53 protein-coding genes (2 of these 53 cut by a window edge) are annotated in these 57,671 nt (G+C 33.2%); 23 read left to right on the plus strand and 30 right to left on the minus strand.

Features of this window, described 5'->3' with window-relative positions; all coding sequences use genetic code 11:
- Window positions 1-1,990, plus strand: the 3' portion of a protein-coding gene (locus ACODSB_RS09095) for an Ig-like domain-containing protein (protein WP_488936803.1). Its footprint begins 1,046 nt before the window's first position; the window shows 1,990 of its 3,036 coding nt (coding positions 1,047-3,036); its start codon lies off the left edge, out of view; its stop codon occupies window positions 1,988-1,990.
- A 91-nt stretch (window positions 1,991-2,081) separates the two neighbouring features.
- Here ACODSB_RS09095 and folK read toward each other — a convergent pair whose 3' ends face one another.
- The gene (folK, locus tag ACODSB_RS09100; protein WP_488936804.1) at window positions 2,082-3,215 is read right to left on the minus strand and encodes a 2-amino-4-hydroxy-6-hydroxymethyldihydropteridine diphosphokinase; all 1,134 of its coding nucleotides are present in this window, start codon (window positions 3,213-3,215) and stop codon (window positions 2,082-2,084) included.
- 137 nt (window positions 3,216-3,352) lie between these two features.
- Between folK and sppA the strand changes: the two genes are divergently transcribed.
- The 3 genes from sppA (at window position 3,353) to ACODSB_RS09115 (ending at window position 8,840) form a co-directional block, all read left to right on the plus strand.
- The gene (gene sppA, locus ACODSB_RS09105) at window positions 3,353-5,110 is read left to right on the plus strand and encodes a signal peptide peptidase SppA (protein ID WP_488936805.1); all 1,758 of its coding nucleotides are present in this window, start codon (window positions 3,353-3,355) and stop codon (window positions 5,108-5,110) included.
- 12 nt (window positions 5,111-5,122) lie between these two features.
- Complete coding sequence (locus ACODSB_RS09110; RefSeq protein WP_488936806.1) at window positions 5,123-6,070, plus strand: alpha/beta hydrolase family protein; 948 nt, start codon at window positions 5,123-5,125, stop codon at window positions 6,068-6,070.
- Window positions 6,071-6,239: 169 nt separating this feature from the next.
- Entirely contained in the window at window positions 6,240-8,840 is a 2,601-nt protein-coding gene (locus ACODSB_RS09115; RefSeq protein WP_488936807.1) for an AsmA family protein, read from the plus strand.
- 76 nt (window positions 8,841-8,916) lie between these two features.
- On the opposite strand, the gene ACODSB_RS09120 is transcribed toward ACODSB_RS09115, so the two are convergent.
- Window positions 8,917-9,969: a glycosyltransferase family 9 protein gene (locus ACODSB_RS09120; RefSeq protein WP_488936808.1), complete on the minus strand. Its 1,053-nt coding sequence runs from the start codon at window positions 9,967-9,969 to the stop codon at window positions 8,917-8,919.
- Window positions 9,970-10,253: 284 nt separating this feature from the next.
- Window positions 10,254-11,048 (minus strand): DUF2797 domain-containing protein, encoded by a 795-nt coding sequence (locus ACODSB_RS09125; RefSeq protein ID WP_180857492.1) that lies wholly within the window; start codon window positions 11,046-11,048, stop codon window positions 10,254-10,256.
- A gap of 220 nt (window positions 11,049-11,268) precedes the next feature.
- Between ACODSB_RS09125 and ACODSB_RS09130 the strand changes: the two genes are divergently transcribed.
- Window positions 11,269-12,777, plus strand: a complete 1,509-nt coding sequence (locus ACODSB_RS09130; RefSeq protein ID WP_488936809.1) for a GH3 auxin-responsive promoter family protein — start codon at window positions 11,269-11,271, stop codon at window positions 12,775-12,777.
- 558 nt (window positions 12,778-13,335) lie between these two features.
- Here the strand turns inward: ACODSB_RS09130 and serB are convergent.
- From serB to ACODSB_RS09165, 7 genes are all read right to left on the minus strand, one after another.
- Window positions 13,336-14,565 (minus strand): phosphoserine phosphatase SerB, encoded by a 1,230-nt coding sequence (serB, locus tag ACODSB_RS09135; RefSeq protein WP_053471675.1) that lies wholly within the window; start codon window positions 14,563-14,565, stop codon window positions 13,336-13,338.
- Window positions 14,566-14,722: 157 nt separating this feature from the next.
- A complete protein-coding gene (locus ACODSB_RS09140) occupies window positions 14,723-15,160 on the minus strand; it encodes a VOC family protein (protein ID WP_180857495.1) in 438 nt (145 codons plus the stop codon).
- Between the two features lie 173 nt (window positions 15,161-15,333).
- Window positions 15,334-15,777: an SRPBCC family protein gene (locus ACODSB_RS09145; RefSeq protein WP_256636955.1), complete on the minus strand. Its 444-nt coding sequence runs from the start codon at window positions 15,775-15,777 to the stop codon at window positions 15,334-15,336.
- A gap of 2 nt (window positions 15,778-15,779) precedes the next feature.
- A complete protein-coding gene (locus ACODSB_RS09150) occupies window positions 15,780-16,187 on the minus strand; it encodes a VOC family protein (protein WP_053471608.1) in 408 nt (135 codons plus the stop codon).
- Window positions 16,188-16,304: 117 nt separating this feature from the next.
- Complete coding sequence (locus tag ACODSB_RS09155; RefSeq protein WP_488936810.1) at window positions 16,305-16,709, minus strand: SRPBCC family protein; 405 nt, start codon at window positions 16,707-16,709, stop codon at window positions 16,305-16,307.
- A gap of 24 nt (window positions 16,710-16,733) precedes the next feature.
- A complete protein-coding gene (locus tag ACODSB_RS09160) occupies window positions 16,734-17,141 on the minus strand; it encodes an SRPBCC domain-containing protein (protein WP_488936811.1) in 408 nt (135 codons plus the stop codon).
- Window positions 17,142-17,162: 21 nt separating this feature from the next.
- Window positions 17,163-17,573, minus strand: a complete 411-nt coding sequence (locus ACODSB_RS09165) for a VOC family protein (RefSeq protein WP_488936812.1) — start codon at window positions 17,571-17,573, stop codon at window positions 17,163-17,165.
- A gap of 143 nt (window positions 17,574-17,716) precedes the next feature.
- On the opposite strand from ACODSB_RS09165, the gene ACODSB_RS09170 reads away from it, so the two are divergent.
- On the plus strand, window positions 17,717-18,682 hold the full coding sequence (locus ACODSB_RS09170; RefSeq protein ID WP_180857500.1) for a GlxA family transcriptional regulator: 966 nt from the start codon (window positions 17,717-17,719) through the stop codon (window positions 18,680-18,682).
- Between the two features lie 151 nt (window positions 18,683-18,833).
- Here the strand turns inward: ACODSB_RS09170 and ACODSB_RS09175 are convergent, their stop codons facing one another.
- The 7 genes from ACODSB_RS09175 to ACODSB_RS09205 form a co-directional block, all read right to left on the minus strand.
- The gene (locus tag ACODSB_RS09175; RefSeq protein ID WP_488936813.1) at window positions 18,834-19,487 is read right to left on the minus strand and encodes a murein L,D-transpeptidase catalytic domain-containing protein; all 654 of its coding nucleotides are present in this window, start codon (window positions 19,485-19,487) and stop codon (window positions 18,834-18,836) included.
- A gap of 130 nt (window positions 19,488-19,617) precedes the next feature.
- Window positions 19,618-20,850, minus strand: a complete 1,233-nt coding sequence (gene clpX, locus ACODSB_RS09180; protein ID WP_053471614.1) for an ATP-dependent Clp protease ATP-binding subunit ClpX — start codon at window positions 20,848-20,850, stop codon at window positions 19,618-19,620.
- Between the two features lie 169 nt (window positions 20,851-21,019).
- Entirely contained in the window at window positions 21,020-21,694 is a 675-nt protein-coding gene (gene clpP / locus ACODSB_RS09185) for an ATP-dependent Clp endopeptidase proteolytic subunit ClpP (protein WP_053471615.1), read from the minus strand.
- A gap of 244 nt (window positions 21,695-21,938) precedes the next feature.
- Complete coding sequence (locus ACODSB_RS09190) at window positions 21,939-23,261, minus strand: trigger factor (RefSeq protein WP_488936814.1); 1,323 nt, start codon at window positions 23,259-23,261, stop codon at window positions 21,939-21,941.
- 114 nt (window positions 23,262-23,375) lie between these two features.
- Window positions 23,376-23,720, minus strand: coding sequence for a phage holin family protein (locus ACODSB_RS09195; RefSeq protein WP_053471617.1), 345 nt, complete (start codon window positions 23,718-23,720; stop codon window positions 23,376-23,378).
- Window positions 23,721-23,810: 90 nt separating this feature from the next.
- Complete coding sequence (locus tag ACODSB_RS09200) at window positions 23,811-24,740, minus strand: sterol desaturase family protein (protein ID WP_488936815.1); 930 nt, start codon at window positions 24,738-24,740, stop codon at window positions 23,811-23,813.
- A 145-nt stretch (window positions 24,741-24,885) separates the two neighbouring features.
- The gene (locus tag ACODSB_RS09205; protein WP_488936816.1) at window positions 24,886-25,650 is read right to left on the minus strand and encodes an alpha/beta fold hydrolase; all 765 of its coding nucleotides are present in this window, start codon (window positions 25,648-25,650) and stop codon (window positions 24,886-24,888) included.
- A gap of 220 nt (window positions 25,651-25,870) precedes the next feature.
- Between ACODSB_RS09205 and ACODSB_RS09210 the strand changes: the two genes are divergently transcribed.
- The gene (locus ACODSB_RS09210; RefSeq protein WP_488936817.1) at window positions 25,871-27,226 is read left to right on the plus strand and encodes a hypothetical protein; all 1,356 of its coding nucleotides are present in this window, start codon (window positions 25,871-25,873) and stop codon (window positions 27,224-27,226) included.
- 48 nt (window positions 27,227-27,274) lie between these two features.
- Here ACODSB_RS09210 and ACODSB_RS09215 read toward each other — a convergent pair whose 3' ends face one another.
- From ACODSB_RS09215 to ACODSB_RS09225, 3 genes are all read right to left on the minus strand, one after another.
- Entirely contained in the window at window positions 27,275-28,129 is an 855-nt protein-coding gene (locus ACODSB_RS09215; protein WP_488936818.1) for a DUF4249 domain-containing protein, read from the minus strand.
- Between the two features lie 2 nt (window positions 28,130-28,131).
- Complete coding sequence (locus tag ACODSB_RS09220) at window positions 28,132-30,405, minus strand: TonB-dependent receptor plug domain-containing protein (protein ID WP_488936819.1); 2,274 nt, start codon at window positions 30,403-30,405, stop codon at window positions 28,132-28,134.
- Window positions 30,406-30,483: 78 nt separating this feature from the next.
- Window positions 30,484-31,197 carry a pyridoxine 5'-phosphate synthase gene (locus tag ACODSB_RS09225; RefSeq protein ID WP_053471624.1) on the minus strand — a complete coding sequence of 238 codons (714 nt, stop codon included), beginning with the start codon at window positions 31,195-31,197 and terminating at the stop codon, window positions 30,484-30,486.
- A gap of 116 nt (window positions 31,198-31,313) precedes the next feature.
- On the opposite strand from ACODSB_RS09225, the gene ACODSB_RS09230 reads away from it, so the two are divergent.
- The 8 genes from ACODSB_RS09230 (at window position 31,314) to murI (ending at window position 39,773) form a co-directional block, all read left to right on the plus strand.
- Complete coding sequence (locus ACODSB_RS09230; RefSeq protein ID WP_053471625.1) at window positions 31,314-31,973, plus strand: CBS domain-containing protein; 660 nt, start codon at window positions 31,314-31,316, stop codon at window positions 31,971-31,973.
- A gap of 91 nt (window positions 31,974-32,064) precedes the next feature.
- Window positions 32,065-32,949 carry an NAD kinase gene (locus ACODSB_RS09235; protein WP_053471626.1) on the plus strand — a complete coding sequence of 295 codons (885 nt, stop codon included), beginning with the start codon at window positions 32,065-32,067 and terminating at the stop codon, window positions 32,947-32,949.
- Between the two features lie 173 nt (window positions 32,950-33,122).
- A complete protein-coding gene (gene porG / locus ACODSB_RS09240) occupies window positions 33,123-33,812 on the plus strand; it encodes a type IX secretion system protein PorG (protein WP_488936820.1) in 690 nt (229 codons plus the stop codon).
- Between the two features lie 5 nt (window positions 33,813-33,817).
- Window positions 33,818-34,558: an undecaprenyl pyrophosphate synthase gene (gene uppS, locus ACODSB_RS09245; RefSeq protein WP_053471628.1), complete on the plus strand. Its 741-nt coding sequence runs from the start codon at window positions 33,818-33,820 to the stop codon at window positions 34,556-34,558.
- Window positions 34,491-37,247: a BamA/OMP85 family outer membrane protein gene (locus tag ACODSB_RS09250; RefSeq protein WP_488936821.1), complete on the plus strand. Its 2,757-nt coding sequence runs from the start codon at window positions 34,491-34,493 to the stop codon at window positions 37,245-37,247. Before uppS ends, ACODSB_RS09250 begins: the two co-directional genes overlap by 68 nt.
- 59 nt (window positions 37,248-37,306) lie before the next feature.
- The gene (locus ACODSB_RS09255) at window positions 37,307-38,329 is read left to right on the plus strand and encodes an OmpH/Skp family outer membrane protein (protein ID WP_488936822.1); all 1,023 of its coding nucleotides are present in this window, start codon (window positions 37,307-37,309) and stop codon (window positions 38,327-38,329) included.
- 13 nt (window positions 38,330-38,342) lie between these two features.
- Window positions 38,343-38,846, plus strand: coding sequence for an OmpH/Skp family outer membrane protein (locus tag ACODSB_RS09260; RefSeq protein ID WP_177178064.1), 504 nt, complete (start codon window positions 38,343-38,345; stop codon window positions 38,844-38,846).
- A 150-nt stretch (window positions 38,847-38,996) separates the two neighbouring features.
- Entirely contained in the window at window positions 38,997-39,773 is a 777-nt protein-coding gene (murI, locus tag ACODSB_RS09265; protein ID WP_053471631.1) for a glutamate racemase, read from the plus strand.
- On the opposite strand, the gene bamG is transcribed toward murI, so the two are convergent.
- Both bamG and ACODSB_RS09275 read right to left on the minus strand, forming a co-directional pair.
- A complete protein-coding gene (bamG, locus tag ACODSB_RS09270) occupies window positions 39,774-41,012 on the minus strand; it encodes a BamG family beta-barrel-assembly machinery protein (protein ID WP_488936823.1) in 1,239 nt (412 codons plus the stop codon).
- Entirely contained in the window at window positions 41,013-42,341 is a 1,329-nt protein-coding gene (locus ACODSB_RS09275; protein ID WP_488936824.1) for a DUF4270 family protein, read from the minus strand.
- A 281-nt stretch (window positions 42,342-42,622) separates the two neighbouring features.
- Between ACODSB_RS09275 and ACODSB_RS09280 the strand changes: the two genes are divergently transcribed.
- The 5 genes from ACODSB_RS09280 to ACODSB_RS09300 all read left to right on the plus strand — a co-directional run bounded on the left by ACODSB_RS09280 (window position 42,623) and on the right by ACODSB_RS09300 (window position 46,683).
- Window positions 42,623-43,414 (plus strand): DUF6268 family outer membrane beta-barrel protein, encoded by a 792-nt coding sequence (locus ACODSB_RS09280; RefSeq protein ID WP_488936825.1) that lies wholly within the window; start codon window positions 42,623-42,625, stop codon window positions 43,412-43,414.
- 16 nt (window positions 43,415-43,430) lie between these two features.
- Window positions 43,431-44,438 carry a Kelch repeat-containing protein gene (locus tag ACODSB_RS09285; protein ID WP_053471635.1) on the plus strand — a complete coding sequence of 336 codons (1,008 nt, stop codon included), beginning with the start codon at window positions 43,431-43,433 and terminating at the stop codon, window positions 44,436-44,438.
- Entirely contained in the window at window positions 44,428-44,757 is a 330-nt protein-coding gene (locus tag ACODSB_RS09290; protein WP_180857512.1) for a DUF4907 domain-containing protein, read from the plus strand. The genes ACODSB_RS09285 and ACODSB_RS09290 overlap by 11 nt, the downstream gene beginning before the upstream one ends.
- Window positions 44,758-45,849 (plus strand): sensor histidine kinase, encoded by a 1,092-nt coding sequence (locus tag ACODSB_RS09295; protein ID WP_488936826.1) that lies wholly within the window; start codon window positions 44,758-44,760, stop codon window positions 45,847-45,849. It begins immediately after the preceding gene.
- Between the two features lie 117 nt (window positions 45,850-45,966).
- Window positions 45,967-46,683: a LytR/AlgR family response regulator transcription factor gene (locus ACODSB_RS09300; RefSeq protein WP_488936827.1), complete on the plus strand. Its 717-nt coding sequence runs from the start codon at window positions 45,967-45,969 to the stop codon at window positions 46,681-46,683.
- 98 nt (window positions 46,684-46,781) lie between these two features.
- Here ACODSB_RS09300 and ACODSB_RS09305 read toward each other — a convergent pair whose 3' ends face one another.
- On the minus strand, window positions 46,782-47,294 hold the full coding sequence (locus ACODSB_RS09305; protein ID WP_488936828.1) for a gamma carbonic anhydrase family protein: 513 nt from the start codon (window positions 47,292-47,294) through the stop codon (window positions 46,782-46,784).
- Between the two features lie 9 nt (window positions 47,295-47,303).
- Entirely contained in the window at window positions 47,304-48,293 is a 990-nt protein-coding gene (locus tag ACODSB_RS09310; protein ID WP_488936829.1) for a PorP/SprF family type IX secretion system membrane protein, read from the minus strand.
- Window positions 48,294-48,436: 143 nt separating this feature from the next.
- Here ACODSB_RS09310 and ACODSB_RS09315 point away from each other — a divergent pair, with 143 nt between their 5' ends.
- The 3 genes from ACODSB_RS09315 (at window position 48,437) to ACODSB_RS09325 (ending at window position 50,700) form a co-directional block, all read left to right on the plus strand.
- Complete coding sequence (locus ACODSB_RS09315) at window positions 48,437-49,336, plus strand: NifU family protein (protein ID WP_053471641.1); 900 nt, start codon at window positions 48,437-48,439, stop codon at window positions 49,334-49,336.
- 133 nt (window positions 49,337-49,469) lie between these two features.
- The gene (locus ACODSB_RS09320; RefSeq protein WP_488936830.1) at window positions 49,470-49,796 is read left to right on the plus strand and encodes a YtxH domain-containing protein; all 327 of its coding nucleotides are present in this window, start codon (window positions 49,470-49,472) and stop codon (window positions 49,794-49,796) included.
- A 91-nt stretch (window positions 49,797-49,887) separates the two neighbouring features.
- Window positions 49,888-50,700 (plus strand): mechanosensitive ion channel family protein, encoded by an 813-nt coding sequence (locus ACODSB_RS09325; protein ID WP_053471643.1) that lies wholly within the window; start codon window positions 49,888-49,890, stop codon window positions 50,698-50,700.
- Window positions 50,701-50,708: 8 nt separating this feature from the next.
- Here ACODSB_RS09325 and tsaB read toward each other — a convergent pair whose 3' ends face one another.
- The 6 genes from tsaB to ACODSB_RS09355 all read right to left on the minus strand — a co-directional run.
- Entirely contained in the window at window positions 50,709-51,383 is a 675-nt protein-coding gene (gene tsaB / locus ACODSB_RS09330; RefSeq protein WP_488936831.1) for a tRNA (adenosine(37)-N6)-threonylcarbamoyltransferase complex dimerization subunit type 1 TsaB, read from the minus strand.
- Window positions 51,384-51,669: 286 nt separating this feature from the next.
- Window positions 51,670-52,959, minus strand: a complete 1,290-nt coding sequence (locus ACODSB_RS09335; protein ID WP_488936832.1) for an efflux RND transporter periplasmic adaptor subunit — start codon at window positions 52,957-52,959, stop codon at window positions 51,670-51,672.
- 6 nt (window positions 52,960-52,965) lie between these two features.
- A complete protein-coding gene (locus tag ACODSB_RS09340) occupies window positions 52,966-54,354 on the minus strand; it encodes a TolC family protein (RefSeq protein ID WP_488936833.1) in 1,389 nt (462 codons plus the stop codon).
- A gap of 81 nt (window positions 54,355-54,435) precedes the next feature.
- Window positions 54,436-55,554, minus strand: a complete 1,119-nt coding sequence (locus tag ACODSB_RS09345; RefSeq protein ID WP_488936834.1) for an efflux RND transporter periplasmic adaptor subunit — start codon at window positions 55,552-55,554, stop codon at window positions 54,436-54,438.
- Window positions 55,555-55,596: 42 nt separating this feature from the next.
- Window positions 55,597-56,862, minus strand: coding sequence for an ABC transporter permease (locus ACODSB_RS09350; protein ID WP_488936835.1), 1,266 nt, complete (start codon window positions 56,860-56,862; stop codon window positions 55,597-55,599).
- A gap of 2 nt (window positions 56,863-56,864) precedes the next feature.
- Window positions 56,865-57,671, minus strand: partial view of an ABC transporter permease gene (locus ACODSB_RS09355; RefSeq protein ID WP_053471650.1) — the 3' portion only. Its footprint extends 438 nt past the window's final position; 807 of the gene's 1,245 nt are visible here — the last part of the coding sequence; its start codon lies beyond the right edge, outside the window — the gene reads right to left on this strand; it ends in the stop codon at window positions 56,865-56,867.

The raw sequence follows: 57,671 nt of genomic DNA on the forward strand, positions 1-57,671 counted from the left end.
CCCTATTGTTAAAGCAACCGGAGATCAGTTATACTGCCCACAAAATACTATAAAGATTGTAACTGATTTTACTATTACGCACGATCCAGCAGAAACAGCAACTGAAGGTGTTTATATTCAAATTTCGTCTGGTTATTCAAGTGGTTTAGATCAGCTTGCACTTTCAAATCCGGCAGCACACCCTAATGTAATAACAAGCTGGGACGCAACAGCAGGAAAATTAAGCATAACAAGCCCAACAGGTGGCAATGTTTTATATGCTGACTTAGTTGATGCTGTAAAAGATGTGGTTTTCTCAAATTCTTCGGCTACAGCTTCCGGAACAAGAACTTTCTCTATAACAATTGGTAATGCTAATTATTTACCTTCAACAAAGCACTTTTATTTATTTGTCCCGAGTATTGGTATTACCTGGACAAGTGCCAAAGCCGCTGCAGAAGCCAGTACTTATTACGGGCTTACAGGATATTTAGCTACTGTTTTATCTGCAGATGAAGCTCAATTAATAGGTGAACAAGCCTCAGGAACGGGATGGATTGGCGGAAGCGATGCCGAAACCGAAGGCTTATGGAAATGGGTTACCGGTCCTGAAGCCGGAACTATAATGAATTATACTTTTTGGAATTCCGGAGAACCAAATAATTTAGGAGAAGAAGATTATGCACATATTACACAACCGGGAATAGGAATTAGAGGTTCATGGAACGATCTTTCTAATACCGGTTCGTTAACGTCTGGCGACCCATATCAGCCAAAAGGTTATGTGGTGGAATATGGCGGAATGCCGGGAGAATCTCCGCTTGAAATTGCGGCAAGTACAAAAATTACAATTCCGGTTGCAACACCGGGAGCAAATCCAAATCCGGTTTGCGATTCTGGAACTTTTACTTTTACTGCAACAGCAACTGCGGGAGCAACAATTAGCTGGTATGATGCCGCTGTAGGAGGAAATTTATTAGGAACAGGAAACACGTATACTACTCCAACAATAAATACTGCAACAACTTATTATGTAGATGCAGGCTGTGAATCAAACCGAAAATCGGTTATAGCTACAGTAAACATGACCCCAACAACTCCGGTTGCAGGTCAGACTTCTTATTCAAATTGCGGGCCGGGATCTGTAACTATTAGTGCAAGTTCAAACATTGGAACTATTAACTGGTTTACAACTCAAACTGGAGGAACAAGTGTTTTTAACGGAAGCAGTTTTACAACGCCAACAATTTCATCAAATACAACTTATTATGCTGAGGCTTCAAACTCTGGCTGTATCAACCCAACTCGTACGCCTGTAGAAATTCAAATTTATACGCCGCCAGTTGTTCATGATGAAACCTTACCGCTGTGTCAATCTCAAACTATAATACTAGATGCGGGAGTTTCGGGAATGACTTATGCATGGTCAAATGGAGATACAACACAAACAACACCCGTTTCAAAAGGTGGTACTTATACTGTAATTGTAACAAGTCCAGCTCCTGAAAGCTGTTCAAGTACAAAAACAATAATAGTTGAAGAGCGTCCGGTTCCAGAAATAGACCGAATTGATGTAAGCGGAACGAGAGTGGTAATTTATATTAAAAAACAAGCTCCGTATTTTGAGTTTTCTGTAGACGGCGTTAATTTTCAGGATTCAAATGTTTTTTACGATGTTCCTGGCGGACTGCAAACGGCGTATGTTCGTGAGAAAAGCGGCTGCGGCGGAGATACGCAAAATTTTGTTGTTCTTGTTTTTCCAGCATTTTTTACTCCAAATAACGATACTCACAATGATTTATGGGAAGTAACCGGAATGGAAAATTATCCACAGGCAGAAGTCACTATTTTTGACCGTTATGGCAAACTCATCGCGCAGTTAAACGCTTCTAATATGACTTGGGACGGAACTTTTGAGAGAACACCGCTTCCGGCTTCGGACTATTGGTATGCTTTAAAAATAGACAATACAAAACCTATTTTACGAGGACACTTTTCATTACTAAGATAATTTTGAATTAGAGAATGTGTCAATTAGAAAATGAGATAATTAAAAATATCTTCAATAAATTATCTAATTGACACATTCTCTAATTATCTAATTAATTCAGCTTTTTCTGAATTTCGCTTAAAACAAAAAGATAATCTTCCTGTTTTTTCACAAAATCACGATCAGAAACATCGATAATTAAAACATTCAAATCGGTTTGGGATTTTATGTATTCCAAATATCCGTTGTTGATTTTATCCAGATATTCAGCTTCAATATTTTGCTCGTAGCTTCGGCCTCGCTTTTTTATGTTTTGAAGAAGACGTTCAGTATTTTGATACAAATAAATATACAAATCCGGTTTTGGCATTTCTTTGTAAATGATATCGAATAAATTTCGGTACAAACGATATTCATCTTCCTGCAAAGTAATTTTAGCAAAAATCAGCGATTTAAAAATATGATAATCGGCTACGATAAAATCTTTAAACAAATCAAACTGTGCCAAATCATCGGATAATTGCTGATAACGATCGGCTAAAAAAGACATTTCAAGCGGAAAAGCATATCGGTTTTGATCTTTATAAAACTTGGGCAAAAACGGATTATCTGCAAAACGTTCTAAAACGGTTTTCGCATTAAAATCATCTGCAAATTTGTGAACCAAAGTAGTTTTTCCGGCACCAATATTTCCTTCAAAAGCGATATAATTATATTTTTCTAACGGAATTTCACTCAGCGGGCATTTCAAATCCTGAACAACCGTACAAACACTGTCGTCTGGAGAAATGGCAATTAATTCTGAAATAGATTTCTGAAAAACAGGATGTTTCCAGTCTAATTTTAAATCCTGAACAGGCAATAAAACAAAATTTCGGTTCTGCATTAAAGGATGCGGAATATTAAGTTTTTCTGTTTCAATAATTTCATCATCAAAAACAATTACATCAACATCAATAATTCGGGATTGATACCCTTCCTGATTTAATCTGATTCTTCCTAACTGTTTTTCGACTTTTAAAACCTGATTTAATATTTTTTGTGCCGATGATGTAGTGTGCAAAAGTAACGCGCAATTATAAAATGCATCGCTCTCAAAACCCCAGGCAGGCGTTTCATAAAGTTTAGAAACCTTGATTACAGTTCCCACTTCCTGATGTATTAAAGCGATACAGGTTTCAATGTTTTCTAACCTGTTTCCCTGGTTGCTGCCTATAGATAAAACGACTTGGTGCTGTGATTTCATAATTAATGCAAATTAACTAAAACTATTTTAGAATTAACCAATATATTTGTGAAACGGCACATCGAGCCGATTAAAATTTATGTGCGAAATTTGTAACAAATAGCCCTTTATCGCTACTTATTAAAAAAAATATACTTATGAAGTTTTTAGGAAATGTAATTGCCACAGTTATTGGTATTTTTGTATTTATCATGCTCTTCTTTTTTGGAGTAATCCTAATTGGGGCCATTTTTGGCGGAGATGACAAGGTTTCGGTTAAAAATGATTCTGTTATCGAATTAGATTTAAAGCAGATCAATAACGATTATGCCGGAAAATATAAAGATCCGTGGGTAACTGTTTTTTCAGATAAAAAAAGTGTTGGTTTAACCGATGTTATCAATGCAATTGAAGCGGCAGAAACAGACGATAATATTAAAGGAATCTCAATCTTAAATGACGAGTCTTCTCTTGGACTTGCACAATATAAAGATTTGAGAAATGCTCTGGAAAGTTTTAAAAAATCAGGAAAATTTGTCTGGGCCTACGCCAATACGTATTCGCAGAAAGAATATTATTTAAATTCTGTAGCCAACGTTGTTTACTTGAATCCGGCTGGAGATTTAGACTTTAAAGGACTTTCGTCTGAAGTTATGTTCTTTAAAGATTTCCAGGAAAAATCAGGAATCCACATGGAAGTGATTCGTCACGGAAAATACAAAAGTGCCGTTGAGCCATTTTTAGAAAACAAAATGAGCGATGCGAACAGAGAACAAGTTACCGCACTTTTAAATTCGATTTGGTCAACAGTTTGCAGCGATATTTCAAAAAGCCGAAACATTCCAGTTGATAAATTAAATGAAATTGCAAACGGTTTATTAGCCAGAACTCCACAAATGGCAAAAACACAGCATTTAATTGATATTGTAGCTTATGAAGATGTGTATCACAATGCTATAAAAAAAGCCTTGAAAGTTAAAGACGACGAAGATTATAATAAAATTTCGATTTTAGATTATACTCAAAATAATGTAACAACGGCATTAACCAATGTTGCTACTGATCAAATTGCAATTATTTACGCTCAGGGCGAAATTGCCGGCGGCGAAGGCGATGTAAATGTTATTGGCGAAGGCTCAATGCGCCGTTCGCTGCAAGAAGCCAGAAAAAATGAAGATGTAAAAGCGATCGTTTTAAGAATTGACAGCCCGGGCGGAAGCGCACTGACTTCTGACTTAATCTGGAGAGAAATTGAAGTAACCAAAAAAGTAAAACCGGTAATTGTTTCAATGGGGAATTATGCTGCTTCAGGAGGTTATTATATCGCTTGTAATGCGAATAAAATTTTTGCAGAAAGCAATACGATTACAGGTTCTATCGGGGTTTTTGGAGTACTACCAAACTTTACGCCGCTTGCTAACAAATTAGGAATTAATACAGAGCAGGTAAAAACACACGAAAACTCAGCAAATTACAGTCCGTTTGTTCCGGTTGATGAAAAATTCAAAGCTTTTACACTGGAAGGCGTTGAACAGATTTACAAAACTTTTGTAACGCATGTTGCCGAAGGAAGAAAAATGACTTTTGCACAAGTAGATTCTATTGCACAAGGAAGAGTTTGGTCTGGGTCTGAAGCGTTGAAAATTGGATTAGTTGACAAAATTGGAGGTTTGAATGATGCTATTGCAGAGGCTGCAAAAATTGCTAAAATCAAAGATTACAGCACACAAAACTATCCTGAATACGAAAAAACATTTGGTGATTTAATGGGTAATCTGCCTTTTGCACAATCTAAGGAAGCTTTTATAAAAGAAGAAATTGGCGAAGAAAATTATTTGCTTATCGAGCAAGTAAAAAGATTCCAGAGACAAAAAGGAGTTCAGGCCATGATGCCTTTCGGAATAAACATTAAATAATTCCACTTAAAGATGAAAAACATAATTCTGTTTTTAACCGTTTTGTTTCTGACATACGTAAATGCACAAAGCCCGAAACAAGATACTTTTAAAGAAACACCCGCTATTTTAAAAATCAATAATGATCAGATTTTTGGTACGCTTACTGTTCCAGACGGAATAAAAAAATGTCCGGTTGCATTGATTATTGCTGGTTCTGGCCCAATAGACCGAGACGGAAATAATTCGATGATGAAAAACAATTCCTTAAAAATGCTATCAGAAGAATTAGCTAAAAACGGAATTGCATCTTTACGATTTGATAAACGCGGCATTGGCGAAAGCAAAAAATCGGCAGTAGCAGAATCTAGTCTGGTTTTTGAAAATTATACCGAAGATGTAAAAAGCTGGATTAGCTATTTGAAACAAGACAAACGTTTTACACAATTAACGGTTATTGGTCATAGCGAAGGTTCTTTAATAGGAATGATTGCCAGCGCAAAAGCCAACAAATTTGTTTCGATTGCGGGAGCCGGAGAATCTGCAGATAAACTGATAAAGACGCAAATTGCTTCTAAATCAAACAAGCAAATTGAGGATATGACGTTTCCTATTATTGATAGTTTAAAAGGCGGTAATAAAGTAAACAAAGTCGATCCGCTTTTAAATTCGCTTTTCAGGGCAAGTATTCAACCGTATTTGATTTCGTGGTTTAAATACGATCCACAGACAGAAATTAAAAAACTAACGATTCCTGTTTTAATTATTCAGGGAAATAATGATTTACAAGTTTCGGTTAAAGATGCCGAAAACTTATCGAAGGCTAAAGCTAATTCAGAATTGGTCATTGTAGATAAAATGAATCATATCATGAAAATAATCGACGGCGATCAAAAGGCGAATATGGAAAGTTATAATAATGAAACTCTTCCCATTTCTGAAACCTTAGTCCATAAGATTGTTTCCTTTATTAAAAAATAGTTACAACAATAAAAAACTAAATCCGTTTGAAAAGTATCAAGCGGATTTTTTTTATTTAATACTAACATAATTTTCTTACAATATTAAGAAAATTTTATCGCCGTACTTCAATAAAAAAACTATTTTTGCAAGAGTCAATTTTCAAAAAATAAACCTCAAATCTATAAATATGTTAAAGAAAATTTTAAAAGTAACTGCCATTGTTCTAGTGGTTTTTGTGGCCGCTCTATTTGCCATTCCGTATTTCTTTAAAGACCAGATCAAAGCAAAAATTGCCGAAGCCATCAACGAAAGTGTTGATGCAAAAGTCAGCTTTGCCGATGCTGATTTAAGCTTGTTCAAAAATTTCCCGAATGCTGCGGTTGGAATCGAAAAATTAGTGATTATCAACAAAGCACCTTTTGAAGGAGATACTTTGGTATCATTAGGACAATTAAACCTTAATATGAGCATTAAAGAGCTTTTTAAAGGAAAAGACGAACCTTTAAACATTCAGGGAATTACATCTGAAAACGGTTTAATCAACATTATCTTTAATAAAGATGGTGTTGGAAACTTTGATATTGCCTTAAAAGACAAAAAAGAAGACAAAACGGATGAAAAAAGCAGTCCGCTTTCTTTAAAAATCCAAAACTATAAAATCGAGAACTTTACCTTTAGATATATCGATCAGGGTTCAAAAATTAAAATGGTTATTGATAGTTTAAATCATGAAGGAACCGGAGATTTTACCAATTCAAAACTGGATTTAAATACAAAAACTACAGCAAACGTATCTTTAGATATGGATAAAGTTAATTATATGAAAAATATAAAACTGACTTTAGACGCTGTTTTAGGAATTGATTTAGAGCAAAGTAAATATACTTTTAAAGAAAATAAAGCTTTAATTAACCAATTGCCGTTAGAGTTTGACGGATTTATTCAAATGGTTAAAGAGGGTCAGATTTATGACCTGAAATTTAAAACGCCAACTTCGTCGTTTACTAATTTCTTAGGATTAATTCCTTCTGCTTACGCATCAAGTCTTGACGGCGTAAAAACAACCGGAGACTTTACTGTTGTTGGTTTTGCAAAAGGAAAATTAACAGACACTACAGTTCCTGCATTCAACATTGCCATTGCTTCAAACAACGCATCGTTCCAATATCCGAACTTACCAAAATCAGTTCAGAATATTGTAATTGATACTAAAATTATCAACGAAACCGGAATTCTAAACGATACTTATGTAAACCTAGACAAACTATCTTTTAGAATCGATCAGGATGTTTTTAGCGCTAAAGCAAATGTTAGAAACATTACCGTTAATCCGCTTGTAAATGCGGCTTTAAAAGGAACTATCAATTTAGCTAATCTTTCAAAAGCGTACCCAATTAAAATGGATAAACCTTTGGCAGGTATTTTAAAAGCTGATGTTACTACCAATTTTGATATGGCATCTGTAGAAAAAAGCCAATATCAAAACATCAAAAATGCCGGAACTATGAGTTTATCAGGATTTAAATATACTGATGAAAACAATAAATCAATGAATATCAGCACGGCTTTGGTTGAATTTAATCCAAGCACAATCAACCTGAAACAATTTAATGCTACAACAGGAAAAAGTGATATTGCCATCAACGGAGTTTTAGAGAATTTCTACGGTTTTATGTTTAAGAAACAAGAACTTAAAGGAAACTTCAACATGAGTTCAAATCAATTAGCTGTTGATGATTTTATGACTTCTGGAGAGCCTGCTAAAACAGAGGAAAAAACGCCTGCTAAACCAGCGGAAGCGATGAAAATTCCAGCTTTCCTGAACTGTACTTTAAATGCAAAAGCGACAACTGTTTTATATGACAATTTAAAACTGAAAGATGTTTCCGGAAAATTGATTATTAAAGATGAAAAAGCACTTTTAGAGAACTTTAAAACGTCCATTTTTGGCGGAACAATTGGTTTGACAGGATCTGTTTCAACAAAAGCAAAAGTGCCAACGTTTGATATGAATTTAGGTTTTAATCAGGTTGATATTGCGCAGACTTTTACGCAGTTAGACATGATGAAAAAAATTGCTCCAATTGCCGGAATTATTAATGGTAAATTAAATTCGACTATTAAATTAAACGGAAATTTAGATGATAAGGAATTAACGCCTGATTTAAAATCTATTTCTGGGGATTTAATTGGTCAATTACTTTCTACAACGATAAATGCTAAAAATTCAACGGTATTAAATTCATTGACTTCAAACATTAAATTCCTTGATATGAATAAACTGAATTTGAATGATATTAAAGCTGCCTTAACTTTTGAAAATGGAAAAGTAAACGTAAAACCTTTCGACATTAAATATCAGGATATTAAAGTAACAGTTGGCGGAACTCACGGTTTTGACCAGACTATGAATTACAATTTAAAATTTGATGTTCCTGCTAAATATTTAGGAAGCGAAGCAAATGCTTTTCTTTCTAAATTGTCTCCTGCAGATGCGGCGAAACTGGAAAATATTCCAATCAATGCTGTTATTGGAGGAAACTTTTCAAATCCAAAAATTACTACAGATATGAAAAGTGCCGTTACTAGTTTAGCATCGCAAGTGGCAAATCAGCAAAAAGAAAAACTGACTCAAAAAGGCGCTTCTGCTTTAACTGATTTAATTAATAAAAACACAAAAGCGAAAGACACAACTCAGGCAGCTAAAACGGAGAAAGAACAAAAAACTCAGGAAACTACTAAAAAAGCAACGGACTTACTCAACGGGCTTTTCAAAAAGAAAAAATAAGTTTTAGTCAAAATAAAAAACTGCTCCCGAAATTACTTTCGGGAGCAGTTTCTTTTTATAGCAATCTGATTTGAATTTATTGATTCAATATCTTATTTATGGCATTTATATAATCCGGAACTGTTAATTGGTTGGTATCAATTCCTACGCTGTTATTTCCGTATGGCTGATATTTTTTTAAACTTGAAATTGAAAATAAACCAGCAGTTGGAGCTTTTGAAGCACTTGACAAATGCATAATTCCACTATCTGCACCTATAAAAACATCTACATTTGCTAATACGGAACCTATTTCACGAATATCCTTACTGTAGAATGAAGGCGCCTGAAAATCAATTTGAGAAACATTTTCAACTGGCAAAACTTCGAAAATATTATAATCTGGATATTCATTTTTTAAAGCAGCATAAAACTTTTCCCACCACTCAACGCAATAACATTTTTCTCCGGTTGCAAAAGTAAAAATTGCGATGGTTCTTTTTTGTTCATCAACAATGTTGTTGAGAATTTCTTTTCCTTTTGATATTTCTTCCTGAGTCAATTTTAAATCCAGAAGCGGTACTGGTTCTTTTTTATCTTCAATACCAAATTGACTTAGAAAATATCTTAAATTATAAACGGGATATTTTGCAATATGCTCATGATCGTCATAATTGGACTGCACATTTTCAGGAAGATCTCCAAAAAATTTATATTTAGCATTTGAGAATTGAACGGCTAAGCGGCCCGAAGAAGAATTTTGATCAACATTTATTACAAGATCGTAATTCTGTTTTTTTATTAAAGTCCAGACTTTAAAATATTTGACTAAGTCTTTGAAAGGTTTTTTAGGGAGATCGATTATTTTATCGACATTATCATACTTTTCAAAAACAATTGGGGCCAGTGTCCCTTTTACAAACAAATCGATTTTTACACCCGGAAACACGGCAGAGACTTCCTGAATAAGCGGTGTAACTAAAAGCATATTTCCAAGTCTGCCGTTTGGCCTGCAGATTAGTACTTTTTTAATTTTGCTTTTATCAATAGTTCCGCCTTTACTAATGTTTGCACTACCAATATTTTTGGTTAATATGCGCATTAGGTTACGCCTGACTTTGTTAATGCTAACTTTTTTTAAGCTACTCATTGTGGTATTTATTTCGAGATTATTTTTGGAAACAGCAAAAAACATTTTAGCTAAAAAATGAAGCATAAATTGTTTAAAACACCATTTTTACATGTTTCCAAATTTAGCCTCTTTTTTTGCTCAAAAATAAATTCTAATAATAAGCAATTATTACAAAATTGTAATAAAATCTATAATTATTCCCATTTTTGGACCTTCCAATGAAATAAAATTACAACAATTAACAAAACAAATGACAAACAATAGACCATTAGTTGTTAAGAATCGACAGAGAATAGAAAATACTAGACGTTAATATTTACAACGTAACCTTCTGAACCACGTATGTTAAAAACTGTTCCATTTTCAAAAATTAAATACTGGCCTTTGATTCCCACAAGTTTTCCCTGAAAAGCTGGCGTTTTATCTAAATTCAAACTAGCCACTTTTGCCGGATAATTTAAAACCGGATAATTTAGTTCGTATAAATCATTTTTCTGACTGTAAAAGTACTCCTTAACTTCTGCCGGAATTAAGTTTTCGACTTTTGACTTTTCAAAAATTAAGTCACATCCTTCTGCTGTACACTGCAGCATTTTACGCCAGTTTGTTTTATCTGCATAATGATCTTTTAACGCTACCTCGGTAATTCCTGCCAAATAACGGTTGGGAACCTCAACAATTGCAATGGCTTGTGTCGCTCCCTGATCGATCCAGCGTGTTGGAACCTGGCTTTTGCGCGTTACCCCTACTTTTATTTCGCTCGATAAAGCTAAGTAAACAACATGCGGCTGCAATTGCGCTTTTTGTTCGTATTCTAAATCACGATCTGCAATTCCTAAATGTGCAGTACTTAATTCAGGTCTCATAATCCAGTCGCCTACAGCGGGGCTTGAGTAAAAACAGTCATAACAAAAACCTTGTCTAAAAATCTTTTTCTTCTTTTGACAATTTAAACATTGAAAACCTGCAAAACTAATTTCAATTTCTTTATCTAATAATTGATTCACATTCAAGAAACTATCTTCGAAAACTAAATAATATTGAATTGGGTTTCCAAATTCAGTCTGCATTTTTGTAAGTACGCCTTGATATGTCATTAGGATTAATTGTAGATTTTAGATATTAGATTTTAGACTGCTCTTATTTTTTGAGTTAATCTTTAGTTTATAAGTAGTGGTTTTTATTACAAAAAAACACTATTTTTGATACAATGACAAAGTTACTATTTGTTGCTTGATATTCAAATTTTAAGTTCCGATTTACATGAATCGTAAAACCTAAATTTAAAATCAGCAATCTAAAACCTAAAAAACACTCATGCCTTTATCAATAATAAATTCTTTCGCTTCCTGGGTCCTCAAACAAAGGATACATCAAATCGAACTTTTTTTAAAATACCCAAATGAAGTTCAGGAAGAACTTTTGCATAATTTATTATTGGCATCTGAAAATACCGTTATTGGAAAAAAATATGATTTTGAATCGATAAACTCTTATCAGACTTTTGCAGAGAGAGTTCCAATTGCAAGTTATGAAGAACTACAGCCTTTGATCGAACGTACACGTCAGGGTGAACAAGGCGTTTTTTGGGAATCGCCTATTAAATGGTTTGCCAAATCGAGCGGTACTACAAATGCTAAAAGTAAATTTATCCCGGTAAGTAACGAAGCTCTTGAAGATTGTCATTATAAAGGAAGTAAGGATTTACTTTGTTTGTATTTGAATAATAATGAGGATTCTGAATTGTTTTTAGGAAAGAGTTTACGCTTGGGCGGAAGTTCTCAGATTTACGAAAACAACAATACTTTTTTTGGCGATTTGTCGGCAATTTTGATTGAAAATATGCCTATTTGGGCCGAGTTCAGCAGTACGCCAAGCAGTAAAACTTCGTTAATGAGCGAATGGGAAACTAAAATCGCGGCGATTATTAATGAAACCAAAAATGAAAATGTAACCAGTTTTGCAGGAGTTCCTTCGTGGATGCTGGTTTTAATGAATAAAGTTCTGGAAAATACGGGCAAACAAAGTTTATTGGAACTTTGGCCAAACCTTGAAGTTTATTTTCACGGCGGTGTGAGTTTCTCTCCTTATAAAGAACAATACAAGAAAATTTTACCAAGCAAAGATTTTAAATACTACGAAATCTATAATGCTTCTGAAGGTTTTTTTGCGATTCAGGATTTAAACAATTCAAGTGATTTATTGCTGATGCTGGATTATGGGATTTTCTATGAATTTATTCCGATGGAAACTTTTGGATCTACAGATCAAAAAGTGATTCGTTTGGCCGATGTTGAATTGAATAAAAACTACGCCATTGTTATTACGACAAATTCTGGTTTATGGCGTTATTTAATTGGCGATACGGTTCGTTTTACTTCGTTAAATCCATACAGAATTAGAGTTACAGGAAGAACCAAACATCATATTAATGTTTTTGGAGAAGAATTAATGGTCGAAAACACGGATCAGGCCATTGCGAAAGCCTGCGAAATTACTCAAACAGAAGTTATCGATTATACGGTTGCTCCTATTTTTATGCAGGACAAAGAAAAAGGTGCTCACGAATGGATGATTGAATTCAAACAAAAACCTGCCGACGTTGGTCTTTTCCAAAAAGTTCTGGATGAAACCCTGCAGACTTTAAATTCTGATTATGAAGCGAAACGTTACAACAATATGACTTTAAATCCTTTAGTGATTAATGTCGCCAGGGAAAATTTGTTTTATGACTGGTTGAAAGAAAGAGATAAATTGGGCGGTCAGCATAAGATTCCGAGGCTTTCGAATCAGAGAGATTATTTGGAGCAGTTGAAGGAGATGTGATTTTTTTGGTTCGCCACGAATTTCTCGAATTAGCACGAATTTCAATATAGATTCTATACAAATTTTCAATAGCCCCTAGCTTTAGCTAGGGGTTTATAATTTATATCAAAGCTAGGCTTTAGCCAAATTATTAGCAACGTAGAATTTGGCTAAAGCCTTAATCTTTGTCAATTCTTATTCCTCCAGCTAAAGCCGGAGGCAATTGATCTTAATTTATTTTTAATTTATTTTCTCTTAAAAACGTTAATTCCACTGAGTCGCATGAGGGATAGAAGAGGAAATCCTTTTGTGTCTCGTTTCTTTAACGAGACGCAAAAGATTGGAACGTATAGCCCGACCCGGAGGGGCATGCCATTATTAAGATTCTGAGATTCTAAGCTGCTAAGATTTCTCAATATTGTCACTATAGACGAAGTGTAAAAGCACGCAGATCACACGGATTCGCTTTGCGAAAACGCAGATTTACACAGATTTTTTCTCATTTTGTCAGGCTGAGCGAAGTTGAAGCCCTTTTCGACATGAAAGCCCTTCGACTTCGCTCAGGGTGACAAACTAGTATTACATCATATCAATATATCTGTCGTGATAACCTAAAAGATATAAAACACCATCAAGTCCTAAACTTGAAATTGAGGTTGAAGCACTTTCTTTTACTTTTGGTTTTGCGTGGAAAGCGATTCCTAAACCAGCTAAGTTTAGCATTGGTAAATCGTTTGCACCGTCGCCAACTGCAATAGTCTGGTTAATGTGAATTCCTTCTTTTTCGGCAATTGCTTTTAGGTATTCGGCTTTTTTTTGTCCGTCTACGATATCGCCTAGATATTTTCCGGTTAGTTTACCGTCTTTAATTTCTAATTGATTGGCGTGAACATAATCGATACCCAATTCTTTTTGAAGATAATCTCCAAAATAAGTAAATCCTCCAGAAAGAATTGCGGTTTTATATCCGTAATATTTTAAGGCTTTCATTAAGCGATGTGCACCTTGTGTAATTGGTAAGTTTTTGGCAACATTTTGCAAAACGTCTTCGCTCAAACCTTCCAATAAAGCCATACGCTGTTTGAAACTTTCGTTGAAATCAATTTCGCCATTCATCGCCGATTCTGTAATGGCTCTTACCTGCGCGCCTACTCCATTTAGTTCTGCCAATTCGTCAATAACTTCGGTTTGGATTAAAGTCGAGTCCATATCGAAGCAAACCAAACGACGGTTTCTTCTGTAAATATTATCTTCCTGAAAAGAAATATCAACGTTTAAGGTTCTTGAAATTTCCATAAAACTTGCCGTCATGACAATTTTATTTACAATTTCGCCCGTTACAGATAGCTGAATACATGAACGTGGGTATTCTTCTTTTTCTACAATCGAAGTTCTTCCCGTTAAACGTATAATAGAATCGATATTTAAATTTTGATCTGACATTATTTTAGTAACTGCTGCTAATTGAGAAGCTGCCAGTTTTTCGCCTAAAATATTGATTATGTATCGTTGCTTAGATTGTGATTTTACCCATTTTTCGTAATCTTCGATAGAAATTGGAATAAACTTTACCTTAATTTCTAATTCGTAAGCTTTAAACAGCAAGTCTTTTAAAACTGGTCCTGAAGATGAACCCGCTTCGATTTCGAATAAAATACCTAAAGATAATGTATCATGAATGTCGGCCTGGCCAATATCTAAAATATTAGCATCGTATGCCGCCAATACAGCTGTTAAACCTGCCGTCACCCCTATTTTATCGTGTCCTGAAACTTTTAATAAAATAATCTCTTTATCTTCTATTGCCATTTTATCTTTATTATTTACGAGCGACAAAAATCGGCAATCTCTTGGTGATAAAAAAGAATAATCATTGTTTTTTTTGCAAAGAAAAAGCGCATATTCATGCGCTTTCCTGAGTAATTTAACAATTATGCTCCGCTATTAGAATAACGTAACTTTTTAATTATTTGTTTTGCATATTTTCGTCAAAGTTTACCATCCAGTTTATACCGAATTTATCTTTGAACATTCCGAAATAAGCGCCCCAAAATGTTTTATTTAAAGGCATTTCAATTTTACCTCCAGCCGAAAGTCCGTTAAAAATTCGGTCTGCTTCCTCTGTGCTGTCTGTATTAATTGAAACTGAAAAATTTTCACCAAAAGGTAAATCTCCAAATCTTGTAGAGCTGTCACTTCCCATTAAAATTGTATTTCCAATTGGCAGGGAAACGTGCATAATTCTTTCTGCATCTTCTGCTGAAACTTCGTCACAGCCTTCTTCTTTTGGCATTTCTTTAAATTTTCCGATATAAGGAAATTCTCCGCCAAAAACGGATTTATAAAATAGAAATGCTTCTTCGCAATTTCCGTTAAATAATAAATAAGGGTTTACTGTTGCCATGATATTTTTTTTAATTGTGAGTTGTAAATTATAAATTGTTGTCCTTTGCTATAGTTATAAAATTTAATCTCTTCTCTTTGTTCTATTCTCTTTGTTCTATTCTCTTTGTTCTATTCTCTTTGTTCTATTCTCTTTATTCTATTCTCTTTATTCTATAATCTTTTTTCTTTCTTCTATTTCCCTTCCTCTGAAAGTTCTTTCACAACCTCTAAACCTCTGGGAAAAACATCTTTGAAATAATCGACATATTTTTCACCCGAATCGTTACGAGCAATCAAATCTGTAAATTCACCATCTGGAATTAATCGATAAGTTTCCATTGCGCCGCTCCATTTTTTTGTTTCTTCATCGAGAGGCTGCTCTTTAAAATCTTTTATTTCGCCTATATGCTTAAAAGCCATATATTCGTTTGGCGTTTTTGTTTCAATTATACTATACATTCCTTCTCCGGTTGGTGTCATGAAATGTATTTTATCGCCTTCGTTCCAAGTACTTATGGTATGAGATCCTTCGCAAAAAACACTTGTCCATTTTCTATAAGTTTCATCCTCCCATAAAACATCCCAAACTTTTTGAGCCGGGGCTTTAATTCTAATTTTAAATTCTAACGTTTCCATAATTAAGATAGTTTAGTAAAATCCATAAATAAAACATTCCAGCGATGTCCGTCTATATCGGCAAAACCAAAGCCGTACATCCATCCCTGACTTTCGGCTGGAGAAGAAAAAATAGTTCCTCCCGCATCCTGAACTTTTTGAGCCAGTTCATCAACTTCTTCTTTACTTTCGGCATCAATTGAAATCAAAATTTCAGAACTTGCTTTTGTATCGGTTATTTTGTTTTGCGAAAAACCTTCAAAAAGTGATTCTTCAAACAGCATTACTACAAAATGTGATTCACCCACAACCATGCAGGTTGAACTTGGTGTATCGTGCTGCTCATTAAAAGAGAAGCCTATTTTCCAGAAAAAATCTTTTGCTTTTGCCACGCTTTTCACAGGCAGATTTAACCATATTTGTTTCGTCATTCTTTGATATTTTCGTTAAACATTTTTTTTTAAACCATATAAGTGATGTAAGTTAATTTAAGATTAGGGGAAACCTTTGTTACTTTGTCGCTTTGTCACTTTGAACCTATTAAAGAATTAATTATTCTCTACATAATTTTTAAAGTTGTCCAAAATTGCCTGCCATCCTCCGCGCTGCATTTCTTCTGGATTTTGAGTTTCCGGGTCGAAACTTTCTGTTACTTCTACGCCGTCTAAAGTTTCTTTGAAGGTAATTTCAACTTTTCTTCCGTCGGCCATAACGTATTTTATGGTTTTGTTTGGTTCTACGAAAGTATATTCTCCTTCAAAATCAAAACTCATGCTTCCGTCTTTTGCGGCCATTGTTGATTTGAATTTTCCGCCCTGCTTTACATCATTTTCGGCATAAGGCGTGTGCCAGTCCGGAGAAGCAAAACTCCATTTTGTAATATGTTCCGGTAATGTCCAAAAATCCCAAACTTTGTTTATTGATGCGTTAATTGTATTCTGTAATGTTATCATTATTTATATATTTAAAAATTATACTTATTCAACACTTTCAACGTATTTTTTAAAATTGTCAATTACGTTCTGACACCATTGCTTCTGCATACTTTCAGAATCTTCTTTGTTTGGTTCAAATACTTCTGTGATTTTTACCTTTTTGCCTTGTTCTTCAAAATGAATACTTCCGGTTCTGTTGTCCAAAAGTTTATATTCTATTAATCGAAATTTTTCTACTTGGGTATATTCTCCTTCAAAATCAAAACCTGTGCTATTATCTTTAGCAGCCATTTCATATTTAAATTTACCATTTACCTGTAAATCATTTTCTGCATAAGGCGTGTGCCATTCCTCAAAAGCATAATTCCAGTTTTGAATATGTTTTGGAGAAATCCAGAAATCCCAGACTTTATCTATAGATGCATAAATTGTATTTTGAACTGTAATCATTTTGGTCAAATTTTAAATTAATTACATCTGATCCGGAATCTGACTTTCATCCATATAGAAAACTTCCCAATGATGTCCGTCCGGGTCAAGAAAAGTTTTTTGGTACATCCATCCATAATCCTGTTCTCTTTTATAATCAGTCCCGCCAGCTTTAACTGCTTTCTGAATCATTTCATCAACTTCTTTTCTTGATCCTAAAGAAATAGAAATAAGGGCTTCGCTGGTTGTATGAGAATCGCAGATTTTCTTATCTGTAAAAGTCTGATAAAACTCTTCTGCCAAAATCATTAAATTAATATTTTCACCAATAATTATACAAGCTCCTTTTTCATTTGTAAATTTCGGATTCGTAGGAAAACCCAATTCATTAAAAAATTTTATCGCTTTATCCAGCTCTTTTACAGCCAGATTTAAATACATTTTCGTTTCCATAATATATAAAGTTACAATTTATTTAAAACAAATTTAGAATTTTAGAATGTCCTTTGCGATACATTAAAAGTCAACTTTAGGGGCATTTAAGACAATTTTATTACTTTTGCTATAAAGCTAATCCTCCACAAAACCACAAAATCATGAGCAAGAAAGTAGGTTTAATCGTTCCTCACGACTATAAATTATTAAGTATAGCCGCAATTTTAGAAGTTTTTGAAACGGCAAATAAATTAAGTCCGACAGCTGATAAACCATTTGAAATTATGGTTTTTCAATTGGCAGAACAAATCAATCAGGAACGTTTGTTTGGATATGAAGTTAATACGATCGAGAATTCTGATATCCTTTTAGAACTCATTTTGATTCCGGCTTTTACTACGGATAATATGAGTGAAATGATTGCGAAGAATAAAAAATTTATTCCGTGGCTGCAAAAGCAACATCAGGCAGGGGCTGAATTAGCAAGTTTTTGTACGGGAGCATTTTTGTTTGCTGCTTCGGGATTATTAAATGAAAAACTGGCAACAACTCATGTTGACGCTTGCAGTGCTTTTACAAAAGCTTTTCCAATGGTGAAATTAAAACCCGAAGAAACTTTAACAGCTGACGGAAGTTTGTATACGAGCGGCGGATCTACCTCAACGTTTCATTTATTGATTCTTTTGGTTCAAAAATATTGCGGAAATGAAATCGCAGTGCAAATTGCCAAGATTTTCTCGATTGATTTAAACCGATACAAACAGAGCTATTTTAGCACTTTTAGACCGAATCATTTGCATAATGATACTTTGGTGGCGATGTTACAGCAAAAAATTGAAAGCCAATATCACAGTATCGAAAAACTGGAAGAAATTACCAAAGATATTCCAACAAGTGCCAGAAACATGACACGCCGTTTTAAACAAGTTACAGGAATTCCGCCAATTGAATATCTGCAGAATATTAGAGTTGAAAGTTCAAAAAAATATTTGGAACAAACGCAGCTTTCAATTTCAGAAATTATTGAAAAAACCGGATACAACGATCCAAAAGCTTTTAGAAAGGTATTTTATAAAATGGTGGGCATGAAACCTATTGAATATCGGGAGAAGTTTAGGGTTCAGTAGTTTTAGAAGCAGAAATTTCGTTTTTCATAAGAAACTTCAGTCCTGCTCTACACTATATCTTTTACTGTGAACCCCACAGCAAAAGGATGCCGTTTCGATCAGGGCTATTTAAGACATTTAATTTTCATTAGAAAAAAAATATTTTGAAGACTTACGATTTAATAATCCACATCAGGACTTTTTTATTTGATTTTAATAATTCGTCGATTTCTTTCATGCTTTCGTTTGAAACTGCCGGGCAGCCCCAGCCTTCCGGCGTTCCTTCGGGATAAACTTCATTTTCCGGAACTGCTTCCCAGGAATGTAAAACTATGGCACGGTTTCTTGCATTTGAATTAGTTTTGTCTTTTCCCTGTAAAATATAATTGACTTTTATTCCCCATTGACTTACGCCTCGGTCTAAAATAACATATTTACCCAGCGAGGAACAATGTGAATCGAATTCGTTGCTAATCTGCGGTTTCTCTTTAGTTAGTGTTCCGCCCCATCTGTTATCGCCGCAGCCATGACTTACCATAGATGATTTTACAACTAGATTTTTCTTAAAATCGTAAATAAAAAATCTCTTTAAACCAGAATGCAATCCCAGATCGATTAGAATAAATTTATCTTTATTCAGGTTATTTTGAAGACAGTATTGTTTTGCTTCTTTATAAAATTTACTGTAATCAACTTCAACACGAGGTTTTTCTTTTTCAATTACTTCTATTTTGTTTTCATTTTTAGAAACCAACATTTCATTTTTATCTTTTTGATTACAAGATAAAATCAAGGCTAAACCAATTACAAAAATCATATTTTTCATGCTTACAATTTACACAAAATCTAAAACGGAAATCTTACTTTAAAAGTATAAAAAAACCTGCTCAAATAAATGAACAGGTTTAAAAGTGAAACTTTGTCAAAGTTTAAACTTTGACAAAGTGGTATGAAATTTACGAAGCAATTTCCATTCGCTTCAATAAGTTTTTACTTAAAGTATGTTCTGCATAATCTTTATCGATTACTAAAACTTTATCGTCAGAACTTGGCAGTTCGTACATTGCATCTGTCAAGATTGCTTCGCAAAGCGAACGTAATCCACGTGCTCCTAATTTGTACTCTAATGCTTTATCTACAATAAAATCTAAAGCTTCATCTGTAATTGTAAACTCAACTTCATCCATTAAAAATAATTTCTGATATTGTTTTACCAATGCATTTTTAGGTTGTGTCAAAATAGCACGTAGTGTTTCTTTATCTAAAGGATCCATATGCGTCAATACCGGTAAACGACCAATGATCTCCGGAATTAAACCAAAATCTTTAATGTCTTTTGGAATAATATATTGAAGCAGGTTATTTTTATCGATATTGTCCACATTTTTAGAAGTAGAATATCCAACTGCCTGACGGTTTAAACGTTTAGAAATAATACGTTCTACTCCATCAAAAGCTCCACCTGCAATAAACAGGATGTTTTGTGTATTTACCTCAACAAATTTTTGATCCGGGTGTTTACGTCCTCCTTTTGGCGGTACGTTTACAACTGTTCCTTCTAAAAGTTTCAATAAAGCCTGTTGTACACCTTCACCAGAAACGTCACGTGTTATGGACGGATTATCGCTCTTACGGGCAATTTTATCAATTTCATCAATAAATACGATTCCTCTTTCTGCTTTGGTTACATCATAATCGGCAGCTTGTAAAAGACGCGTTAAAATACTTTCAACATCTTCTCCTACATAACCAGCTTCTGTTAATACTGTTGCATCAACAATAGCCAAAGGAACGTCTAACATTTTTGCAATTGTTTTAGCAACCAATGTTTTTCCTGTTCCGGTTTGACCAACCATAATGATGTTACTTTTTTCAATCTCTACTTCATCGTCTAATTGCTGCTGCATTAAACGTTTGTAGTGATTGTAAACCGCAACCGACATTACTTTTTTTGTCTGGTCCTGACCAATAACATATTGATCCAGGAAAGCTCTGATTTCTTTTGGTTTCTTTAAAATTAAGTCGCCAACAAGTTTCGCGCTTCCGCTTGATTTTAATTCTTCTAGAACAATTCCGTGTGCCTGTTCAATACACTTATCACAAATATGTGCATTAATACCAGCAATTAATAAATTAGTTTCTGGCTTTTTTCTTCCACAAAACGAACATTCTAATACTACTTTTGCCATTCTTTATTTAAGTTACTAAGCTGCAAAGATACTAAGTTTCTAAGCTTTTTTTATCTAAAACTTTAAAACTTAACGTCTTTACAGCTTAATATTTGATTTTTATTTTGATTTTAAATTACAAAGAACACTTAGATTCTCAGCCTCTTAGCAACTTAGAAGCTTAAAAAAATTAGCTTCTTCTTAATACTTCATCAATCATTCCGTATTCTTTTGCTTCTTCAGCGATCATCCAGTAGTCACGCTCACTGTCTTTGTGAACTCTGTCAAAGGTTTGTCCTGAATGCTGCGAAATGATGTGATATAATTCATCTTTTAATTTCAACATTTCACGTAAGTTGATTTCCATATCTGTTGCAACACCTTGTGCTCCTCCAGATGGCTGGTGAATCATTACTCGTGAATGTGGCAGAGCCGAACGTTTTCCTGCTGCTCCTGCACATAATAAAACTGCTCCCATAGAAGCTGCCATACCTGTACAAATTGTAGCTACGTCTGGTTTAATAAATTGCATTGTGTCATAAATTCCTAATCCTGCGTAAACGCTTCCTCCAGGAGAATTTAAATAAATCTGGATATCTTTTGATGCATCAGCACTTTCTAAAAATAATAACTGAGCCTGAACGATATTAGCGATTTGGTCGTCGATACCAGTTCCTAAAAAGATAATTCTGTCCATCATTAATCTTGAAAAAACGTCTAATTGAGAAATATTCAACTGACGTTCTTCGATGATATATGGAGTCATATTCGTTGGGTTCATCGCAGCTATGATTTTGTCATAGTACATAGCGTTTACTCCTTGGTGCTTTGTAGCAAATTTTTTGAATTCTTTACCGTAGTTCATATGTATCTGTTCTAAGTTTACTTTATTTAATATATTATTCTCCATCAAAGGTTGTACCTATTTCTAAAGAATGTCAATTTGTCTTCTTTTTGTTTTGTTTCATGTTTCAAGTTAATTTAGTTTCAAGTTCTGTGGCTAACATGAAACCTGAAACAAGATAAACCTGAAACAAGATAAACCTGAAACAAAAAAAGAGCGTCGGCAGAAAAACTGCCGACGCTCAAATATAATTATTTTTCAGAAATTATTCTCCGTAAGAAGCTGCAATAAATTCTTCGTAAGTAACTTCTTTAGTTGTTGGATTTGCTTTCTCTTTGAATAAATCTAACAATTTAGCCGCTACAACTTGCTCAGAAAGTCTTTTCACTTCTTCCTGGTTAGATAAAACTCTAGCCACGATTCCCTGAACTTCTTCGTCAGTTGGGTTTGTTTGTCCAAATTGAGCCATTTGTTGTCTGATAGCGTTTGATGTAAACTCTTTCAAATCTTCAAATGTAATTTGGATATTACTTTGAGCCATTGCTTTTCCTTCAATTAATTGAAAACGTAAACCTTTTTCAGATCTTGCGTATTCAACTTCAGCTTCTTCTGCAGAGAGTTTTTTCTCTCCAACAGTTTGTAACCATTTTTTAAGGAATTCAGCCGGTAAATCAAATTTTGTATTTTCGATTAGGAAATCCTGAACGTCTAATAATAATTTTTGGTCTGCTTGCTGTGCAAATTGAGCTTCAGCATCTTCTTTAATTTTAGCTTTTAAGTCTTCTAAAGAAGCTACTTTTCCTTCACCAAAAAGTTTATCAAATAATTCCTGGTTTAATTCTGCCAATTCAGCACCGTTGATAGCTTCAATTGTAAAGTTTACTTCGATATCTAAACCGTGAACATCATCATGAGATACCTTTAAGTAATCCATTAATTGGTGATCGTCTTCAAATAAACCTTTTGTGCTTACTTTAACAACATCTCCAACTTTTTTACCGATGAATTTATCTCCGGCTTTTTTGTTGAATGTAGATACAGAAATTGTAGTTGTATTGCTGATACCTTTTTCTTCGTTTGTAAAAGTTCCTGTTAAATCTGAATCAGCTTCAACTTTATCCTGAGGAATTGCTTTTCCAAATTGTTTTTGGATACGCTCTACTTGTCCGTCGATTAATTTATCATCAGCAGTAACGATATATTTTACGATATTGTTTTTAGCTTCTAAATCTATTTCGAAGTTTGGCACTAAACCAATTTCGTATTCAAAAGTTAATTCTTCTGCATCCCAGTCAATGTTTTCGTTTTCTTTAGCAAGAGGAGTTCCTAAAAGATTTAATCTTTCAGATTGAATAAAACGCTCTAAAGCCAAATCAACTACTTTTTTAATTTCTTCTTGTTTAATACCCTTTCCGTATTGTTTTTCAACAAGATCTTTAGGAACTTGTCCTTTTCTAAATCCTTTTACTTGCGCTAAAGGCAATTTTTCGTTGATTCTTTTTGCCACTTGACCTTTATAATCCATATGAACAACGTTCAATACAATTGTCTCGTTTACAGCGTCTATTGCTACTCTTTTAATATCCATCTTCTTCTTTAATTTACATAATAAAATTGGGTTGCAAAATTATAAAATTTTTGCAACCCAACCAAGTTTTTAATTTATTGTATTTGAAGCAGTTTATGTGCTTTTAATTTTGATTTATTTATCGTCTCCTAATATTTTGTAAGTAATTGACTGAAGAATAGACAAAATAATACTGAAAAATAATGCTGTCCAGAATGATTCGACTGCAAAACCTCCCACAATATAAGTGCAGAGTATAATTATTATAGCATTGATGACCAGTAAAAATAGCCCCAGCGTAATAACTGTAACCGGAAAAGTTAATATTACCAAAATTGGTTTTATAAAAACATTTAACAATCCTAAAACCACTGCAACTATAACAGCCGTGGCAAAACTGGCAACATGAACCCCTGGTAAAAAATTCGCGATCAACAAGACTAAAGCTGCCGTGACAAGAAGTCTTAGTATTAATTTCATAACTTTTTCTTTTAAAATTTTAATAAAAGTAATGATTTTTTTCTAACCCTATATTTATTCAGAAATGGTTTCTTAAATTAAATTTTCAGGCTAGTTTAATATTTTATTTTGCTTCAATTCATATTCTCTTTGATAATCTTTTACTGTTTTTCCTTGTCCGTTTGGTTTCCAGCCGGGAGCATAAAACATATACTTCAATCGGTTTTGCCAACCGATGTTAGGCTGCTTAATATCTTTCCACATTTTTTTCCATTCGTAAAATAAAAGTTCAAAAGCACTATCATCTTTTCGTTTTGGATAAATTCCAAATTTCACGGGTATTTCTGGTTCTTCTTTTTGAAAAGTCCCAAATATTCTATCCCAAATTATTAATGCCATTCCCATGTTTTTGTCTAAATATTTAATATTTCTGGCATGATGCACTCTGTGATGCGATGGTGTCACTAAAATCCATTCTAAAATACCCATCCTTTTTACACTTTGAGTATGTACCAAAGTTCCATAAACCTGAAACAATGCATAAGCCGCCATAATATGCCAAGGGTTAAAACCTAGAAAAGCCAAAGGAGAAAAATACAAATAACGATAAAGTGGCTGGAAAACAGGCGACCTGAATCCGGTAGAAATATTATAGTATTCTGAGCTATGATGCGTAATATGTACGGACCAAAAAAACCTTGATTTATGATCTACAACATGCAATACATAATATGCGAAATCCTGTAGTAAAAAAACAGCAGCCCAATAATACCAAATATGTATATTCCAAGAAAAAATACGGTGTTGAAAAAAGAAAAACATAACTCCAAAAGCAAATAATTTCATTATAAAATCTAATGCAAAATTAAGCACCGCAAATGTGACATTTACAAAAACGTCATTTTTAGTATACAGGTTCTTTTTACCAAAATGACTAAAGAGCATTTCGACAAAAATCAAAAGTGCAAAAAATGGAGAGGAATACAAATAAATCAATCCTAAACCACTTTCGTCAAATAAATTATAAAAATTGAAATCCATTAAATTATTAAACATTAAAATTCAAAATGCAAATTTATAAATTTTAATGTTTACATGTAAGTGAATTCTTATTTTTAAGATTTCTTTAATTAATAGCGCACTATCAATTTACCTAATATTGTTAATGGCTTAAGCATTTTAAAAATTACTCTTTCAAAAACTCGGTTGTCAGTTCAAAAAACATTTTAGGATTTTCGGCATGAAGCCAATGTCCTGCGTTTGGAATGGTTTCTAATTTAAAATTGGGGAACTGTTTTCTTATTTCATCCAAATCTGTATCTAAAATATATCCAGATTCTCCTCCTCTAATAAACAAGGTTGGATTATTAAAAACTAAATTTTCTGCCAATGGTTTCCCGATAGCATCGAGATTATTATTGAAAACCTCCAAATTAAAACGGAAAGCAAGTTGTCCGGGTTCTTTCCAATATAAATTTTTCAATAAAAACTGGCGCGTTCCAAAATCAGAAACATATTGTGCGACGATTGCTTCAACATCATTTCGGCTTGGCTTTACAGAAAAATCAACTGCATTTAAACCTGCCAAAATATCCTGATGATGCTGTTTGTAAAATTTCGGTCCAATATCTGCCACAATTAATTTATCTACAAGATCAGAATGTGTTGTCGCAAAAAGCATTGCCACTTTTCCACCCATCGAATGTCCAAGAATATCAATTCTTGTCAGATTATTTGCCTGACAATATTCATATACGTCCTGAACCATCGCTTCGTAACTCCATTCGTCAGAATGAAAGCTGCGTCCGTGGTTTCTTAAATCTAAAATATGAACCTGAAATCCGGCCTCAACATATTGTCCTGCCAGCGTTTTCCAATTATCAGACATTCCAAGAAATCCATGCATGATGATAAATGGTTTTCCTTCGCCTTCTATTTTTGAGTAAAGCATTAAATTTTTCTTTTAAAATTCTACTACAAATGTAAAAAACTTATCAATTAATCTGTAACAGAATGTATTCTTCAAGATATTTTTTACAATTAATATTAATAGAAAAAAGTTTACATTTTTACGTGATCCCGTAAAGTTAATAAAATCAAATAAGCTATCTTGCGCCCCGAAATCAAAACCAAAAACTTGATTTAAATCCAAATTAATTAATACCACCTTTATGATTAAAAAATTCCTTTTATTATCATTAGTTGCTTCGCAGCTTATGGTTTCATGTTCAAGCGACGAAAGCAATGACGAAACTACTAAACCTGAAACAGAATTATCATTAGAAGAGCAAATTGCTGCAATTATCAAACAGCCTTATTCTAAATTAACTCCTGGTGAGCAAAAATTAAAATTAGAGGCTGAAGCTAATCAAATGCTTACTGAGCTGGACAAAACGAAAAGTTCTGGAGCTATTGAAGCATTAGAAAATTTATCAAGATTGTTAGGTGTTGATCAAATTGAGCTTTTTGATGGTAAAGATGATAATGGCATTGAAGACATTTTAACTGTTTCTGGTGTCTATGGTGTTTATACATGGAATAATACCAACGAAAAATGGGTGAAAACAGCTTCAACTACAGAGCTAAAATTTGTTTTCCCTGCTAAAGAATCTCAAACTGCAAACAATGCTGTTTTTACTTCTAAAAGTGTTTCATCTGACATAAAAGTAAAATTCGCCACTAATTATTATGACGATGAAGAAATAACTGACTATTTCTTTCTTCCACTTTCTGCTGATGCGGTTTTAACAATTGACAATGCACAAGCAGCTACATTTACACAAACTGCAAAATATGCAAACGGAAAAGAAATCCCTACTGATTTTGCATACAAAATGACTTTGAACGATGGTTACACTTGGGAAATGAGTGGTGTTAAGGCAGCGCAAAATACCTCAAAAGCATCTCTTACTTACAACGGAAAAACTCTAATTAACTTTAATGCCGGAAGTAATGCTGAAATTGACAAATTACTTACTAATGAAGAACTTACTCAATACAGAGGTAAAGCAAATGGTTTATTCCAATTAATGGATAATTTCATAATTGTTGCCGATATGGATTTAGTTAGTGAAGCGGCAGATCAAGCAGCATTAGAAAAAAGCGTAGTACACCCTGATTATCCTGATTATCAAAACCCTAAAACTGATTTTAAAGCTTATTATACAGCAAAAAATGTATATGAGAAAAAATATTCTGAAGGAAGTGCTGTCAATTTTAATAAAAATATAAAATTGATTTTAGTTTCTAAAAAAGATGGAACTAAAATAGCAGATATTATACAACATTCTGCAGAGGATTACAGCTATTATGCTAACATACCTGTATGGACAGTTGACCAATGGAATCCTGATGGTTACTGGTCTTATAACGAAGAGTTTAAAGTACAATATTATGGTGAAGATTATTATTTAAAATTCAATGATAATACTGAAGTATCTATGAGTACTTACTTCTCTGAAGGATTTGATACTTTCCAAACTAAATTTGAAGACTTTATTAGTGCTTTTAATAAAGAAGAAAAATAGTTTTAAAAAAATATAATTTAAAGCCGGTTTGAATATTTCAAATCGGCTTTATTTTTTTGGAGGTGTTTTAACAATTATAGTACTTTGTCCATATCCTGCCCAAATTCCAATTCCGCCTTTTATATTCGACTTTAAACTTGTGTTTGACGGGTAAATAGGATTTTTGCTGTTTACGATTTCGTTTTGCCAGCTGTTCCAGAAATCTAATGCTTCTTTGGTTTGAGTTCTTAGTTTTACATAAATAACGTCTCCATCAGCAAAATAAGGGGTAAATTTTGTTTTAGGAAACAACAAAACTCCTCTGTTTATCTGCACTGAAACCGAAGAACTTTCGAAATTTTTATCGTCTAAATTTCCATAAAATGAAGGCACAAAAATAGGTTCTTCGCCGTCAATTTTTGTAGCGATTTGGTAATAGTTTTTTTCGGCTGGTGGATCATCAAATTTTACAAAAATATAGCCGGTTGTATCTATCGCATTCTTCTTTATATATTCTGCACTTTTAAGCGGCACTGATTTTGGAATTGATGTTACAGCTTCAACAACACGATTTAGGTATTCAATTTTAATAGAATATTCTTTTCCGGCTTCTCCTTTTAATGTTGACCCGAAATACACAAATGGAGGAATTCTGTTTTTATCGTTTTTCACTCTTAAAACTTCTGAATTCTGACCGTCAGAAATTGTGATTTTTGCCGATCGAATTACATGATTTAAAACATTTGTAGAATCAATTACATCTGTAACCGGAATACTGCTCGACAGTAAAACATTGGCAAAATCACCTTCTTCAATCCAACCTTCAACAACTATTTTTGATTCCAAGTTTTTTTGTTCACTAAAGTCGTCTTTTAAACAACTTGTTAGTACTAAAGCAAAAAGAAATAGTATATATTTTTTCATCTTTAAAATTTAAATCTCCAGCTAACAGAAGGAAGAATTCGGTATAAAACCTTTTTTTCCTGTTTTACCACAACTTTGCTTTTGTCTTCGTTTACTTCTACATCTAAAACAACATAAACCGGGTTTGAAATATTGAATGCATTGTAAATAGAAAAGTTTAAAGCACTTTCTTTTTTAGCCGTTTTTATAAAATAATAATTGGCAGAAAGATCAGTTCTAATATAATTCGGCATTTGCGCATTATTATATCCTGAATATTCTTTAACAGGATTATTGTTTATGAAGTACCAAGAAGTTGGCATTGTAAACCGATTTCCGGAGCCAAAAATTTGAGTAACTCCAAAATTCCATTTTGAGTTTAAATCATACATTCCAACAACAGAAAGATTATGGCGTCTGTCATATTTTGCAAAATAGGTTTTCCCGTTATTCAGTTCATCAAAATTTCGATCAGACCAGCTTAAGGTATAACTCAGCCAGCCCGTAAATTTTCCGTTGCTTTTTTTGAGCATCATTTCAAATCCATATGCTTTTCCTTTTCCCACATACAAATCATTTTTTAACGTTGTAATTTCATTAAACTGCGTTATTCCATACGGATATTCCAGCAGGTTTTTCATCGAACGATAAAATCCGCCAAATGAAGAAGAAAAATTTCTGGTAATATTTTGATTGGAACCAATAGCAAATTCATTAGACGATTGCGGTTTTATTCCATCAGAACTTGCAATCCAAAAATCAGTTGGAATACCAACGCTTGAAGTTGTAATCAAACTCAAATATTGATATTGTCTATTATATGAAGCGTAAAATGAATATTTTTCATTGGCATAATAATTCAGCACAGCGCGCGGTTGAAAATGCAAATACGAGTCTGATCCCGAAGTATAATAATTAATTCGAAGTCCTAAATCGGCCGTTATATTTTCAAATAACTTAGGTTTTGCGTTTACAAAAATTGCTGCTTCATTGGCATTAATTATTCTTTGGGAATAATTATCAAGTGTTGTCAGGTTTTCTACATTCACTTTTTGAGGCTGCAAATTGTGATAAACATATTGCAAACCTGACTCAAATGGAATATTATGAATTGAAAACCTAACGGAATTTGTAAACCCAAAATCTTTCACAAAAGAAGAAACTCCAAATTGAATTGTTGCCTGTTCCATACTTAAATCATTAGAATAATGACTAAAATAAACCGAATTAGACATGCTTACTTTTGGAGAAAATGTTGTGGTTAAAGATGGTGAAACTGTAAAGTTACTCCATTTTAATTTCGTTCGCAGCGCCAGATTCTCATCTTTTATTTTCAATTCATCTCCGCTGAAAAAAGCGTCTAATGAAAACATATTCTTTTTAGAAACTTGGGATAAAAAAGTAAAATTCGCATCAGAAAAACCATATTTCATGTCCTGAACATCATTGCTTTCTGAACCAGATTTTAATATTGGGCCTACAACTTCATCTATATAAGTTTTTCTTCCGGAAATATAAAATCCTGTTTTATCATTTAAAGGAACTGCCAATGTTACCTGCGATGCCAAAATTCCGGCATTTCCCTGAATCGAAAATTCTGATGGTAATTTTTTATTGGTGTTTAAAACTGTTGTCGAACTTAATCGCCCGCCGTATTTTGCATTCGAACTTGATTTGTCAAATTCCACATCCTTAATATGATCTGCGTTGTAAAAAGGAAAAATCCCTAGTAAATGAGACATTCCATAAATGGGCGCTTCATTATACAAAATCGCATTATGACCAGGATCGCCGCCACGCACGTACAAATAACCGTTTGCATCTCCGGAATTTTGCACTCCGGGTGTCAGCTGCAAAAGTTTTATAATATCTGTAGTTCCTAAAAGTGTTGGAACAGCGTTTAATTCTTTTAAATTAAACGAAAGTTTTCCTCCAGATAAAGTTTTGATGCCGCTTTTTTTATCATTTGAAATAATCACTTCTTTTAAAAGCGAAATATCTTTTTCTAAAACAATAGAAAGTATGGTGTCTTTTTGAAGATTGCAATAAATAGTTTTTGGTATAAAATCTAAATGGTTAATTTTTAGAACCAAATTACCTGAAGGAATGCTTTCTGAAAAGTTACCTAAAGTATCTGTAATAGTATACAGCTGTTTTTGGTTTATCTCAAAAGAAACATTGACACCAATTAAATTTTGATTTTCGGATGATTTTACATTTCCTGATATCCTAACATTTGACTGTGCAAAAAGGTTGGAAAAGGATAATAATAAAAAAAGAATAATAGATTTCGACACTTAATTTTAATAAGAAAAGTGCGAAAATAAACAATTATAACCCAATTACATCAGGTTATAATTGTTTTAATTTTAATCTTACTTCAATTTATTCAAATACATATTCACAACATTATCTAAACCAAGATAAAGTGCTTCTGAAATTAAAGCGTGGCCAATAGAAACCTCTAATAATCCCGGAATATTTTGTTTGAAGAACTGAATATTGTCTAAACTCAAATCGTGTCCGGCGTTAATTCCTAAACCTAATTCGTTTGCTAATTCTGCAGCTTTTACATACGGATCGATTCCGTTTTTATTTCCCAAATCGTATTGATGTGCAAAAGCTTCTGTATATAATTCGATTCTGTCCGTTCCTGTTTTTTTAGCTCCTTCGATAATTTCTAAAACCGGATCAACAAAAATCGATGTTCTGATCCCGTTTCTTTGAAATTCCTGAATAACTTCGGTTAAATAATCTTGATTTTTAATGGTATCCCAGCCTGCAGAAGATGTAATGGCTCCAATTGCATCTGGAACTAAAGTAACCTGATCTGGTTTGCATTCTAAAACTAAATCAATAAAATTATGCTGCGGATTTCCTTCAATATTATATTCAGTAGTAACAATTGCTTTTAAATCGCGTGCATCCTGATAGCGAATATGACGCTCATCCGGACGCGGATGAATGGTAATTCCCTGCCCTCCAAAACGCTGAATATCGACAGCAACTTTTAATAAATCAGGTACATTTCCGCCTCTTGCATTTCGTAACGTTGCAATTTTATTGATATTAACACTTAACTTTGTCATATAAATAGATAATTAATTCAAGTAACACTATATTTGTTACGACAAAAATACAAAGTAAAACGCAGCAGTTTTTGGTATTTTTTGATTATTTTGCATCAAATATCTTCGATTGATTTATGACAGAAATTACAAACTATATCACAAATGATTTCAGAGCGATTGATAGTCAGGAAACGATAGCCTCGATTCAGGACTTTTTCATCGATGTAAATTTTTCTCATTTCCCGATTTTAGAAGATGGGATTTTCATTGGAAGTATTTCTTCTGATGATGTGGAAACATTTGATACCGATAAAAAAGCTATTGACTACAAATACACTTTAGAACGCTTTTTTGCCAGAAAATCAATGATCTGGCTGGATGTTCTGGAAGTCTTTGCAAAAAATCACACTAATATTATTCCAATTCTTGATGAAAATAACAGCTATATAGGCTATTATGAAATGGAAGATATTATGAAATTTTTTCAGGAAACGCCATTTTTAAAAGAACAAGGAGGAATTATTATTGTTCAGAAAGGACTTCTGGATTATTCAATGAGCGAAGTAACGCAAATTGTAGAAAGCAATAATGGTAAAATTTTAGGCTGTTTTGTTTCTGAAGCCGATGTAGAAAATGTACAGATTACCATAAAAATAGGTTTGGGAGCGATGAATGAAATTATTCAGACGTATAGAAGATATGGCTATGAAATTATTTCAGAACATCAGGAAGACACCTATATTAATAGTTTAAAAGAACGTTCTGATTATTTAGACAAGTATCTTAATATTTAAATTAGAAAATTGGTCAATGAGAAAATTAGAAAATGTTCTCAACTAATAAATTATCAAATTAACACATTTCCTCATTATCTAATTAAGAAGAATGAAAATAGCCATTTACGGACAATATTATCAAAACAGTACCGAACCTATTATAAAAGACATTTTCTCGTTTTTCAATTCTAATAATGTAGAAATGGTAATTGAGGAAAATTTTCTGGACATGCTTTACGATAAGCAGCTTGTAAAAAAGGAGTATAAAACTTTTTCTCCAAGTACTACTTTAGATAATAGTTTTGAAATGCTGATTAGTATTGGCGGCGATGGAACGATTTTGAGAGCTGCTGCTTTTGTTCGCAATTCAGGTATTCCTTTATTAGGTATAAATGCAGGAAGATTAGGGTTTCTTGCAAAAGTTCAAAAAGAAAACATTGACAGTTTACTGCAATATGTTATCGATCAAAACTACACAACTTCTGAAAGAACTTTACTGGGCATATCCTGCGAACCTAAAAATGATGCATTCGCAGAACTTAATTTTGCAATGAACGAGGTTACTGTCAGCAGAAAAGATACGACTTCGATGATTACTGTTGATACTTATTTAAACAATGAATATTTAAATTCTTACTGGGCAGATGGTTTGATTATTTCTACTCCAACAGGTTCTACAGGATATTCATTAAGCTGCGGAGGACCTATTTTAACTCCAGATGTAAAAAGTTTAGTAATTACACCAATCGCACCACATAATTTAACCGCCAGACCACTTGTTATTCCAGACGATACAGAAATCACTTTACGCGTAACAGGAAGAGAAGACCAATATTTGGTTTCCTTAGATTCCAGAATTTCTTCGGTAAAAAACGAATCAGTTCTTAAGATCAAAAAAACAGATTATAAAATAAAAATGATTGAAATACCGGGCGAAACTTTCTTAAAAACCTTAAGAAACAAACTGCTTTGGGGAGAGGACAAGAGAAATTAATCTCTTTTCTCCTTCATCACTATACGATAATACCACATTTTCTCGTTCTGCATATAGCGAATCATCATTAAATTGCTCAAAATCATAATGTAAATTGAAAAAAAAGCACATTTATCTAAAGGAACTTTGATTCGTATTGATAATTATTATATTTGCACGCAATTTTGAATTAAATGAAGAAAATTTTTAATTTATTGTTATGTTTTTTCCCTTTTATTACACTTAATGCTCAAATCAATGAGCTTGGTGTGTTTATTGGCGGAAGTAACTTTGTTGGTGACGTTGGAAGTACAACTTACATTAACCCAAATAAACCGGCTTTTGGTATTTTGTACAAATGGAACAAAAGTCCAAGACACTCTTATCGTTTTTCTTATACACAGTCTAATATTCTTGGAAATGATGCTGATTCAGATGAAACGAGCCGCAGCAACAGAGGATATCGTTTTGAAAACGAGGTAAAAGAATTTTCTGCTGGTTTAGAATTTAATTTTTTCGATTTTAATCTTCATGATTATCACACAAAAATTACTCCTTATATATATTCAGGTTTAAGCTTTTTTATTTATGATGGTTTATATCGAAATATCAACAGCATTAGTACAACGCAAAAGATCAATTCAAATTCATTTGCTATACCTATAACACTCGGAATTAAATCAAATGTAACTCCGCATTTTGTTATAGGTGCCGAAGTTGGCGCACGATATACTTTTACCGACAATATTGACGGCAGTAATCCTGATACCAGCAATACAAACATTTTAAAATTCGGAAATTTAAATAATAATGACTGGTATGTCTTTTCAGGTATTACTTTAACTTATACCTTTGGACAAAAACCTTGCTACTGCGCAGAATAATAAAAATGAATTTACTAGACTCTATAGATCAATCAAACTTACCAAAACATCTGGCCATTATTATGGACGGAAACGGGCGCTGGGCTAAACAACAAGGCTTTTTAAGAGCTTTTGGACATGAAAACGGCACCAAATCTGTAAAAAAAACAATTACAACTTGTGCCAAACTAGGTATTGAGTACCTAACGCTGTATGCCTTTTCTACAGAAAACTGGAATCGTCCTAAACTGGAAGTTGAGGCATTAATGAAAATATTGATCAATTCCTTAAAAAAAGAGCTAGTTACACTTCAAGAAAACAATATCAGACTTAATGCTATTGGAAATCTTGATAAATTGCCAAAATCGGCACAAAAGGAACTTTTAGACGTAATTGAGAAGACCAAAAACAATACCAGACTAACGTTAACCCTTGCTTTAAGCTATGGTTCCAGAGAGGAATTGGTAAATGCTGTTAGAGTGATTAGTGATAAAGTTAAAAATAATATAATTTCAATAGACACTATTGACGATTCAATTATAAATGAGCATCTTTACACGCAAAATTTACCTGACGTAGATTTATTAATACGAACAAGTGGAGAACATAGAATAAGTAATTTTCTGTTGTGGCAGATTGCCTATGCTGAATTATATTTTACTAATGTCTTGTGGCCAGACTTTAAAGATCAAGATTTATATGAGGCTATTATTAGTTATCAAAAAAGAGAACGTAGATTTGGAAAAACCAGTGAACAAATTAAATAATTTTTTAGTGTTACAAAAAAGAATACCACAAATAATCTGTACCCTTTTACTATTGGGTAGTTTTTCACAAGTTAAAGCTCAAGATAGAGTTCCTTTTGACCAAGGAAAAAAATATATTCTGGCTAAAGTTTCTGTTGTTGGTAAAATAAGCTTCAATGAGCAGACTGTTGTTACTTTCTCAGGCCTTCAAGTGGGGCATGAAATAACAGTTCCGGGTGAAGAAATCACGGGCGCTATCAAAAAATTAGGTAAACTAGGTCTTTTCGACGAAATCTCTTTTTATATTAGTAAGGTTCAAAACGACAGTATTTATTTAGATTTAAATATTGTTGAACTTCCAAAATTAAATGAAGTTAAAATCACCGGCGTTAAGAAAAGTAAAGTCGAAGGATTAATTAAGGATAACAATTTAACTAAAAATAAAATTGTAAACGAAAACTTAATTACAACTACTAAAAATTACATCGAAAACAAGTATAAAAAAGACGGTTTTTACAATACAAAAGTTACCATTACTACTACTCCCGACAGTACTGCAGGAAATCAGGTAAACATGCTTGTGAGGGTAGATAAAGGAGATAAAGTTAAAATAAGCAGTATTGATTTCATTGGAAATAAGCAGCTTACTGATACAAAATTAAGAGCAGCGATGAAGGATACGAAACAAAAAAATCTGCTTCGTGTTTTTAAAGCGTCTAAATTTATCCCTGAAAAATACAAAACTGACTTAGAAAAAGTTATCGCTGCTTACAAAGAAAAAGGATATCGTGATGCACGTATTATTTATGACTCTGTTACTTATAACAAAGACAAAAATATGCTTGCTATAAAAATTAATGTAGAAGAAGGAAACAAATATTACTTCGGAAATATTAAGTTTTTAGGAAATACCGTTTATTCAGATCAGCAGTTAAACCGTTATTTAGGAATCAAAAAAGGAGAAACTTATAATGGTGTTTTATTAGAAAAAAGAATCGCTGATAACACAAAACCTGACGGGGAAGATATCACGAACTTATACCAAAACAACGGTTATTTATTCTCTAAAATTAATGCTGTAGAGGTAAAAACTGTAAACGATACAATTGATTTTGAGATTAGAATTACAGAAGGTCCTATCGCCTATTTCAATAAAATCTATGTTACTGGAAATGACAAAACAAATGACCACGTTATTTACCGTGAGTTAAGAACTAAGCCAGGAAACAAATACAGCAAAGAAGAATTAGTTAGGACTATTCGTGAAATTGGTCAATTAGGATTCTTTGATCCGGAGGCTATTAAACCCGAATTTAGAAACGTTGATCCTGCTGCAGGAACTGTTGATATTGAATACCAATTAGTAGAAAAAGGATCTAGCCAGGTTGAGCTTCAGGGAGGTTACGGCGGAGGAGGTTTTATTGGAACTTTAGGTTTATCTTTCAACAACTTCTCCGCTAGAAAATTATTTGATAAAGATGCTTACAAACCGCTTCCTATGGGAGACGGGCAAAAAGTAGCGCTTCGTTTACAAGGAAGTACTTATTTCCAAACGTACAGTTTATCATTCTCTGAACCATGGTTTGGAGGTAAAAAACCAGTACAGTTTAGTTCATCAATTTCATACAGTAAACAGTTCAATAACAATTATGTAACCAGAACTGTAGATAAAAGCCAAAGTTTTAATATTTTTACAGTTCAGGTTGGTTTAGCGAAACGTTTAACGGTGCCGGATGATTATTTCGTTCTTTCACAATCTGTGAGTTATCAACATTATGACTTAAACAATTACTACACAGGATTGTTTACATTTGGTAACGGAGCATCAAGAAACCTTGCTTATACTATAGGACTTTCAAGAAGTAATAAAGGGGTTAACCCAATATTCCCAACTTATGGTTCTGAATTTAGTATCTCTGCAAAAGTTACGCCTCCGTATTCATTATTTAATGGAGTTAACTACGGAGATTTAGGAAACCAAAAAGAATATAAAGTACAATATACCGGAGAGGCAAAAACTGGTCCAGACGGACAGCCTATAAATCCAGGTGATTATATGAAAGCTGAAACTATAAACGGATCTTCTCAATATGTGAGTGTAGGATCTGATTATAAGAGCGCTGACACAGATGCTGCAAAGGTCGATCAAAAGAAATATAACTGGTTAGAATACTATAAAGTAAAATTTAAAGCAGACTGGTATACTAAAGTGTATGGAAAATTAGTTTTAAGAACATTAACAGAATTTGGTTTCTTAGGAGCTTATGATCAATCAAGAGGAGTTGTTCCGTTTGAGCGTTTCTATTTAGGAGGAGATGGAATGGCAAACTATTCAATGGATGGTAGAGAAACAATACAATTAAGAGGTTATCCGAACAACTCGCTGACACCTGTTAATTCATTGGGACAACAGATTGGAGCTACTGTGTATAACAAATTCTCGATGGAATTACGTTATCCTATTACATTAAAATCGTCTGCATCGATTTATGCATTGACGTTTTTAGAAGCAGGTTCATCATATCCATCGTTTAAAGATTACAATCCGTTTGATTTAAATCGTTCTGCTGGTGCTGGTTTACGTGTATTCATGCCTGCATTTGGATTATTAGGAATTGATTTCGGTTACGGTTTTGATGCTCTTCCAGGGTCTGTTACAAACAAGGCAAATGGATGGGAAACACATTTTATTATTGGTCAACAGTTTTAGTGCGGGTTTTATTACAAATTTTAATACCTTTGGCTAAAAATTCAAAATAAAGTAATGTTATGAAACAACGGTTTTTATTTATATTTTTAGTCTTGATTGCCGTAAATACAATTCAGGGTCAAGGTAAAACGACTAGAATCGGTTACATTGATATGGAATATATTTTGGAAAATGTTTCTGATTACAAAGAAGCAAAATCACAATTAGAGCTAAAAGCTCAAAAGTGGAAGCAAGAAATAGAAGCCAAAAAATTAAACATCAATACGCTTAAAGAAAATCTTAAGGCGGAAAAAGCTTTATTGACTAAAGAATTAATTGATGAAAGAGAAACTGAAATAAAATTTCAGGAAAACGAAATGCTGGAATATCAGCAAAAACAATTTGGTGCTGATGGAAATTTAATGAGACAGAAATCAGCTTTAGCAAAGCCAATTCAAGATCAGGTTTTTACAGCTGTTCAAGATATTGCCGAAGCTAAAAATTATGATTTCATTTTTGATAAATCGTCAGATTTGACAATGCTTTTTAGCAACAAAAGATTCGATATTAGTGATCAGGTACTGCGTATTTTAAACAGAACTGAGAAAAGAGAACAATTGACTAAAAAACAATTGAAAGATCAGGAAGCTAAAGAGAGTAAGGAAAATGCAATTGATGAAAATCCGGCAATGGCAGATCGTCAAAAAGCATTAGATGAAAAGAGAACTGCGAGAGAAAAACTGATTGAAGACAGAAGACTGGAGCAGGAAGCTAAGAAAAAAGAATACGACGACAGAAGAAAAGCAATTCAGGCAGAACGAGAAGCTAAAAAAAATGGCACGGTTTCTGAACCAGCAAAAACAACCGAGGCAGCAAAAACAACTGAAACGGCTAAACCTGGAGAAACAGCTAAACCTGCAACAACAACTACTGAGCCTGCGACAACAGAACCTGCAGTAGATAAAGCGGCAGAAAGACAAAAGCTTTACGAACAGCGTAAAAAAGAATTAGAAGAGAGAAGAAAAAAAATACTCGAAGAACGAGAAGCGGCTAAAAAAGCAAAAGAGGCCGAAACACAAAAAACAAATACGACCAATAATTAATTAATTTTTTAAAATGATGAAACAAATCAAAACTTTACTAATTGCTGCAATACTTATTTTAGGAGCAAGTAATACAATGAACGCACAGGCGAAGGTTGCCCATGTTGATGTTAGCGAGATTATGTCGAAAATGCCTGCTATGCTAGATGCTCAAAATCAACTGCAAAAATTAAGTGGGACATATGATGCTGAATACAAAAAAATGGTTGACGAATACCAAACTAAAATCAAAAAGTATGAAGCTGAAGCAGCAACTGTAACTGAGGCTGTAAACGGTGATCGTTCTAAAGAAGTTCAGGATATGCAAAAAAGAATTGTTGACTACAGAGACAATGCTCAAAAAGAACTTCAACAAAAAGAAACTGATATCGTAAAACCTTTAATGGAAAAAGTAAGAGCTTCTATCCAAAAAGTTGGTAAAGCTAAAGGTTTCCAATATGTTTTAGATGGTTCTACTCTTCTATTAGCTGATGGTCCAAACATTACTGCTGACGTGAAAAAAGACTTAGGATTCTAATAAACGAATTCCTTATAATTAAACTGCTTAAATTTTAAAAATTTAAGCAGTTTTTTTTTTACATTTATTTAAAATTAAAATCCATTAATATTTCCCGATTTCTACTAAATTGGAATATATTTTTATTTCAAAAAATACTAATTTTGTATTATGACAAACAATAATCCTATAGGCGTTTTCGACTCTGGCATTGGAGGGACTTCAATCTGGAAAGAAATTCACGATTTACTTCCAAACGAAAAAACAATTTATTTAGCCGATAGCAAAAATGCTCCCTACGGTCAAAAAACAAAAGAAGAGATTGTTGCCTTAAGTAAAAAAAATGTAGAGTTTTTACTTGAAAATAATTGCAAATTAATTGTAGTAGCATGCAACACTGCAACAACAAATGCAATTTGGGAACTTCGTAATGATTATGATATACCGTTTATAGGAATTGAACCTGCAATAAAGCCAGCTGCTAATAATTCTAAAACGCAGGTTATTGGAATCCTGGCTACAAAAGGAACATTAAATAGTGAACTGTTTAATAAAACAGCAGAGATGTTTCAGCATACTACAATTATTGAGCAGGTTGGTTACGGTCTGGTTAAATTGATTGAAGATGGCAATTTATATTCTCCGGAAATGACCCAATTATTAGAGGAGTATTTACAGCCTATGATCGATGCCAATATTGATTATCTTGTTTTAGGCTGCAGCCATTATCCTTATTTAATTCCGCAGATTAAAAAAATACTTCCGGATCACATTCAAATCATAGATTCTGGAGAGGCAGTAGCAAGACAAACACAAAATATTTTGCGTGAAAAAGTCGGTTTTACTGACACTCCAAAAAGTGAACCTATATTTTATGTCAATTCAAATCCAGCGGTTTTAAAATCTATTTTAGAAGATAAATATCCGGTAATTGAAAAAGACTTTTAATTAATCAAACTTTCGTTTCACAAACCAAATTCCATCTAAAGATAAATTAAGGGTTATCTTATGATAATTTTCTTTAATAAGATTTTCTGATATCCTGCCTCTTTGACCATAGGAATATGAAATATTTAGGGACGAAGAGGTATTTTCGATTGGCAGATTAACTCCCACAGAAATTGAGGCGTTGTTAACTCTTTTTCCGTCAACTTCAAGATAACCGGTATCAAAATTTGCTCCCGCAGAATATGTTATCCTATCCCAATATTTACGAATATTTCTATTAGCATTGAAGTACGAAAATCCAAGGGCAAATCTGTCCTGATTTACAAAATCTCCATAAAGATCAGACTGCCTGGTATCATTCCACAAACTTTTTTCGTAATCTAACGTCATGTTCAAAACATTCTTAAATCGCTTGCTGATCCCTACTCCTATTTCTAAAGGCATATAATAATCATCCACATCCGAAGCTGTTTCAGACTCAATAACATTAACAACTCCATCTGCAGATGTTTGAACAGATTGAACTTTTGAGCCTTTAATTTGTGCCGGAAGTTTAAAAGTTGTTCCAATTGTCAATGTGGAATCTATTTTATACTGCGTTCCTAAAGTAGCACGAAATCCGCTGTAATCTGTTTTTTTATGAACATTAGTAATTGAATTCAAAATAGTAAAGGTGCGATCGTCTGTAATATTTCCAAATAACAAAGCGGCAGTAGCTCCAACAGTCAGCTTTTTACCAAAACGATATCCATAGGAGAAATCAAAATCATTTAATCCTCCTGAACCAGCTGCAGACAAATTATACGATTCCTTACTATCTGCAATAGGAAGTAAAAGATTTGAAATTTTATACGTAGAACTCGAATACGGTTTAAGTGCAATACTAAAGCCTGAATTCTTCGTTATCGGAAAAGCAAAAGCTAAATGAGAAAACTGAAAGTTATTTCGCTTCTCTGTTTTGGATTTACTTTGGTATGTTGTTCCAATAGCTTTTCCGCCCACATCAAGCATAAAATGATTTAAAGGCATAAACCCTAAAGACGCCGGATTTAGATTATTGATAAAACCTTCTGAAGGCAAAGCGATTCCGGAAGATCCAATTGATGAAATCGCACCAAAATCGGCATCATACACACTTCCTAAACCATACAATGAATAGGGCGAACTCGAAATACTTTGAGAAAATGAAGTCAGCGCCATTAAAATGAAGCAGCTTACAAAAATTATTTTCTTTTTCATTTAATAGGAGAGGTAATAAATTTTTATTAGAATTTTATTTTCGGGATGTTTTTGATCTCCTAAAACAAGTCTGTTAACTGATTTAGAAATTCCGGGCAATGTTAATATCAGGGATGATCTTGAATCTGACGCTTTCAGCATTTCCTTTTGTAAAAAACTGCCCAGCGGAATGGTATAACCTATATTTTCATTAAACTCATCACTTTTCTGGCTCAAAGTTCCATAAACTGCCGCTCCTGCAGCATTAAGCAAACTGCCGCTAATTCTGTTTAAATTATCGCCCACATATACTTTTAAGGAATCTGCCAGAGGATATTTATTTGAATACGAATTGTTTACAGGTTTTATAAACATTTGAGCGTCGACAATGGCTCCATTACTTGAAATATTTTTAAGCTGCTTTATATTCGGAAAATCAATACGGCAGGCAACTCCGGTTCCAGACTGAATAAAACCTTGTTTATTGGTTAAGGAACTTGAAAGTTTACTGGTCGAAACGGGTAAATTTTGAATTATAGTTCCTGTTTTATCGAGCGATATAGAGTTAAATTGTGTCGCTGTATTTGACATCAGGAAATCGATAAAAAAAGAATCAGCATCTGCGTCGCCCTGATATTTAGAATAATACAATCGAACTTTGCTGGTACTAGTATGAAAACCTATTACACTCGACGAATTTGAACTGGAAGGAACAAGCACTAATCCTTTTAAATATTCAGTAAGATTATCTAAACCGGTAATTTCTCTCTTTTTTATTTTTTGAAAGAGCGCTTCTCCAAAATCCTTACTCATTTTAATATTAATAGAATCTTTTTCTATTGGACGGGGTTTGTACGAAACAGTGCCCAGACTTTCGTCGCTGTAGGTTAAGGTTGAATTATTGTAAAAACTGTCATCATCCTTATTTGGCTTTACTTTTTGAGTCAGTCGATGAATGTCAAATTTTTGAACCTGAGTAGTATCTCCGTAATAATAGTTATCATATTTTAAAATCATGGAGATAGAATCAAAAACAAAATTTACAGTCTCAGTATCTGAACCTGAATTATTCAAGGCATAAGAACTTGCAGAAAGCTGGAAATAACTGTTTGATTTTACTTTTCCTAAAATAGGATCATCATAATTACCTATTAAAATTCGGCTTTGTCCCGAAGTAATAAGTGAATCGAAATTAATAGTTGACATTTCGACCGTAAGCGTGTCGATCATCACTACTTTATTATTTATAGCCAAATAATCTGAACCTACAACAAAATTTCCCGCATCAGTATCTGTACCGCAGGAAAATATAGTAAAAGCAAAAACTAACATTAATAAAAACTTGCCCATAATCAATTTTTTGAGCAAATATAAAATGCAGTCTTCTGCACCACACTATAACATATACAGTCACGTGTTTTTAGACTATCAACGGCGAAAAAACATCTACAATGGAATATCGTAAATAAATATTTCATTCGACCTTAAAAAAGGCTGTTTTGTCTATCAAAAAGAGTCATACATATATCTTCTTTTTTTTAAAACCTTCTCCAACCTACTTTTGAACCAATAAATAAGTAATGAAAATAAGGTTTATAATTTGTTCGGTTTTTTTAGTGTCATTTCTCAATATGAATGCGCAGGAAAATTTTTCAGTACAGCTGAATTTGAAAACAGAGCCTACTGACAAAATTGATTTTACTGAAACAAGTATTGGTGTTTCGTTCAGCAAAAAAATAAGTTCAAAAAGCCTGATTACAAATACGCTGGAATATTCGAATTTGAATGTAAACTATGATTTAGGTCATTATGAATCCTTTGAAGATTTAGACAAGTTACAGCACATTAAGAACAAAATTGAATTTTCGCAGGAAATATCACATTCGACAAAACTGAATTTTTCGGTTACGCCAACGTTCAGTTTTCAGGAAAATTTAGGTTTTTCTGATTTTACACTTTTAGGAAGTTTTGAAATAAAACAGGAATTAAGTTCAAAAATGACTTTAAGTATTGGAGCGGCCAGAACCAGCGCTTTTGGAAACCCAAAATTTCTGCCGTCAGCTTCTTTAAATTATAAAATGAATGACAATGCTAATGTGCTGATTGGCTTTCCGGATTCAAGGATTTCGTATTCAAATAACATACGCAACAATTTTAGTTTAAGTAACAGTTTTAACGGAAGTTTTTACAATTTAAATATTCAGAATGAAATAGATAAAAATGCCGCAAAAGCTACTTTATCACAAATGACAACCTCATTTGAATATGAAAGAAATGTCGACAAAAACTGGTTTTTAAATTTTAAAGCCGGATATGATTTTGACAAAAAATACAAATTAACAGACGGTGATAATCATACTGTTTATGATTTCAACATAAGCAACGGATACATTTTAGGAATTGGGATCAAATACAAACAATAAATAAATTTTAAACACTATGAATAATCTAAAAAAAGGAATATTATTCGCAACCCTGCTTTCGAGCCTCTTTTTTATAAGCTGCAGCAATGATGACGATGACGATGATTTAGTAGGTAACTGGATTAAAAAATCAGCGTTTGACGGTCCTGCAAGATCTAGTGCAACAAGTTTTGTAATTGGAGATTTTGCTTATGTAGCAACGGGTTATACCGGAGATGAATACTTAAAAGATTTATGGGCTTATAACTCAACTGGAGATTACTGGGAACAGAAAGCTAATTTTGGAGGTGTTGCCAGAAGTTCGGCATCAAGTTTTACGCTAAATAATAAAGGTTATGTGGGACTTGGTTATGATGGAACTAATAAATTAAAGGATTTCTATCAATATGATCCATCAAGCAACAGCTGGACTCAAAAAGCTGATTTTGCAGGAACAGGCCGTTATGCTGCCGTTGGTTTCCAAGCTGGCGGAAAAGCTTATTTTGGAACTGGTTATGATGGAAATTATTTAAAAGATTTTTATCAATATGATGATCAGGCAAATACATGGACACTTGTAAACGGATTTAGCGGTAATAAAAGACGTAATGCTACTGTATTTGTAATTTCAGATAAAGCTTATTTGGTAACTGGAGTTAACAATGGGGTTTATCAGGAAGATTTTTGGGAATTTGATCCTGCAACTGATGTCTGGACAAGAAAAAGGGATATCGATAAAGATACAGATGATGATTACACTTGGAATGATGAATATGCTATTACAAGATCTAATGCTTCTAGTTTTTCAATGAACGGATTAGGATATGTTGTGGGCGGTGAAAACATCAAAACAGTTTGGGAATATAATCCTTCAACAGATCTTTGGGAAGAAAGAACAGCTATGGAAGGTGCAACAAGAACTGATGCTGTTGGCTTTACAATTAACAATCGTGGTTTTTATATGTTAGGAAGAGTCGGTTCTACTTACTTTGACGATGCATGGGAATTTAGACCGCAAGATGAACAAAGCGACGATGACAATTAATACTAAACAATTCTTCTGGAGTAAAATCCAGAAGAATTTATTGCTTTTCATTCTGGTTTTACAAATTGTTTCCTGTACAAAAAAAGAGGTTTTCAAAACCGAATCATTTAAAACAAATTCAGGCTGGGGATATTCGATTTCTTATAAAGATAAAATCATAATCAAACAATCGATTATTCCTGTAATAAATGATAACAAAAGTTTTTCGACAGAAGAAGATGCTTTAAAAACAGCCCATTTTGTGGTTGAAAAACTCAAACAAAACTTATCTCCAACGGTAACCAAAAATGAATTAATTTTATTAAAAATAAAATTATAAATGACACTAGATACCATTAAAAATACAAATTCAAATAAAATACTATTCCATTTTATGATTTGGATTTTCTTTATTCTAACATCGCTGATTCAATTTTATGAAAGTCCATTTAGAATCAATAATGATTTCTATGTACAATGGGCAACGGGAATTTTGTTATTTTATCTGAACTATTTTTACTTGGTACCTGCCCTTCTTTTACAAAAAAAGTATTGGAAATATTTTCTGTTCATTTTTATTCTTATTGCTGTCTTCATGATTATCAGGATTCATTATTTTATTCCTGAGTTTAGACATATGCGAACAAGAATGATTCCGCCTGAAGCAATTAACCTATATAAGCAAAGAGGCAAAATAATGATGGCGCCGGCGAGACAGCCGTTGTTTTTTAAAATTGGCCCGTCTTTTTTCTATATTCTAATTATAACCATAAGCGCCGTTATTAGAACGCTGACAGAGTTTTATAATAATCAGCAAAACAAATTAATCGCCGAAACACACAGAACGAATACCGAATTGATTTATCTGCGCAAGCAAACCAATCCGCATTTTTTATTCAATTCGTTAAACAGTATTTATTCTCTGGCACATAAGAAATCTGATTTGGTCCCTGATGCCATCGTAACCTTATCTGAATTAATGCGCTATATGCTCTACGAAACAGATAACAAAACGGTGGCTTTAGAAAAAGAAATCAATTACATTCAAAATTATATTGAGCTGCAAAAACTGAGGCTGAATAATATTGAAGACATTGTAATAAATGTTCACGGCAATACCAAAAACAAGTTTATTGAACCTTTGCTTTTAATTTCTTTTGTAGAAAATGCTTTTAAGTACGGAACCGATTACAAAGGTGCTACGCATGTAAAAATTAAGATATTCATTTCTGAAAATGATCTGGATTTTTGGATCGAAAATACTATCGAAAATTATGAAAAAGATCCTGACAATTCTGGTATCGGACTTATAAATATTCAAAGCCGACTGGATTTACTTTATCCAAACGCACACGAACTGACTATTAATCAGGATAATCATTTTTATCGTGTTCATTTAAGTTTAAAATTAGATGAAATCAAAACAACATAAACGTTAAAATGATACTTGGATTAATTGCGTACTTTTATGATAATTTTAAAACTTAATTCATTGGTTTAAAACTACTTTTGACTGCCAAAACAAATTTAAAAACTTAATTTTCAACAGATGAAATGTGTAATTATAGATGATGAACCTTTAGCAGTTGAACTATTAGAAGATTTTGTCAAGAAGGTAGATTCGCTTGAACTGGTCAGCACTTTTAATAATGCAATCGATGCCGTTTCGTTTATCAATCAAAATAATATTGATTTGATTTTTCTTGATATTCAAATGCCGCATTTCTCCGGAATTGACTTTTTAAATACAATCGAAAAAAAGCCTTTGGTAATTTTTACAACCGCTTATTCTGATTATGCTGTTGAAGGATTTAATCTTGGCGCAGTTGATTATTTAGTAAAACCTATTCCATTTCATCGTTTTTTAAAATCTGTAGTTCGTGCACAGCAAATCAGTAATCCTGCAGCGGCTGTTCAGCACATTTCTGAAAACATTGCCGCTCCGGAAGTTGAACAGGATTTTATGTTTGTGAGAGCTGAGTATGAAAATGTAAAAATGAATTTTTCGGATATTCTTTTTATCGAAGGCTTGAAAGATTATGTAAAAATTTACACGACAGACAATAAATTCACGCTGACTTTAATCAGTTTAATAAAATTAGAAAACCTGCTTTCAAACAAAGGATTTTCGCGAATCCACAGATCTTATATTATCAATATCAAACATGTAAAATCAATACAAAAAAATAAAGTTTTGATTAGCGACAAACGAATTCCAATAAGTGAAAGTTATAAAAATGCTTTCTTTGAAAAAATCAATCTGTAAAGTATTAAATTCCAAAATAATCCCGATAGCTATCGGGACCAAATTCCAATAGTTATTGATTGGAATTTGGAATTTTTATTATTGGAATTTTATTGAATTTATTCTTTAAACCAGCCAGAATACATTACGTAGTTGTTTGATATACGTTCAATTTCGCCGGCAAAGTCAGATTGATCAATATCTTTTACTTTTTTAGCAGGAACGCCCGCAAAAATAGTTCCCGAAGGAACAACTGTATTTTGGGTCAAAACTGCTCCGGCTGCCACGATAGAATTACTTTCGACAACGCAGTTATCCATTACAATAGCGCCCATTCCTATTAAAACATTGTCGTGAATTGTACAACCGTGAACGATCGCATTATGTCCTATAGAAACATTGTTTCCTATAATTGTTGGGTGTTTTTGATACGTACAGTGAATTATTGCACCATCCTGAATATTTACTTTATTTCCTATTTTAATAAAGTGAACATCGCCTCGAACAACTGCATTAAACCAAACGCTGCAAGACTCACCAAAAGTAACATCGCCAACTATAGTTGCATTTTCGGCAACGTAACAATCTTCTGGAATTGCAGGTGATTTTCCGTTTACAGATTTAATAAGCATAATAAAATTTTAATTAATTGCCGGACAGTTACAATCGTAACGTTCCTTTCTACAAAATATATTAACTCCTAAAGTAATCTGGTGGTATCCGCCAGTATCAAATTTTACATCGCCTGTAACCTGAGAATAGGTGTAAGCAAACATAAAGTTTTTAAAATTCACGCCCACAATTGGGGTAAAATATTGCAGTTTTTGATTTGAAACTCCGTTTCCTGAGCTAAACTGAGCTCCGTCAAAACTTCTTCTATAAGATAAAGCAGCCCATAAACTTCCAAAATCTAAATTCTTATAAGCTTTTAAGTTCAGGTCAATAGATTTTTCTTTTGTCTGATCAAACAGTTGAAATAAAATAGAAGGCTCCCAGGTAATTTTATCTCTTTTCCCAAATACATAACCTGCACTAAAAAGGAACTTTCTTAAATTATCACTTTCGTAATCTGTATACAATTCTCTTCTGGTTTCAAGAACGCCCTGAACCGTTGCATGCGCATAAAAATCTAAATAGTTATAAGAAGCTCCAAAATCTACATTAAAATAAGAGTCTTTTTGAATTGAACCAAAAACAATTGGATCAAAAGTACCGCCAAATTTTGTTTCATCTAACTGATTCTGAATCAATCCTCCGCTAATACCAAAAGAAAGCTGATTTAAATCGACTTCATCTCTTGAAAACATAATATGATGCGCATAGGTAAGCTTTACTCCTTTTTCAGAATGATATCCGTTTTTATCATTAAAAACAATAATCCCGGCACCGGAACGCTCTCCTAATCTTCCGTTAACACTTAAAGTTTGAAGTGTTGGCGCATCTTCCTGACCAAACCATTGCTTTCTGGCTGTTAATCTAACTTTTGCACAATTTGCTGCTCCAGCCATCGAAGGATGAATCAAGTAGTAATTATCTGATAAATAATCAGAGTAAACAGGAATTCCTTCTTGAGAATAAGTATAAAAAGTCGTTATTAAAAAAACAATTAATAACTTGATTTTTAATTTCATAATGGCGGGCTAGTTAGTCTAATTTTTACACTCTTGATAATTTCGTACGAATTATTTGAATAGAGTCTTAATTATTTTATTAAAAAATCAAATATAGGTAATAGTAGAAAATAACTTTAGTAAATTTGCAAAAAATTACTACCATGACAAAAATCACTATAAAAGAGACTCAAAATCCTACTATCCTAAAATTCGAATTTGAAGATTTTATTACTCAAAATCAAAACTTTGAATTCAAAAACATAGATGAAGCCCAAGCTTCGCCTTTAGCACAGCAATTGTTCTATCTGCCGTTTGTAAAAACCGTTTATATTTCAGGAAATTTTATTGCAATCGAAAGATACAGCATTGTAGAATGGAGTGACGTACAAGATGATGTTGCAGAGCAAATTGCAGCATTTGTAGACAAAGGCGGTGTTATCATTAAAGTTGACGAAAACAAAGCAAAAAAACAGCCTATTACGGTTTATGGAGAAACAACTCCAAATCCTTCTGCACTTAAATTTGTGGTAAGCAGAATGTTGACTAGAAACGCGGTTGAATACAAAAATATTGACCAGACTGTTTCTTCTCCGCTTGCACAGGAATTATTCAAATTTCCTTATGTTAAAGAGGTTTTTATTGATGAGAACTATATTTCTGTTACCAAATACGAAATCAACGACTGGTCTGAAATCACTTTGGAGTTAAGAACATTTATTAAGCAATTTATTGAAAACGGAGGAACTGTTTTAGATGAAAATCTAATTCAGACTACTACTAAAAATGATGTTACAAAAGATGAAGCATTTGACAAATTAGATGTTACGTCTCAGCAAATTATCAATATTTTAGAAGAATACGTAAAACCAGCAGTTGCGGCTGATGGTGGAAATATTGCTTTTGATTCTTATAATGAAGAAGACAAAACTGTAAAAGTGATATTGCAAGGTGCGTGCAGCGGTTGTCCATCGTCTACTTTTACTTTAAAAAGCGGTATCGAAAATATGCTGAAAAGTATGTTGAATGATGAAGCCATTAAGGTTGAAGCTTTAAATGCATAAAAATTTCAATTGTATATAATTTAAGCGTCTCATATGAGGCGCTTTTTTTATTTCATAATTAATTAAACGAAAATTAAATTGTTTTTCTCTAAAAATAATTAATATTGTAACCTTAACTAATCATTTTAAAACCATGGGATTATCATCATTTTTCAGCAATTTGTTTGGCTCGGCAAAAGAAACAGCAGTAGATTTTGCAGATCAGGCCGAAAATACTTTTGAAGAAGTTAAAGAAGCCTCAGAACCAATAATCGATTCTGCAGCCGAATATCTGGAACATACTAAAGATGCCGTGAGCGAATATGTAGAAAAAGCATCTGATTCTATACATGATGTGATTGATTCTATCAAAGAAGTAATTACAGAAACTGCCAACGAGGATTATAAATTGGTTACAGAAACTGTAGTGGATGTGAGCGAAGACGGAGTAACAGATTTAGACTCTGAAGAAGAGAAGTAACGGAAAGTATTTTTATATAAAAACAAAATATAGCTATATTTGCAAAATCATTTTACCTTCTCTTTGAGAAGGTTTTTTTATTCAAAATAATATGTACATCAATCCTGAACAGTTTAGCAATTACGCTACAAAATTCATCAATATTTTAATCGATTATTCTCCAAAACTAATCTCAGCATTACTGATTTTATTTGTTGGTTTGTATGCCATTCGATTAATTAACAGAGTAATTAGAAAAGTAATGGTGAAGAGAAATCTTGACCCAACATTAACCAAATTCCTTGCTGATATTTTATTGTGGGCGCTTCGAGTTTTATTGTTTGTTACTTTTATTTCAAAACTCGGAATCGAGACTTCTTCATTCGTAGCTATTCTGGGAGCAATGGGTCTTGCGATTGGTTTATCACTTCAGGGTTCGCTTTCGAATTTTGCGGGCGGAATGCTGATTATCGTTTTCAAACCTTTTAAAGTTGGTGATACAATCGAGGCTCAGGGAGTTATTGCAACGGTTTTAGAGATTCAGATTTTTGTCACTAAAATGTTGACCGGAAATAATCAAACGGTTTTTGTTCCAAATGGCGCATTGTCAAACGGAACTATTATTAATTATTCGATGCAGGGAGAAAGAAGAGCCGATTTGACTTTTTCTGTTTCTTATGATTCTGATATTAAAAAGGCGAAAGAAGTTTTATTGGATGTTTTAAATAAAAATCCAAAAGTGCTTAAAAAACCGGCACCAGAAGTTTTTGTGAAAAATTTATCAGCGAGTTCTGTTGATTTTGCAGTTCGCCCTTGGGCAAAAAATGTGAATTACGGAGCTGTTTTTTCTGATACTTTAGAAAATTGCAAAGCAGCTTTAGACGAAGCAGGAATTTCTGTTCAGCCGTTTACCGTTCAAAAATAAAAATTAGATTATTGTTTTTTTGATGGTAATGTCATCATAAAATCTTTCAAATAATAAGGTTCAAAATAAGCGACATCTACAGTGTCGCTTTTTTGGTATTTATCATAACTGATTTTACTCATTTCTCTTGCCGAAGGGTATTTGATTTCTTCTAAAAACACAAAGTTTTCTTTAGTCAAAACTGGTTTACATTTCTCGGCACAATCTCCAACGAAATAAAGTTTTTCTGTATAGGCTGCAAAAGATTCTTCTGTAATAATCTCCGCTTGAATTCCTCTTTCAACTTCTAAATCAGCAGTAAAAATTTCGCTGTACACTTCCATTCTTCTGGCGTCCAGCATCGGAATAATTTTTCCGTCAGAAACTTTCGCTTTTGATGCTAAAGTCTGCAAAGTATCTACAGCAATTAACGGAATATTTAATGCAAAACACAAGCCTTTTGCCGCTGAAACCCCAATTCGTAAACCTGTATAAGAACCTGGTCCCTGACTTACTGCAATAGCATTTAAATCCTGAACTGAAATGCCTGATTCTGCAATAACTTCTTCAATAAAAACATGAAGTTTTTCAGCATGCGAGTATCCTTCTTCAGCAATTTCTTTACAGAGAACAGTTTCTCCATTTTTTGCAATTGAGACTGAACAGTTTTTGGTAGCGGTTTCTATATTGAGAATAAAAGACAATGTATTTAATTTTAAGTATTTATATTTAATTAGAAATTCTAGTATACACATAAAGCGACACTATAATTAGTACAGGAACAGCACATATACTTATTGCCAAGAAAAGTAAATAAAGTAAAACCTTCTTTCCGCTAGAAAAATAAACATATTCCTCGTTATAATATTTACTTGTATACGCTTTATAATGCGTGTAAAAAAGAACTCCTAAAATAACAATAAACCCAATACCAATTGCTTCAAAAAAACCGTTTGGTACGCTTCCACACAATGAAATCATACTACAAATTTATTTTTTCGGAGCTTCCGCTTTTTTAATTTTTACTTTATCGCCAGAATTTAATTCTTTAGAAACTGTTGTGTACGGCCCGGTAATTACCACATCTCCAGGTTTCAAACCAGACATTACTTCAATATTTGTATCGTCCTGAATTCCTGTTTTAATAATTCTGATTTTAGCTTTGTCCCCTACTTTAACAAAAACACATTCGAATTTTTTATCGCTTTTTGGGGCAGCTTTTTTCTCGTTTGGATCTTCTACTTTAAAGTCAGTAACGGCTGTTGTATCCGATTTTACTACAACAGAACTAATTGGCACGGCCAGAACATTGTTTTTAGTCGTTGTAATAATATCAACAGTAGCTGTCATTCCAGGTCTAAAAGGCGAATACGCTGCTGGTTTCCCTTCTAATAAATCCTGATATGAATCTTTTAAAATACGAACTTTAACTTTGAAATTGGTAACCTGATCTGAAGTTAATGTTGTACTTGCAGAATTTGAAATACTAGTTACAACTCCTCTAAATTTCTTTTTTAAATAGGCATCGACTTCAACATTGGCTTCGTCCCCTATTTTAATTTTTACGATGTCATTTTCGTTTACGTCAACTTCAACTTCCATGTTATTAAGGTTAGCAACTCTTAAAAGCTCTGTTCCAGCCATTTGCTGCGTTCCTAAAACACGTTCTCCCAATTCAACATTTAGTACCGAAATTGTACCATCTGCAGGAGCATAAATTGTTGTACGTCCTAAATTGTCTCGGGCTTCTGTAACAGAAGCCGAAGCACTTTGAACATTATAGTAAGAAGATTGTTTTGTTGCCTTTGCGACTTCATAAGTCGATATGGCTTTATCCCAATCTGATTTTGAAATTACACCTTTATCATAAAGCGTTTTGTTACGCTCATAATTTGCTTTTGCCTCTTTAAAACTGGCTTCAGACTGCACTAAACCGGCTTTAGTTCCAGATAAATTTGCTACTGATCTTTCTAAACCTGAAGTATACAAATCAGGGTTTATTTTTACCAGTAAATCGCCTTTTTTTACAACTTGGCCTTCTTTTACATTTAATGCAATAATTTCACCGGAAACCATTGATGAAAGTTTTACTTCAATTTCCGGCTGTATTTTTCCTGTTGCCGAAACTGTTTCTACAATTGTTGAAGCAGCTACTTTTGATGTTTCAACTTCTTTTCCTTCATCTTTGTTTCCTATTACTCCTGCTTTGGAAAGCCCTATTAATGCTATGATAATAATTACAGCTCCACCAACTAAGAAGTAAATTGTTTTTTTTGACATAATAAATTATTTTGTAATAATTGGAACAATTGGAATTCCGAAATAGAACTCAAGTATTTTTATTTTGAACATGTAATCGTATTTCGTTCTGATAACATCAGATTGTGCATTTGTCAGCAAAGTTTGTGCTTGTGTAAAATCGAATGAATTCATTAAACCAACATCGTACTTTTCTTTAGCATAATTATATGCCTGCTGTCTTGCTTCTAAAGTAATCGTTGAAGATTCATAAGTATTTAAAGCGCCTTTTGCATCTGTAAATGCTGTATAAACGTTACGTTGCAAATCTAAACTTTTTTGCTCTAAATCTATTTTAGATTTCTCTAAACTTACTTTGTTTCTTTCAACATTGTTTTTTACAGAGAAGCCATTAAATATTGGAACACTTAACTGAAAACCAAAATTGTGTCCTTTATTATCACTAAACTGATCAAAAACCGGATCTGGTCCTGCATAAATAGGTTGTTTAGTAACTGGATCTGTTCCAATTAGTCTATCACTATAACTGGCACTTGTACTAAATTGATAAAAACCTCTCAAAGTTGGCTGATAAGCTCCTTTTGCAATAGCCACATTTTTTTCGGCAATTTCCAGATTCGTCTGAGCTAATTTTAATTCTGTTCTTGTTTCTTTTGCTTTATTGTAAATATCGATTGGGCTTTGCGCCATGATATTATTTTCATCTTTAGCATTTGTATCATCGATTACATCAAAATCTGCAAATTCTTTTAATTGTAAAAGCTGAGCCAAACTTAATTTCGAAATCAATAAATTATTTTCAGAAACGGTAATATTTTGTTTATCTGTTGCTACAGTCGCTTTTAAATCAAACAAATCACCACGCGGAATCGTTCCGGCATTTACCATTTCTTCAGAACGAGAATAACGTTTTTCGTCGATCGCTAATTGTTCTTTCTTTATTTTTAAATCTTCTTTGTTAGATAAAATCTGAAGAAAAGCATTGGCAACATTCAACGAAATATCTTCCTGCATTTTCAGCAGTTGATATTTTGATGCTATAATAGAAAGAGAAGCTCTTCTATAGGCATTTTGATTTTGCAGACCTTTGTAAATATCAACATTCGCATTTACACCTAATGAAGAATACTGCGTTGTTTGTGTAGTGGCAATATTGGTAACAGGGTTAACGTTCAAACCAATATTCCATGAGTGAGAAGCATTTCCGTTTACTGTTGGAAGATAACTTCCTAATGCTCCTCTTTTGTCAATAGTTGCCGTTTTGACATCCAGTTCAGATAATTTAATTGTAATGTTATTGTCTAATGCGTATCGCACACATTCTTCCAGTGTCCATTGTTTTGATTGTGCGTGTCCGGCTAATCCAAACCCGAACAACATAGCAAAAACAAGACTATTATATTTATTTATTTTCATATATTTTGAATGAAAGCGCAGTAAACCAAACTACGCAAATTTAACATTTTTTAAAACCAAAAAACTCTTTACATCCTCAAATTATTTTTTCTCTTCTTTCTCGTCAATTAAACCCTGATTCCAGATTTTAATTTTATCCGTGTTTTTGATTCCGCTTTTAACCTGAACGTAAATTCCGTCGCTTACACCCAAAACTAAATCTCTTCTTTCAAATTTTTGAGATGCTATTTCAACTTCTACATATGGTTTTTGAGTTTTTTTGTCAAACTGAACTAATGATTCTTTTATAGCCAGAACTTTATCTGCTTTTTCAAGAATAATAGATGCATTTGCGCTTAAACCGGCTCTAATAAATGTATCATCTCTATTTTCTAATCTTGCTTTTATTTCAAACTGAATTGCTCCGTTTTCTACAACGCCTTTTGGTGCGATATCCGTTAAAACTGCTTCGAATTTTTTATTCTCAATTGCTCCAACTGTAATTTCAATTGGCATTTTTTCTTTGATTTTTCCAACCTCAGATTCGTCAATTTTTCCAATAAAAATCATTCTTCCAACATCGGCAACACTTGCAATTGTAGTTCCTTCGTTGAAATTATTACTTTCAATAACCTGGTTACCCACTTTTACAGGAACTTGTAAAACCATTCCGTTTACTGTTGAACGAATTAAGGTATTAGCATAACTTCCTAATGAAGTCGTTGTACCTGTTTTAACGATATCTAAGTTTTGTCTTGCAGCCAGATACGTTTGTTTTGCTTGTTTGTAAGCTACTTGTGCCGCATCAAAATCATTGGCAGAAATTACATCTTTATCAAAAAGTGTTTTTTGTCTTTGAAAAATTTTCTCTTGATTATCTAAAGCAATTTTAGCCGTCTGAACCTGATTTTGAGTACTGCTTACATTAGATACGTTGGCTACAACTCTAATTTTAGCAATCATATCACCCGCTTTGATTTTTTCTCCTGCTTTGATATAAACTTCTTCAATAATACCTGAAATATTTGGTTTGATTAATACCTCTTCATCAGGCTGAATATTACCAGTCGCAATTGTATTTTTTACGATCGTTTTAATCTCTGCTTTCTCCGTTTTAAAAACAATTGGCGATTCTTGATTCTTTGCGTACAAATAGTAAAGCGCGCCAAAAAAGACTACTGCAATTAAAATTAAAATGGTTACGGTTACTCCTTTTTTCATTTTGTTTTTTAGTTTAATCGATTATTTTTTTGATTGATAATTTTATTCTGTTCGTAAAGCATCTACTGGCTTTACATTAATTGCGGTCTGCGCCGGAATAAATCCTGCCAGCAAACCAGATCCTACTAATATTATTAAGGCAACAAATACAACTCCTAAGTCAACACTCGGGTTGGAAAACATGGTATCGTTTCTGGGGGGCATCGAATCCAGCGCCAAATTTAAGAGGGCTATAATTCCCGTTGCGACGGCAATACCAAACATTCCTGAAATGATCGTTAAAAATATAGATTCAGATAAAATCTGACTGCGAATTGCTCCCGGTGTTGCACCTAAAGCTCTTCTAATTCCTATTTCTTTTGTACGTTCTTTAACTACAATTAACATAATGTTTGAGATTCCAATAACACCCGAAATCAAAACTAATGTCCCCACAAAATAGGCAATGATTTTTAAGATATTAAATAAACTCTGCACTTTATTGAATTGCTCGTACAAATCAAAATTCCCTACTGCCCTGTCATCTGCAGGATTAATGGAATGAAGCCCTTTTATTATTTCTAAAATTTTAGGTTTCAAGTCCGTAATCGAGGTTTCGTCTTTTGCCGTAAGTGCCATCCATCCTACTTTATCTCCATAATTAAAAGCCTGTTGAAAAGTCGTGAACGGAATAAAAATATTCTTTTGTTCCTGTTCTGCATTTCCACCTTGCTGTTTGGATTTGTAAACTCCAACAACCATAAAGTTGATACCGTTAACTTTAATATAAGTTCCAACAGCTTCTTCTTCTTTTCCGTAAAGTTCGCTGATAACTCCTTTTCCAATTACAGCAATTTTTCTTTTATCCAGAATATCCTGCTGGTTTATAAATCGGCCTTTTATGATATCCATCGGCTGTTGTTTAATCAACTCCGGATAATCTCCATAAATAGTAAAAGCCGAAGTTTTTGTACCACGAACCACATTATTTGTTCCGTTAAAATCACCTAATTGATTTCTTGGTGAAACATATAATAAATCCGGCAACGCCGCTTTTAAAGCTGCAACATCACTATTTCTAAAATCATAACGACGTGTTTTTGGCAGTCCTTTATAAGCTTTAGAAGTTGTCTGGCTCCACATAAACATCGTGTTTGTGGCAATTCCGTCAAATCCTTTTTTAATTCCGTTTTCCAAACCGTTACCGGCTGCAAGCAAAATCACCAAAATAAAAATTCCCCAAAATACACCAAAAGCAGTCAGAATAGTTCTGAAGGGATTTGCCGTTAAGGCCTGTAAAATTTCATCCCAATTATCTTTTTTAAACATGATTATTCGTCTCTAAGTGCTACAATAGGTCTAATTTTGGCTGCTCTGTATGCCGGGAAAAACCCTGCTACGGCGCCTGCAAATACAAGTAAAAATAGTGTTGTTAAAGCCACACTAAAATCTACTTCGGGATTTCTGAAATATTCACTCTGAACCATTGGCCCAACAAATTCTAACAACAATAAACTGGCTAAAAGTCCCGTAAAACCGGCTATTGTTGTAATAAAAATGGATTCGTGAAGTATCATAGAAATAATAGAAAATGGCGATGCTCCTAAAGCTTTTCTAATTCCAATTTCTTTGGTTCTCTCTTTTACAATAATCAGCATGATATTACTTACACCCACAACTCCGGCGATAATAGTACAAATACCAACCCACCAGAAAAACAACCTGATATATAAATTTAAATCATAAAACTGCTTAGCATCTTTAACCGAGTTATAGGCATTTATTCCGCCGTCATCATCCGGAGCTACAACATTTTTACTTTTCAATAATTCCTTTAATTCTTTAGTAAACTTTTCAGATTGTGCTAAAGCTTCATCATAATTATCCGTCTTTTTTAAAGTAAAAAATATGTTGCTGATTTTGTCTCCGGCACCAAAAGTTCTTTGTACAGTTGTCAAAGGCAGATAAGCTCTTGCTTCTTCTCTTTCTCCTCCCGGATCTGTAAATATTCCAATTACTTTAAAATTGATATTGTTGATTAGAATTTCTTTTCCAAGAGCGTCTTTGTCTTTAAACAAATCGGTTTTTATTTTCATCCCGATTGTAGCGACTTTTTCGTTATTTTCTAAATCCTTACT

It is taken from the genome of Flavobacterium sp. FG68 (assembly GCF_057808895.1).

Coding starts and splice junctions, on each gene's coding strand:
- folK (WP_488936804.1), bottom strand. CDS start 3,215: ATGAAATCACAGCACCAAGTCGTTTTATCTATAGGCAGCAACCAGGGA.
- sppA (WP_488936805.1), top strand. CDS start 3,353: ATGAAGTTTTTAGGAAATGTAATTGCCACAGTTATTGGTATTTTTGTA.
- ACODSB_RS09110 (WP_488936806.1), top strand. CDS start 5,123: ATGAAAAACATAATTCTGTTTTTAACCGTTTTGTTTCTGACATACGTA.
- ACODSB_RS09115 (WP_488936807.1), top strand. CDS start 6,240: ATGTTAAAGAAAATTTTAAAAGTAACTGCCATTGTTCTAGTGGTTTTT.
- ACODSB_RS09120 (WP_488936808.1), bottom strand. CDS start 9,969: ATGAGTAGCTTAAAAAAAGTTAGCATTAACAAAGTCAGGCGTAACCTA.
- ACODSB_RS09125 (WP_180857492.1), bottom strand. CDS start 11,048: ATGACATATCAAGGCGTACTTACAAAAATGCAGACTGAATTTGGAAAC.
- ACODSB_RS09130 (WP_488936809.1), top strand. CDS start 11,269: ATGCCTTTATCAATAATAAATTCTTTCGCTTCCTGGGTCCTCAAACAA.
- serB (WP_053471675.1), bottom strand. CDS start 14,565: ATGGCAATAGAAGATAAAGAGATTATTTTATTAAAAGTTTCAGGACAC.
- ACODSB_RS09140 (WP_180857495.1), bottom strand. CDS start 15,160: ATGGCAACAGTAAACCCTTATTTATTATTTAACGGAAATTGCGAAGAA.
- ACODSB_RS09145 (WP_256636955.1), bottom strand. CDS start 15,777: ATGGAAACGTTAGAATTTAAAATTAGAATTAAAGCCCCGGCTCAAAAA.
- ACODSB_RS09150 (WP_053471608.1), bottom strand. CDS start 16,187: ATGACGAAACAAATATGGTTAAATCTGCCTGTGAAAAGCGTGGCAAAA.
- ACODSB_RS09155 (WP_488936810.1), bottom strand. CDS start 16,709: ATGATAACATTACAGAATACAATTAACGCATCAATAAACAAAGTTTGG.
- ACODSB_RS09160 (WP_488936811.1), bottom strand. CDS start 17,141: ATGATTACAGTTCAAAATACAATTTATGCATCTATAGATAAAGTCTGG.
- ACODSB_RS09165 (WP_488936812.1), bottom strand. CDS start 17,573: ATGGAAACGAAAATGTATTTAAATCTGGCTGTAAAAGAGCTGGATAAA.
- ACODSB_RS09170 (WP_180857500.1), top strand. CDS start 17,717: ATGAGCAAGAAAGTAGGTTTAATCGTTCCTCACGACTATAAATTATTA.
- ACODSB_RS09175 (WP_488936813.1), bottom strand. CDS start 19,487: ATGAAAAATATGATTTTTGTAATTGGTTTAGCCTTGATTTTATCTTGT.
- clpX (WP_053471614.1), bottom strand. CDS start 20,850: ATGGCAAAAGTAGTATTAGAATGTTCGTTTTGTGGAAGAAAAAAGCCA.
- clpP (WP_053471615.1), bottom strand. CDS start 21,694: ATGAACTACGGTAAAGAATTCAAAAAATTTGCTACAAAGCACCAAGGA.
- ACODSB_RS09190 (WP_488936814.1), bottom strand. CDS start 23,261: ATGGATATTAAAAGAGTAGCAATAGACGCTGTAAACGAGACAATTGTA.
- ACODSB_RS09195 (WP_053471617.1), bottom strand. CDS start 23,720: ATGAAATTAATACTAAGACTTCTTGTCACGGCAGCTTTAGTCTTGTTG.
- ACODSB_RS09200 (WP_488936815.1), bottom strand. CDS start 24,740: ATGGATTTCAATTTTTATAATTTATTTGACGAAAGTGGTTTAGGATTG.
- ACODSB_RS09205 (WP_488936816.1), bottom strand. CDS start 25,650: ATGCTTTACTCAAAAATAGAAGGCGAAGGAAAACCATTTATCATCATG.
- ACODSB_RS09210 (WP_488936817.1), top strand. CDS start 25,871: ATGATTAAAAAATTCCTTTTATTATCATTAGTTGCTTCGCAGCTTATG.
- ACODSB_RS09215 (WP_488936818.1), bottom strand. CDS start 28,129: ATGAAAAAATATATACTATTTCTTTTTGCTTTAGTACTAACAAGTTGT.
- ACODSB_RS09225 (WP_053471624.1), bottom strand. CDS start 31,197: ATGACAAAGTTAAGTGTTAATATCAATAAAATTGCAACGTTACGAAAT.
- ACODSB_RS09230 (WP_053471625.1), top strand. CDS start 31,314: ATGACAGAAATTACAAACTATATCACAAATGATTTCAGAGCGATTGAT.
- ACODSB_RS09235 (WP_053471626.1), top strand. CDS start 32,065: ATGAAAATAGCCATTTACGGACAATATTATCAAAACAGTACCGAACCT.
- porG (WP_488936820.1), top strand. CDS start 33,123: ATGAAGAAAATTTTTAATTTATTGTTATGTTTTTTCCCTTTTATTACA.
- uppS (WP_053471628.1), top strand. CDS start 33,818: ATGAATTTACTAGACTCTATAGATCAATCAAACTTACCAAAACATCTG.
- ACODSB_RS09250 (WP_488936821.1), top strand. CDS start 34,491: ATGAGGCTATTATTAGTTATCAAAAAAGAGAACGTAGATTTGGAAAAA.
- ACODSB_RS09255 (WP_488936822.1), top strand. CDS start 37,307: ATGAAACAACGGTTTTTATTTATATTTTTAGTCTTGATTGCCGTAAAT.
- ACODSB_RS09260 (WP_177178064.1), top strand. CDS start 38,343: ATGATGAAACAAATCAAAACTTTACTAATTGCTGCAATACTTATTTTA.
- murI (WP_053471631.1), top strand. CDS start 38,997: ATGACAAACAATAATCCTATAGGCGTTTTCGACTCTGGCATTGGAGGG.
- bamG (WP_488936823.1), bottom strand. CDS start 41,012: ATGAAAAAGAAAATAATTTTTGTAAGCTGCTTCATTTTAATGGCGCTG.
- ACODSB_RS09275 (WP_488936824.1), bottom strand. CDS start 42,341: ATGGGCAAGTTTTTATTAATGTTAGTTTTTGCTTTTACTATATTTTCC.
- ACODSB_RS09280 (WP_488936825.1), top strand. CDS start 42,623: ATGAATGCGCAGGAAAATTTTTCAGTACAGCTGAATTTGAAAACAGAG.
- ACODSB_RS09285 (WP_053471635.1), top strand. CDS start 43,431: ATGAATAATCTAAAAAAAGGAATATTATTCGCAACCCTGCTTTCGAGC.
- ACODSB_RS09290 (WP_180857512.1), top strand. CDS start 44,428: ATGACAATTAATACTAAACAATTCTTCTGGAGTAAAATCCAGAAGAAT.
- ACODSB_RS09295 (WP_488936826.1), top strand. CDS start 44,758: ATGACACTAGATACCATTAAAAATACAAATTCAAATAAAATACTATTC.
- ACODSB_RS09300 (WP_488936827.1), top strand. CDS start 45,967: ATGAAATGTGTAATTATAGATGATGAACCTTTAGCAGTTGAACTATTA.
- ACODSB_RS09305 (WP_488936828.1), bottom strand. CDS start 47,294: ATGCTTATTAAATCTGTAAACGGAAAATCACCTGCAATTCCAGAAGAT.
- ACODSB_RS09310 (WP_488936829.1), bottom strand. CDS start 48,293: ATGAAATTAAAAATCAAGTTATTAATTGTTTTTTTAATAACGACTTTT.
- ACODSB_RS09315 (WP_053471641.1), top strand. CDS start 48,437: ATGACAAAAATCACTATAAAAGAGACTCAAAATCCTACTATCCTAAAA.
- ACODSB_RS09320 (WP_488936830.1), top strand. CDS start 49,470: ATGGGATTATCATCATTTTTCAGCAATTTGTTTGGCTCGGCAAAAGAA.
- ACODSB_RS09325 (WP_053471643.1), top strand. CDS start 49,888: ATGTACATCAATCCTGAACAGTTTAGCAATTACGCTACAAAATTCATC.
- ACODSB_RS09335 (WP_488936832.1), bottom strand. CDS start 52,959: ATGTCAAAAAAAACAATTTACTTCTTAGTTGGTGGAGCTGTAATTATT.
- ACODSB_RS09340 (WP_488936833.1), bottom strand. CDS start 54,354: ATGAAAATAAATAAATATAATAGTCTTGTTTTTGCTATGTTGTTCGGG.
- ACODSB_RS09345 (WP_488936834.1), bottom strand. CDS start 55,554: ATGAAAAAAGGAGTAACCGTAACCATTTTAATTTTAATTGCAGTAGTC.
- ACODSB_RS09350 (WP_488936835.1), bottom strand. CDS start 56,862: ATGTTTAAAAAAGATAATTGGGATGAAATTTTACAGGCCTTAACGGCA.